The 49030-nt window shown below is 67.8% G+C and carries 48 protein-coding genes (1 of these 48 only partly in view); 23 read left to right on the top strand and 25 right to left on the bottom strand.

Annotated elements, in window-relative coordinates:
* Positions 1-113: 113 nt before the first annotated feature.
* The gene (locus tag M3149_RS16710) at positions 114-521 is read right to left on the bottom strand and encodes a hypothetical protein (RefSeq protein WP_251710679.1); all 408 of its coding nucleotides are present in this window, start codon (positions 519-521) and stop codon (positions 114-116) included.
* Between the two features lie 118 nt (positions 522-639).
* Complete coding sequence (locus M3149_RS16705) at positions 640-2130, bottom strand: hypothetical protein (protein WP_251710678.1); 1491 nt, start codon at positions 2128-2130, stop codon at positions 640-642.
* A 201-nt stretch (positions 2131-2331) separates the two neighbouring features.
* Between M3149_RS16705 and M3149_RS16700 the strand changes: the two genes are divergently transcribed.
* Positions 2332-3537 (top strand): FAD-dependent monooxygenase, encoded by a 1206-nt coding sequence (locus M3149_RS16700; protein WP_251710677.1) that lies wholly within the window; start codon positions 2332-2334, stop codon positions 3535-3537.
* Positions 3538-3570: 33 nt separating this feature from the next.
* Positions 3571-4557, top strand: coding sequence for a Bug family tripartite tricarboxylate transporter substrate binding protein (locus M3149_RS16695; RefSeq protein ID WP_251710676.1), 987 nt, complete (start codon positions 3571-3573; stop codon positions 4555-4557).
* A gap of 16 nt (positions 4558-4573) precedes the next feature.
* Here the strand turns inward: M3149_RS16695 and kynA are convergent, their stop codons facing one another.
* From kynA to M3149_RS16665, 6 genes are all read right to left on the bottom strand, one after another.
* The gene (gene kynA / locus M3149_RS16690; protein WP_251710675.1) at positions 4574-5425 is read right to left on the bottom strand and encodes a tryptophan 2,3-dioxygenase; all 852 of its coding nucleotides are present in this window, start codon (positions 5423-5425) and stop codon (positions 4574-4576) included.
* A gap of 1 nt (position 5426) precedes the next feature.
* Positions 5427-6707: a kynureninase gene (gene kynU / locus M3149_RS16685; protein WP_251710674.1), complete on the bottom strand. Its 1281-nt coding sequence runs from the start codon at positions 6705-6707 to the stop codon at positions 5427-5429.
* The gene (kynB, locus tag M3149_RS16680) at positions 6704-7333 is read right to left on the bottom strand and encodes an arylformamidase (protein ID WP_251710673.1); all 630 of its coding nucleotides are present in this window, start codon (positions 7331-7333) and stop codon (positions 6704-6706) included. The genes kynU and kynB overlap by 4 nt, the downstream gene beginning before the upstream one ends.
* An 82-nt stretch (positions 7334-7415) precedes the next feature.
* Positions 7416-7730, bottom strand: a complete 315-nt coding sequence (locus M3149_RS16675) for a YkgJ family cysteine cluster protein (protein ID WP_251710672.1) — start codon at positions 7728-7730, stop codon at positions 7416-7418.
* A 4-nt stretch (positions 7731-7734) separates the two neighbouring features.
* Positions 7735-8682: an ornithine carbamoyltransferase gene (gene argF / locus M3149_RS16670; protein ID WP_251710671.1), complete on the bottom strand. Its 948-nt coding sequence runs from the start codon at positions 8680-8682 to the stop codon at positions 7735-7737.
* Positions 8683-8690: 8 nt separating this feature from the next.
* Positions 8691-9890, bottom strand: coding sequence for an aspartate aminotransferase family protein (locus M3149_RS16665; protein WP_251710670.1), 1200 nt, complete (start codon positions 9888-9890; stop codon positions 8691-8693).
* Between the two features lie 272 nt (positions 9891-10162).
* Between M3149_RS16665 and M3149_RS16660 the strand changes: the two genes are divergently transcribed.
* The gene (locus tag M3149_RS16660) at positions 10163-10471 is read left to right on the top strand and encodes a DUF3579 domain-containing protein (RefSeq protein WP_251710669.1); all 309 of its coding nucleotides are present in this window, start codon (positions 10163-10165) and stop codon (positions 10469-10471) included.
* A 131-nt stretch (positions 10472-10602) separates the two neighbouring features.
* Here the strand turns inward: M3149_RS16660 and rpsT are convergent, their stop codons facing one another.
* Positions 10603-10899: a 30S ribosomal protein S20 gene (gene rpsT / locus M3149_RS16655; protein WP_251710668.1), complete on the bottom strand. Its 297-nt coding sequence runs from the start codon at positions 10897-10899 to the stop codon at positions 10603-10605.
* Positions 10900-11019: 120 nt separating this feature from the next.
* Here rpsT and murJ point away from each other — a divergent pair, with 120 nt between their 5' ends.
* The 5 genes from murJ (at position 11020) to M3149_RS16630 (ending at position 15586) form a co-directional block, all read left to right on the top strand.
* A complete protein-coding gene (gene murJ / locus M3149_RS16650) occupies positions 11020-12585 on the top strand; it encodes a murein biosynthesis integral membrane protein MurJ (RefSeq protein WP_251710667.1) in 1566 nt (521 codons plus the stop codon).
* Positions 12586-12616: 31 nt separating this feature from the next.
* Positions 12617-13474: a SirB1 family protein gene (locus tag M3149_RS16645; RefSeq protein WP_251710666.1), complete on the top strand. Its 858-nt coding sequence runs from the start codon at positions 12617-12619 to the stop codon at positions 13472-13474.
* Between the two features lie 125 nt (positions 13475-13599).
* Complete coding sequence (locus M3149_RS16640) at positions 13600-13992, top strand: PA2779 family protein (RefSeq protein WP_251710665.1); 393 nt, start codon at positions 13600-13602, stop codon at positions 13990-13992.
* On the top strand, positions 13989-14957 hold the full coding sequence (locus tag M3149_RS16635; protein WP_251710664.1) for a PA2778 family cysteine peptidase: 969 nt from the start codon (positions 13989-13991) through the stop codon (positions 14955-14957). Before M3149_RS16640 ends, M3149_RS16635 begins: the two co-directional genes overlap by 4 nt.
* A complete protein-coding gene (locus tag M3149_RS16630; RefSeq protein ID WP_251710663.1) occupies positions 14954-15586 on the top strand; it encodes an NAD-dependent epimerase/dehydratase family protein in 633 nt (210 codons plus the stop codon). Before M3149_RS16635 ends, M3149_RS16630 begins: the two co-directional genes overlap by 4 nt.
* Positions 15587-15592: 6 nt before the next feature.
* Here the strand turns inward: M3149_RS16630 and purM are convergent, their stop codons facing one another.
* Positions 15593-16624 (bottom strand): phosphoribosylformylglycinamidine cyclo-ligase, encoded by a 1032-nt coding sequence (gene purM / locus M3149_RS16625; protein ID WP_251710662.1) that lies wholly within the window; start codon positions 16622-16624, stop codon positions 15593-15595.
* Between the two features lie 116 nt (positions 16625-16740).
* Here purM and M3149_RS16620 point away from each other — a divergent pair, with 116 nt between their 5' ends.
* From M3149_RS16620 to M3149_RS16590, 7 genes are all read left to right on the top strand, one after another.
* Positions 16741-17832, top strand: a complete 1092-nt coding sequence (locus M3149_RS16620) for an AI-2E family transporter (RefSeq protein WP_251710661.1) — start codon at positions 16741-16743, stop codon at positions 17830-17832.
* A 20-nt stretch (positions 17833-17852) separates the two neighbouring features.
* Complete coding sequence (gene hda / locus M3149_RS16615; RefSeq protein WP_251710682.1) at positions 17853-18539, top strand: DnaA regulatory inactivator Hda; 687 nt, start codon at positions 17853-17855, stop codon at positions 18537-18539.
* Between the two features lie 14 nt (positions 18540-18553).
* Positions 18554-19222, top strand: coding sequence for an HAD family hydrolase (locus tag M3149_RS16610; protein WP_251710660.1), 669 nt, complete (start codon positions 18554-18556; stop codon positions 19220-19222).
* Positions 19219-20889 carry a polynucleotide adenylyltransferase PcnB gene (pcnB, locus tag M3149_RS16605; RefSeq protein WP_251710659.1) on the top strand — a complete coding sequence of 557 codons (1671 nt, stop codon included), beginning with the start codon at positions 19219-19221 and terminating at the stop codon, positions 20887-20889. Before M3149_RS16610 ends, pcnB begins: the two co-directional genes overlap by 4 nt.
* Positions 20876-21355, top strand: a complete 480-nt coding sequence (gene folK, locus M3149_RS16600) for a 2-amino-4-hydroxy-6-hydroxymethyldihydropteridine diphosphokinase (protein WP_251710658.1) — start codon at positions 20876-20878, stop codon at positions 21353-21355. The genes pcnB and folK overlap by 14 nt, the downstream gene beginning before the upstream one ends.
* Positions 21356-21579: 224 nt before the next feature.
* Positions 21580-23337, top strand: coding sequence for an FG-GAP repeat protein (locus M3149_RS16595; protein WP_251710657.1), 1758 nt, complete (start codon positions 21580-21582; stop codon positions 23335-23337).
* Between the two features lie 33 nt (positions 23338-23370).
* Positions 23371-25092: a hypothetical protein gene (locus tag M3149_RS16590; protein ID WP_251710656.1), complete on the top strand. Its 1722-nt coding sequence runs from the start codon at positions 23371-23373 to the stop codon at positions 25090-25092.
* A gap of 24 nt (positions 25093-25116) precedes the next feature.
* Here M3149_RS16590 and pdxH read toward each other — a convergent pair whose 3' ends face one another.
* Both pdxH and M3149_RS16580 read right to left on the bottom strand, forming a co-directional pair.
* A complete protein-coding gene (gene pdxH, locus M3149_RS16585; protein WP_251710655.1) occupies positions 25117-25749 on the bottom strand; it encodes a pyridoxamine 5'-phosphate oxidase in 633 nt (210 codons plus the stop codon).
* Between the two features lie 12 nt (positions 25750-25761).
* Positions 25762-26364 carry a gamma-glutamylcyclotransferase gene (locus M3149_RS16580; RefSeq protein ID WP_251710654.1) on the bottom strand — a complete coding sequence of 201 codons (603 nt, stop codon included), beginning with the start codon at positions 26362-26364 and terminating at the stop codon, positions 25762-25764.
* A 65-nt stretch (positions 26365-26429) separates the two neighbouring features.
* Between M3149_RS16580 and M3149_RS16575 the strand changes: the two genes are divergently transcribed.
* Entirely contained in the window at positions 26430-26939 is a 510-nt protein-coding gene (locus M3149_RS16575; protein ID WP_251710653.1) for an OmpA family protein, read from the top strand.
* Between the two features lie 66 nt (positions 26940-27005).
* Here the strand turns inward: M3149_RS16575 and gloA are convergent, their stop codons facing one another.
* On the bottom strand, positions 27006-27419 hold the full coding sequence (gene gloA, locus M3149_RS16570) for a lactoylglutathione lyase (RefSeq protein ID WP_251710652.1): 414 nt from the start codon (positions 27417-27419) through the stop codon (positions 27006-27008).
* Between the two features lie 10 nt (positions 27420-27429).
* A complete protein-coding gene (locus tag M3149_RS16565; protein WP_251710651.1) occupies positions 27430-27960 on the bottom strand; it encodes a PaaI family thioesterase in 531 nt (176 codons plus the stop codon).
* Positions 27961-28012: 52 nt separating this feature from the next.
* Here M3149_RS16565 and M3149_RS16560 point away from each other — a divergent pair, with 52 nt between their 5' ends.
* Positions 28013-28489 carry a MarR family winged helix-turn-helix transcriptional regulator gene (locus tag M3149_RS16560; protein ID WP_251710650.1) on the top strand — a complete coding sequence of 159 codons (477 nt, stop codon included), beginning with the start codon at positions 28013-28015 and terminating at the stop codon, positions 28487-28489.
* Positions 28476-29696: an MFS transporter gene (locus M3149_RS16555; RefSeq protein WP_251710649.1), complete on the top strand. Its 1221-nt coding sequence runs from the start codon at positions 28476-28478 to the stop codon at positions 29694-29696. The genes M3149_RS16560 and M3149_RS16555 overlap by 14 nt, the downstream gene beginning before the upstream one ends.
* A 23-nt stretch (positions 29697-29719) precedes the next feature.
* Here the strand turns inward: M3149_RS16555 and M3149_RS16550 are convergent, their stop codons facing one another.
* The 4 genes from M3149_RS16550 to M3149_RS16535 are packed head-to-tail and all read right to left on the bottom strand — an operon-like array spanning position 29720 to position 35672.
* The gene (locus M3149_RS16550) at positions 29720-32839 is read right to left on the bottom strand and encodes an efflux RND transporter permease subunit (RefSeq protein WP_251710648.1); all 3120 of its coding nucleotides are present in this window, start codon (positions 32837-32839) and stop codon (positions 29720-29722) included.
* 11 nt (positions 32840-32850) lie between these two features.
* Positions 32851-33882, bottom strand: coding sequence for an efflux RND transporter periplasmic adaptor subunit (locus M3149_RS16545; RefSeq protein ID WP_251710647.1), 1032 nt, complete (start codon positions 33880-33882; stop codon positions 32851-32853).
* A 60-nt stretch (positions 33883-33942) separates the two neighbouring features.
* Positions 33943-34725, bottom strand: coding sequence for an SDR family NAD(P)-dependent oxidoreductase (locus M3149_RS16540; RefSeq protein WP_251710646.1), 783 nt, complete (start codon positions 34723-34725; stop codon positions 33943-33945).
* An 11-nt stretch (positions 34726-34736) separates the two neighbouring features.
* Positions 34737-35672 (bottom strand): LysR family transcriptional regulator, encoded by a 936-nt coding sequence (locus M3149_RS16535; RefSeq protein ID WP_251710645.1) that lies wholly within the window; start codon positions 35670-35672, stop codon positions 34737-34739.
* A gap of 142 nt (positions 35673-35814) precedes the next feature.
* Between M3149_RS16535 and M3149_RS16530 the strand changes: the two genes are divergently transcribed.
* Both M3149_RS16530 and M3149_RS16525 read left to right on the top strand, forming a co-directional pair.
* A complete protein-coding gene (locus M3149_RS16530) occupies positions 35815-36501 on the top strand; it encodes a response regulator (protein WP_251710644.1) in 687 nt (228 codons plus the stop codon).
* A 15-nt stretch (positions 36502-36516) separates the two neighbouring features.
* Positions 36517-36900, top strand: coding sequence for a hypothetical protein (locus M3149_RS16525; RefSeq protein ID WP_251710643.1), 384 nt, complete (start codon positions 36517-36519; stop codon positions 36898-36900).
* A gap of 22 nt (positions 36901-36922) precedes the next feature.
* On the opposite strand, the gene M3149_RS16520 is transcribed toward M3149_RS16525, so the two are convergent.
* Positions 36923-38662: a DEAD/DEAH box helicase gene (locus tag M3149_RS16520; protein WP_251710642.1), complete on the bottom strand. Its 1740-nt coding sequence runs from the start codon at positions 38660-38662 to the stop codon at positions 36923-36925.
* Between the two features lie 248 nt (positions 38663-38910).
* On the opposite strand from M3149_RS16520, the gene ettA reads away from it, so the two are divergent.
* The 3 genes from ettA (at position 38911) to M3149_RS16505 (ending at position 43269) form a co-directional block, all read left to right on the top strand.
* Entirely contained in the window at positions 38911-40572 is a 1662-nt protein-coding gene (gene ettA, locus M3149_RS16515; protein ID WP_251710641.1) for an energy-dependent translational throttle protein EttA, read from the top strand.
* Positions 40569-41114: a DUF1415 domain-containing protein gene (locus M3149_RS16510; RefSeq protein ID WP_251710640.1), complete on the top strand. Its 546-nt coding sequence runs from the start codon at positions 40569-40571 to the stop codon at positions 41112-41114. Before ettA ends, M3149_RS16510 begins: the two co-directional genes overlap by 4 nt.
* Positions 41115-41208: 94 nt before the next feature.
* The gene (locus M3149_RS16505; RefSeq protein ID WP_251710639.1) at positions 41209-43269 is read left to right on the top strand and encodes a DUF1631 family protein; all 2061 of its coding nucleotides are present in this window, start codon (positions 41209-41211) and stop codon (positions 43267-43269) included.
* A gap of 81 nt (positions 43270-43350) precedes the next feature.
* Here M3149_RS16505 and M3149_RS16500 read toward each other — a convergent pair whose 3' ends face one another.
* The 6 genes from M3149_RS16500 to M3149_RS16475 all read right to left on the bottom strand — a co-directional run.
* Positions 43351-44712: a TAXI family TRAP transporter solute-binding subunit gene (locus tag M3149_RS16500; protein WP_251710638.1), complete on the bottom strand. Its 1362-nt coding sequence runs from the start codon at positions 44710-44712 to the stop codon at positions 43351-43353.
* Between the two features lie 74 nt (positions 44713-44786).
* Entirely contained in the window at positions 44787-46352 is a 1566-nt protein-coding gene (locus tag M3149_RS16495; RefSeq protein ID WP_251710637.1) for a methyl-accepting chemotaxis protein, read from the bottom strand.
* A 162-nt stretch (positions 46353-46514) separates the two neighbouring features.
* Complete coding sequence (locus tag M3149_RS16490; RefSeq protein WP_251710636.1) at positions 46515-48014, bottom strand: hypothetical protein; 1500 nt, start codon at positions 48012-48014, stop codon at positions 46515-46517.
* Positions 48015-48115: 101 nt separating this feature from the next.
* Positions 48116-48400, bottom strand: a complete 285-nt coding sequence (locus M3149_RS16485) for a copper-binding protein (protein WP_251710635.1) — start codon at positions 48398-48400, stop codon at positions 48116-48118.
* A 14-nt stretch (positions 48401-48414) separates the two neighbouring features.
* Positions 48415-48885 (bottom strand): DUF411 domain-containing protein, encoded by a 471-nt coding sequence (locus tag M3149_RS16480; protein WP_251710634.1) that lies wholly within the window; start codon positions 48883-48885, stop codon positions 48415-48417.
* A 4-nt stretch (positions 48886-48889) separates the two neighbouring features.
* On the bottom strand, positions 48890-49030 hold the 3' portion of the coding sequence (locus tag M3149_RS16475) for a cupredoxin domain-containing protein (RefSeq protein WP_251710633.1). 357 nt of this gene lie beyond the right edge of the window; 141 of the gene's 498 nt are visible here — the last part of the coding sequence; the start codon falls outside the window, past its right edge; it ends in the stop codon at positions 48890-48892.

Here is a 49030-nt window from a genome sequence, read left to right as displayed (position 1 = left end):
TCCTTGGGGATCTGCGGCAGCGCCGCTGTCCTGGCGGCAATAGCCGCGTTCTTCGTCTTTGTCTTGCTTGGCATAGATGCTCCTGATCGTCATGCTATGCCTCGCACACAAAATTACTGACAGGCTCTTTCTCTCTCTTTCAGACGGTCCATTGCCGTCAGCACCGCCGGTCTGCCTGGCGTTGGCGTGCTGTTGATGGAGGCCGCATCGTTCGGATTGTTGACGGAGGTGGGCTCCACGGGGTCCGGCGGATAAAAATTGAACCCTAAATCGTTCTCGAACAGCCACGGGACGGGGTCATCACCGAACCACGAACCTGCGTTGTTTGGTTGCGGCGCAGGCAGTTGAGCGCTCTGGATCGATGGGATGTTCGAGGTGTTGCCAGGTTGCGTGGGTGTGTGCGGTGTGTTTCCAGGCTGCGTGGGTGTGTGCGGCACCCCCGTGCCCGAATGGGGCGAATGCGTGGCGCTCGAGAACGCCCCGCTCCACAGGGTGGGGATACCGTTGGATCTGAGATGCATGGCTGTTGAAATCAGGGCTGGTTGAGGGTGAGTGGGTGCGGCTGGAAAAAACGCTCAGGCCAGGCGTTCGGGTGGAACGCCCGCATTGAATGGGCGCGCGCGTTTCATGGGCGCGGTTTCATTGGCGCGGTTGATGCATCAGCTCGTTCAAGAGTGTTTGCATGGCGTCGCGCAACACGGGCGGCAGCCGCATCGCTTGAATCGCCAGTTCGACGTTGAAGGGCACGTCATCTGGCCAGCGCTTCACGTGCCTCAGTCCCTCGGCGAGGGCCTGAGCAGCCTGGTCCGGAATGGAGAACGATTGACGGGCGGCGTGAAGCGTGATGGCAAGGGCGAACGCTCCAGCTGCTGCCGGGTTGAGTTTGCTGGTCAGCGCCAGCGTCTCGGTCAAGTCAAACCAGCTGACGCTCTTCATCACGGGCAGAACGCTCTGCCGGTCGGTGCATGTGGCGAAGGCGCTGATGGCAGGCAATGCGTTGTTGGGAATGTCCAATTGACCTCGATTTTTCAACGCCAGCAACTGCCCGAAGCACGCCGCGGGCTCCCAGGTGGGCGCGCCTGCACGGCCAACGGCTTGCTGGGCGGGAAAGCCCTGCATCGGCATGGGCGTGACCAGGACAGGACGTGCTGCGGTGCTGACAACGTCGGGACGCGGCTGGGGTGCCACCACGAATTGCGGTGTGTTGATGCGCTGCTCCACATGCGGTGTCTGCGCACTGACCGGCTGCCAAAGGGGTAGAGGTCTCGGGCGGTTGTCATCGTGGTCGTTGGTTTGTATTGTTCGTTCAATGGCCTCGACGTGCTGGCGCTTCAGACGGGTCGATGTTTTCTCTTTCACCGAAGGCACTGTGCCCAGAAGCGTGTTCACTGTCGCTTGAATGCGTTGGGATCCTTGCGTTTCGTAGGCTTGAACCCGGGCCTCAATCGTCTCCAAGGCCACGCGAAGTTCATCCGACGGCAGGCCTTCGGGAAAGTAACGCCGGATGCGATCCACACCCGCGCGTGCATTGCTGCACAACATCTGCAGATAAGGACCGAGTTCGTCGGGCAGGTTTGCAGGCAGCGAGTAGGCCAATGCGGCAACGTTTGACGTCAGTGTTCGGTTGGCCAATTCCAGGTGAAAGTTTGCGAGGCACAAACACGCAAAAGTCTGGGCTTCGGGGGAAGTCGGTGCCAGTCTTTTCAACAGGCCCAGGATCGAGCCGACGCGCACGCCGTGTTCGGTATGGCCGCTGGAGCGCGCCTTCAAAATGCAGCGCAATGCGTCCTCAAGCGTCGAACAGTCCCTCATGGCAACAGCGGTCTTGTTCCGTTCCTGGAGGGGCAGACGGCAAAGCGCCTTCACAAACGCCGGTTTACTCGCCGCAGGCGGGAGGCTGCCTTGTCCCGAGGCGCTACCGTCGAGAAAGTCTTCGTACACAGGCAACAGCTCGAAGCCGGCCTCGGCGTCGAGCTGATTCGTGATCCAATGTTCTTGGTCGGCGGTGTTGTGGACGTTAGGTTGTGTTTGCTGCGGACCAGGCCTTGGCGAAACAGGGTTCAGCGGTCTCTGGATGGACGCCGTTGTCTTGGCGATGTATGAGCTGTTGTCGACAGATTGAGGTCGCATGGGGGCAGCGGGGCGAAAAGTTGAGTTCGGCAGGCTGGACGTTTGATTGGTGAACAGGGTGCCCATCCCGCGTCGTTGCGTGTCGGTGTGAGGTCGCGCTGTTTTGTCACCCCGCTTCATCGCCGGTTCCCAAGGCTTGCCTATGGCCGATCTGTGGGAGGCGATCCAGGCGCGTCGGCGGTCGCAGATACCATCCACTGCATGAAGATGTCCTTGCTGGTGGCCGGTGGTGGCATCGGTGGTCTGGCCGCAACGCTCGCGCTGGCGCGCCAGGGCGTGCCACTCACCGTGGTCGAACAGGCTCACGCCTTTAGTGAGGTGGGTGCCGGCCTGCAGCTCGGCCCCAACGCCGTGCGGGTGCTGGCGGATTGGGGGTTGCGCGATGCGCTGGACGCGGTGGCCGCGTGGCCCGAGGCCTTGCAGGTGCGCGATGCCTCACGTGGTCACGAACTCGGCCACCTGCGGCTGGGCGCAGACATGATGCGGCGCCATGGCCAGCCCTATGCCTGCCTGCATCGGGCTGATCTGCACGCGCTGCTGCTGCAGGCCGTGCGGGCGCATGGCGGGGTGCAATGGCGGCTGGCCACGCGCGTGGCCTCGGTTACCGAGCGCAACGACTCGGTGAAGGTGAGGCTGGACAACGGCGAAGTGGCGATCGGCCCGGCGCTGGTGGGTTGCGATGGCTTGTGGAGCCGGGTGCGCCACGCGGTGGTGGACACCCTGCCGCCCGTGCCCACCGGACACCTGGCCTACCGGGGCCTGGTGGCAGCGTCGGCGCTGCCCGTGGCCTTGCGCGTGCCCCGCGTGCTGGTGTGGCTCGGTCCGCGATTGCATGTGGTGCACTACCCGGTGCGCGGTGGCGATGCCTTCAACCTGGTCGCCGTGGTGCACGCGCACGGTTTTTTGCCGCGTGACGCGCAGAGCTGGTCGGAGCCGGCCACGCGCGCCGATCTGCAGGCCGCGCTCGGCCCGGTGCACGCGGAGCTGGCTGGCTGGCTCGACGCCGTGCCCACCTGGACGCGTTGGGTACTGCACGATCGCGCGCCCTTGAGTGGGCCGCATGGCATGGCCGGTGGCCGCATTGCGCTGCTGGGCGATGCCGCGCACCCCATGCGCCCCTACCTCGCGCAAGGGGCGGCCATGGCGCTGGAGGACGCATGGGCGCTCGGCCGCGTGGTGGCCGATCCTGCGCTCACCGACTGGCCGCAACGTTTCGAGCGCTACGCTGCGCTGCGCTGGGCGCGCAATGCGCAGGTGCAGCGGCGCTCGCGCCGCAATGGCACCGTGTTCCATGCCCGTGGCCCGCTGCGCTGGGCGCGCAATGCGGCCATGGCCCTGCTGGGCGAGCGCCTGTTGGACAATGCGTGGCTCTACCGCGGGCCAGGCGACGCCACGCGCCGCGCCTGAGTCCCTCACCCCGTTGATGACTGGAGACACGACATGACCCTGCCCCCGATGAACCGACGCCATGCCCTGGCCACCGGTGCCGCGCTCGCGGCCGCTGCCGTCACCGCGCCTGCATCCGCACAACCCGCATGGCCCAGCCGACCGCTCAAGATCGTGGTCGGCTTCCCCGGGGGCTCCTCGCCCGACCTGATGGCCCGCACCATCGCCGAGACGCTGCAGCAGGCGCTGGGTCAGCCGGTGGTGATCGAGAACCGCCCCGGTGCCGGTGGCAACGTGGCGGCCGCGCAGGTGGCCCGTGCCGACGATGACCACACCATCGGCCTGATGATCAACGGCAACATGACGATCGCGAAGATCCTCAACCCCGCCACCACCTACGACCCGCTCACCGATCTCGCCCCGGTCTCGCTGCTCGCGGTGGCGCCGCTGGTGCTCACCGCGTCCATGGACACGCCGGCCGATCCGCGCGCCTTTTTCGAGGCCGCGCGCGCCAGCGGCGACAAGTGGAACTACGGCACGCCCGGCATCGGCACCGTGGCGCACCTGGGCATGGAGCTGCTCAAGGGCCGTGCTGGCCTGGGCGCGGTGCACGTGCCGTACCCCGGCAACCCGCAGGTCATTGCCGCGATGGTGGGCGGGCAGATCCAGATGTCGCTGCTGCCCCCGGGCCTGGCCATGGCCCAGGTGCGTGGCGGCAAGCTGCGCGCGGTGGGCGTCACCTCGGCCGGGCGCAGTGGCGTCGTACCCGAGGTGCCCAGCCTGGGCGAAGCCGGCATCAAGGACTTCCAGCTCGAGATCTGGAATGCGGTGGCCGCACCGAACAGCCTGCCCAAGGCGCATGTGAACCGCCTCTCTGCGCTGCTCACCGACATCGTGCGTCGACCCGACGTGCGCGAGAAGATCCTCAACCAGGGCTGGACGGTGGCGGGTACGTCGCCTGAAGGCCTGGCGAGGCGCGTGAAGGCCGACACCGAGGCCATGGCCGAGGTGATCCGGCGCAACAACATCCGGCCGAGCTGACGCGAGGGCCGGTGCGTCAGAGGGCGGTGCGCAGGCGCCAGATTTCGGGGAACAGCACCACGTCGAGCATCTTGCGCAGGTAGCTCACGCCGCCCGTTCCCCCGGTGCCGCGCTTGAAGCCGATCACGCGTTCCACGGTGGTGACGTGCCGGAAACGCCAGAGCCGGAAGCTGTCTTCCAGGTCGGTCAGTTCCTCGCCGAGCTGGTACAGGTCCCAGTGGGCCTTGGGGTCTCGGTAGACCTGTAACCAGGCCTGTTCGACGGCATCGCTGGCCTCGTAGGGCTGCGTCCAGTCGCGCTCGGTGTGGCTGGCCGGCACGGGCAGGCCGCGGCGCGCCAGCAGGCGCAGGCATTCGTCGTACAGCGAGGGCGCCTCGTACGCCGCGCGCACGATGGCGGCACGCTCGGGGTGGTGCGCGTGCGGCTGCAGCATGGCCGCATTCTTGTTGCCCATGGCGAACTCGATGCAGCGGTACTGGTGACTCTGGAATCCACTCGATTTCGCCAGGTAGGGCCGCAGCGCGCTGTACTCGGGCGGCGTCATGGTGGCCAGCACGTCCCATGCATGCACCAGCTGTTCCATGATGCGACTCACGCGCGCGAGCATCTTGAAGGCCGGCGGCAGATCGTCGCGCGCGATGTGCGCGATGGCGGCGTGCAGCTCATGCAACATGAGCTTCATCCACAGCTCGCTGGTCTGGTGCTGCACGATGAACAGCATTTCATCGTGTGCGGGCGAGAGCGGCTTTTGCGCGTTCAGGATGGCGTCGAGCTGCAGGTAGTCGCCGTAGCTCATGTCGCGGCTGAAGTCGAGTTGGGCGCGCTCGTCGCGCACCACGTCTTCGGGGCGTTGCGGTTGCGAGGCCATCTCAGGTCACCGCGTGTTGCCGGTTGAACTCGGGGCGTTGCCACTCGCCACTCTCCAGCACCTGGCGCAGGTGCTCGACGGCGTTCCAGACGTCCTCGAAACCCAGGTACAGCGGCGTGAAGCCGAAGCGCAGGATGTCGGGGTGGCCCGCGCCGTCGCCCGCGCGGAAGTCGCCGATGACGCCGCGCGCGATAAGGGCCTGGACGATGGCGTAGGCACCCTGGCCGCGACTCAGGCAGACCTGCGAGCCGCGCTGCGCGTGGTCACGCGGCGTGACGAGGGCAAGACCCTGGCCCGCGCAGCGTTCCTCCACGAGTTGAATGAACAGATCGGTGAGCGCGAGCGACTTGCGGCGCAGCGCGGCCATGCCGCCGAAGGGTTCGGCCGCGAGCACGGTGGCCACGCCGCATTCGAGCGCGGCCAGGCTGATCATGGGTTGCGTGCCGCATTGGTAGCGCACGATGCCCGCGGCGGGCTGGTAGTCGGGCGTGAAGGCGAAGGGCTTGTCGTGGCCCCACCAGCCGGCCAGCGGCTGCCAGCAGCTGTCGGCGTGGCGCGGGTTCACCCACACGAAGGCCGGCGCGCCAGGCCCGCCGTTGAGGTACTTGTAGCCGCAACCGACGGCGAAGTCGGCGTCGGCCGCGGTGAGGTTCACCGGCACCGCGCCCGCACTGTGCGCGAGGTCCCACACCACCAGCGCGCCGGCGTCGTGCGCGGCTTTCGTGACAGCGGCCATGTCGTGCATGGCGCCGGTGCGGTAGTTCACGTGGGTGAGCATCAGGATCGCGAGCTTTTCGTCCTTGAGCGCGTCGGCGATCTCATGCGGCTCGACGAGAACCAACTCCCAGCCCTTGTCCTTGCACAAGGCTTCGGCAATGTAGAGGTCGGTCGGGAAGTTGCTGCGCTCGCTCACGATGCGCCAGCGGCCCGGGCTGCGCTGTGCGCTGATGCGCAGTGCGGCACTGAGCACCTTGAACAGGTTCACGCTCGTGCTGTCGGTGGCGATGGTGGTGCCCGGTGCCGCGCCGATCAGGCGGGCGATCTGGTCGCCGACCTTGCGCGGCAGCTCGAACCAGCCGGCGCTGTTCCAGCTGCGGATCAGGTCGCGGCCCCATTCCTGCGTGACGACCTCGGCCACGCGCGCGGGCGCCGAACGCGGCATGGCGCCCAGGGAGTTGCCGTCCAGGTAGACAGTGCCTTCGGAAATGTCGAACAGCTCGCGCAGAGCGTGCAGTGGATCTTGCGCGTCGAGTGCGCGGCAGTCTTGCAGGGTGGTGGTCATGGGAGGGAACGCAGTACCGCGCGCACCGGGGAGGCGTCGGCGGTGGTCAGTTTCAAGGGTAGGGCGATGAGTTCGTAGTCGCCCTCGGGCACGTCATCGAGCAGCAGGTTCTCCAGCACGCGCAGGCCGCGGCGGCGGATCACCTGGTGGCTGTCCAGCGTCTTGCTGCTCGCCGGGTCGATGCTGGCGCTGTCGATGCCAATGAGCTGGACGCCGCGGTCGGCCAGCAGTTCCACCGTTTCAGGCGCGAAGGCGGGCAACGCGATGTCGAATGTGCTCTGGGGCATGCGCGCATAGGTGCGAACGAGCACACGCGGTGGCAGATCGGCCATGCCGTGTGCGATATGTCCGGGCATCACGAGTGCGCCAACGCCGATGGCATGGATCACGCGGCACGGGCCGATGAAGGTGTCGAGCGGCACCTCGCCGATGGGCAGGCCGTTCGGGTCGTAGTGCAGCGGGGCGTCAGCGTGCGCGCCAACGTGCGGTGACAGCGTGATCGCGCTCACGTTCACCGGGCAGCCCGGGCCGATGCTCGCGACCCACTGCTGCGTGTAGGCGGTGTCGCCGGGAAAGACCGGCGCGCCGGCGTGGACGGGAGGGGAGATGTCCCAGAGCGTTTTCATGGCGCGGCGAAGGTAGCACCGTGAAAATACCCGTGGTGTCGGTTAAAGCCAACACCCGATCAAAAACTTCAGGTCTGAAGCATCAGGCCGGTGTGGCAAGCGGCGGCAGACCGTGCCGGGCCCGCGCGCGCTCGCAGGCGTCGCTGCCTTCCTCGAATTCGTGGCAGGGCGAAGGGCGCCATTCGTAGATGCCGCAGCTCACCCGCTCACCGATCTTGCCGGTGAGCGCGGCGCAGCGCACGGGTACGTGGTCGGTGCCCCGCATGCGCATGGTGCTGCCGTTGACCTCGACCGCCAGCCCGCCGGGCACGCGCCCGCCCATGTCCTCCATTTCGTGGACCGCAAAGTCCACGCGAAAGCAGGCGCAGCACGCGCCACAGGCCGTGCAAGCGGACATGGTCTCAGCCGATGCGTCCCAGGAGCAGGTATTCCATCAGCGCCTTTTGCGCGTGCATCCGGTTCTCGGCCTCGTCCCAGACCACGCTTTGCGGGCCATCGATGACCTCGGCCGCCACTTCCTCTCCGCGGTGCGCGGGCAGGCAGTGCATGAACAGCGCGTCGGGTTTGGCAAGCCGCATCATGGCTTCGTCCACACACCACTGAGCGAAGGCCTGTCGGCGCACCTCGTTCTCGGCCTCGAAGCCCATGCTGGTCCAGACATCGGTGGTCACCAGGTCGGCGCCCCGGCAGGCTTCACGCGGGTCCTTGAAGACCTTGTAGCAGCCGCGGTCGCTGATGCCGGCCAGCACCGGGTCGACCTCGTAGCCACCGGGCGTGCTCACGTGCACCGTGAAGCCCAGCAGCTCGGCCGCCTGCAGCCAGGTGTTGGCCATGTTGTTGCCATCGCCCACCCAGGCCACCACCTTGCCGCGGATCGCGTCCAGCGGTTTGCCGCTGGGTGCGGGGCGGTACTCCACCAGTGTGAACAGGTCGGCCAGGATCTGGCATGGGTGGAACTCGTTCGTGAGGCCGTTGATCACCGGCACGCGCGAGTGCGCGGCGAAGGCTTCGATCTTCGATTGCTCGAAGGTGCGGATCATCACGATATCGACCATGCGGCTGATCACGCGCGCGCTGTCTTCGATGGGTTCGGCGCGGCCAAGCTGGCTGTCGCCGGTGGTGAGGTGCACCACCGAGCCGCCCATCTGGTACATGCCGGCCTCGAAGCTCACCCGGGTGCGCGTGCTGGCCTTCTCGAAGATCATCGCCAGCGTGCGGTCCGGGTCGGCGAAGGGCTGGTATTTCTCGACAGCCTTGAACTTGCGCTTGATGAACGCCGCGCGCTCGAACAGGTGCGCGTACTCGTCGGCACTCAAGTCCTTGAACTGCAGGTAGTGGCGGATCGACATGGGCGTGCTCACTCCGCCAGGAAGGCCTTGACCAGCGGCACCAGAATGGCGGCGATGGCATCGGCGTCGGCCGTGGTGATGATGAGCGGCGGCACCAGACGGATCACGTTGTCGGCCGTCACCGACAGCAGCAGGCCGGCGTCGGCCGCGCGCTGCGTGATCACGCCGCAGGGCCGATCAAGCTCGATACCGAGCATCAGCCCCTGGCCGCGGATCTCCTTGACACCGGCCACACCGGCCCAGCCTTTCTCGAGGGCGGCCTTGAGGTGCGAGCCGACGCGCTCGGCGTTGGCCAGCAGGCCGTCCTCCTCCATGATGCGGATGGTCTCGACACCGGCGCGCATGGCCAGCGGATTGCCGCCAAAGGTGGTGCCGTGGTTGCCGGGCTGGAAGATGTTGGCCGCCTTGGGGCCGGCCACCACCGCGCCAATGGGCACGCCCGAGCCCAGGCCCTTGGCCAGGGGCATCACGTCGGGCACGATGCCGGCCCATTGGTGCGCGAACCACTTGCCCGTGCGGCCCATGCCGCACTGCACCTCGTCGATCATGAGCAGCCAGTCGCGCTCGTCGCACAAGGCGCGCACGTCCTTGAGGTATTGCGCGCGCATCGGGTTGATGCCGCCTTCGCCCTGGATGGTTTCGAAGAACACGGCCACCACGTTGGGGTTGTTGGCGGTGGCCTTCTTGAGGGCCTCGATGTCGTTCGCGGGCACGCGCACGAAGCCCTCCACCAACGGGCCGAAGCCGGCCTGCACCTTGGGGTTGCCGGTGGCCGAGAGGGTGGCAATCGAGCGGCCGTGGAAGGCCTTCTCGTAGACCACGATCTCGGGGCGCTCGATACCCTTGTCGTGCCCGTACTTGCGCGCCAGCTTGAGCGCGGCCTCGTTGGCTTCCAGGCCGGTGCTGCAGAAGAACACGTTGGTCAGGCCCGAACGCTCCGCCAGCATCTGGGCCAGGCGCTCCTGGTCGGGCACGTGGTAGTAGTTGCAGCAGTGGATCATCTTCGCCACCTGGTCCTGCAACGCGGGCACCAGCTTGGGGTGGCCGTGGCCCAGGGTGTTGACGGCGATGCCGGCGAGTGCGTCGAGGTATTCCTTGCCGTTGGTGTCCCAGACGCGGCAGCCTCGGCCGTGCGACATCGCGATCGGCAGGCGACCGTAGGTGTTCATCACGTGGGGCGAGGCGACGGGTTTCAGCGCAGCGTTCATGCAGGGGCTCCGAGGGCAGGCCGGTCAAAAGAAATCGGCTCAACGCTGCAGGGCAGGTGAGCCGTTGAAGCGCGATTGTAGGCACACGTCCCATGGGCGACCGATGACGAAGCGGCATCGCTGCGATCCGCCTCGCGGTGTGGATCGTACGAGGGTATACCCGAGTCTTATATAAGATAGAATTCTCGTCCTGCCACCCGCCCGGCGATCCCGGTGCCCGCGGTGGCCCGCTTCCTGCCTGAGTCCGCAACCACCGGATCACCCTCCAGCCGATGGCCGCATCCCCGCCCAAGCAAGTGTTCATCCAGGGCATCACCCGCGATGGACGCACCTTTCGCCCGAGCGACTGGGCCGAGCGCCTGGCGGGCGTGATGAGCGGCTTTCGCCCCGGCGGCGCCCAACCGGGCAGCCACCTCAGCTATTCCCCCTGGTGCGTGCCCAACCTCATCAACGGCATCAAATGCGTGGTGGTGCACAGCGACTTGCGCGAGGCCGAGCCCATGGCCTGGGATTTCTGCATGAACTTCGCGCGCGACAACGACCTGCAGGTGGCCGAGGGCTGCCTGCTCCCCGACCGATAGCCCGAGGAGCCCGAAACCCGGCGCCCGGAAACAAAAAAGCCGTCTTGCGACGGCTTTTTTGCTTTGCTGGCAGCGCACCCTGTTCAAACGGCAGGCCCCGAATCAGGGCCCGGGCGGGTGAGGGTGGTGGCTCAGGCCGCGATGGCCAGGGCCTTGACCTTCGAGGACAGGCGGCTCTTGTCGCGAGCGGCCTTGTTCTTGTGGAAGATGCCCTTGTCGGCGATGGTGTCGACCACGGCTTGCATCTTGGCGAACAGTTCGGTCGCCTTGGCTTTGTCGCCGGCGACGACGGCCTTCTCGACGTTCTTCACCGCGGTGCGGTACTTCGAGCGCAGCGACGTATTGGCGGCGTTGAGTTTGACGTCCTGGCGGGCGCGTTTGCGACCGGACGCCAGGCGAGGGTTCTTTTTCTTCGGCTTGGTGGCCATGGTGGTGTTCCTTCGGTGTTTGTGGATGTTGCCAGCAAAGCCCGCGATTATAGCCCGGTGCCCCTGGAATGGCCCGGAGGCCCGCTGGAAGGCGGTTAGGGCGCGCTTACACTGCGCGGCGTGTCGCTCTTCAAGTCCGCCTCCCTGGTTTCGCTGCTGACCCTGGCCTCGCGCATCACCGGGTTGGTGCGCGAGCTGCTGATGGCTGCCACCTTCGGTGCCAGCGCCCTGACCGACGCCTTCAACGTCGCCTTTCGCATCCCGAACCTGCTGCGCCGGCTGTTTGCCGAGGGCGCGTTCAGCCAGGCGTTCGTGCCGGTGCTGGCCGCCACCCGCGAAAAGGAGGGGGATGAGGCCACGCGCGAACTGGTGAACCAGATCGCCACGGTGCTCGCCTGGGCGTTGCTGGTCACGAGCGTGCTGGGCGTGGTCGGGGCCCCGGTGCTGGTCTATGCCATGGCCGCCGGCCTGAAGCAGTCGCCAGACGGATTCGATGCCGCGGTCGTCATGACGCGCTGGATGTTTCCCTACATCGCCTTCATGTCCTTCGTGGCACTCGCGGCGGGCGTGCTCAACACCTGGCGGCGGTTTGCCGTGCCGGCTGCCACGCCCGTTCTGCTGAACGTGGCCATGATCGCCGCTGCCTGGCTGGGCGCACCGTGGTTCGGCTCCCTGGGCATCCCGCCCATCTACGCCATAGCCGGCGGTGTGCTGCTGGGCGGTGTGTTGCAACTCGCGGTGCAGATTCCCGCGTTGCGGCGCATCGGCCTGCTACCGCGTATCGGCCTGCGCTGGTCGGCGGTAAGGGCGGCCTGGGCGCACCCGGGCACCCGGCGGGTCACCACGCTCATGCTGCCAGCCCTGCTCGGGGTGAGCGTTGCGCAGTTGTCCCTGCTCATCAACACGCAGATTGCCTCGCATCTGACGGTGGGCAGCGTGAGCTGGCTGACCTACGCCGATCGTCTGATGGAGTTCCCGACAGCCTTGCTCGGCGTGGCGCTGGGCGTGGTGCTGCTGCCTCAACTGGCCGCGGCGCAGGCGGCAGACGACAACGAGCGCTATAGCGCGCTGCTTGACTGGGGCCTGCGCCTGGTGGTGCTGCTGGCCGTGCCCTGTGCGGTGGCCCTGCTCACCTTCGCCCAGCCGCTGGTGGCCGTCCTCTACCACTACGGGCGCTTCGGCGCCGCCGACGTGCAGCAGACGGCCCTGGCGCTCATGGGCTATGGCGCCGGACTGATCGGCCTGATCGCCATCAAGGTGCTGGCACCGGGCTTCTACGCGCGCCAAGACATCCGCACGCCGGTGAAGATCGCCATCGGCGTGCTGGTGCTCACCCAGCTGCTCAACCTCGTGCTGGTGCCTTACCTGGCGCACGCCGGGCTGGCGCTGGCGATCGGGCTCGGGGCACTGGTCAACGCGCTGTTCCTGCTGGTGGGCCTGCGCCGCCGAGGCGCCTACAAGCCGTCGCCCGGCTGGGCGGTGTTCGGTCTGCAGGTGCTGGCGGCCAGCGCGCTGCTGGCGGTGTTTCTCACCTGGGCGGCCTCCCACATGGCATGGATCGATCTGCAGGCCACGGCGCTCACCCGTGTGGGCTTGCTCGCGCTGTGCGTGGTGGGTGCGGCGGCGCTGTACTTCGGCACCCTGGTGCTGGCCGGTTTGAAGTTGCGCCAGTTCGTCCGACAATAGATTCGCCGCGCCGTTGCGGCGACGGGATTCCATGGATTTCTCCCTCGACATCAGCGCGCCCACGCCTCTGGGCTATTTCGCGTCCCTCGTGCGCGACGACGATGCGCTGCCCTTGTTCGAGGCTGCCGCTTCCATCGCCCAGGACGAATACCCCGACCTGGACGTGCAGCAGGTACTGGGTGACGTCGACCAGATGCTTGCGCGCGTCAAACGCCGCTGCCCCGAGGATGCCGGCGCGCTGCAGCGCCTGCGCGTTCTCAACCAGTTCTTCTTCCGCGACATGGGGTTCGGCGGCAACGTCAACAACTACTACGACCCCGACAACAGCTACCTCAACGCGGTGTTGCGCACGCGTCGGGGCATCCCCATCTCGCTCGCGGTGCTGTGGCTCGAACTCGCCCAGGGCCTGGGGCTCAAGGCGCGTGGCGTCAATTTCCCCGGGCACTTCATGATCAAGATCAACCTGCCCAACGGGCAGGTGGTGATCGACCCGTTCACGGGCCAGTCGCTCAGCCGGGAAGACCTCTCGGAGCGGCTGGAGCCCTACAAGCGCCGCAATGGCCTGGTCGACGATTTCGACGTGCCGGTGGGCCTGTATCTGCAAGCGGCGTCGCCGCGCGAGATTCTGGCGCGCATGCTGCGCAACCTGAAGGAGATCCACCGCACCCAGGAGGACTGGCTGCGGCTCGTGTCGGTGCAGGACCGGCTCATCGTGCTGCAGCCTGAGGCCTGGGCAGAGTACCGCGACCGCGGTCTGGCCTGGGCCGAACTCGGCGATGTCCGCCGGGCGGTGGAGGACCTGGAAACCTTCGTAGAGCACACCGACGACGCACTGGAGCGCGCCGCCATCGAGCAGCGGCTGCAGGAATTGCGCCGTGCACCCAACTGAGCCGCGGCCCACCCATCGTCGCCTGTTGCGGACGTTGCCGCGTATCGGCTTGTAAGCCGGGTTGACGCCGGGTATGCGTCCCGGCGAACATTCCAAGGTTCGTCCAACCCCACAGAAGCAACAACATGCGCAACTTCCTTCAACGTACCGTGGCCACCTTGCTGATTCCTGCCATGACGCTCGGGGCCCTGCCACTGTCGGCGCAGGCCGGTCTTGTCAGCACCGAGCAGGCGCTCGTCACCGCGGCGGGTGAAGCCGATCGCAACAAGGTCAGCGAATTCCTCGCTCGCGACGACGTGCGCCAGGCCCTCACGCAGCAAGGTGTGAGCGCGGCCGAAGCCATCGAGCGCGTGCGGGCCATGTCCGACGCCGAGGTGGCGGCGCTGGCCGACCGCGTGGACAGCGCCCCCGCCGGCGCCGGCATCGTGGGCGCGCTGTTCACCATCTTCGTGATCCTGCTCATCACCGACATCCTCGGGTTCACCAAGGTCTTCCCGTTCACCCGTTCCATCCAATGACGCTGCGCTTGCTGCGCCCCACAACCCCCGCCCTGGCGGGGGTTGTGCTTTCTGCGCTCCTGCTGGCCGGGTGCGCAGCGCCGCCGCAGCTGGCGGCGCTGCAGGCGCAGGGCGTGGCGGGCCTGCCTGCGCGAGCGCAGGTCGAGCGCGTGCCGTTCTTTGCACAGCCGGGCGACACGCTGTGCGGACCCACCACGCTGGCCATGGTGGCGCAGGCGGCCGGGCGGACGGTCACACCCGAGCAGCTCACGCCGCAGGTATACCTGCCCGGGCGCCAGGGCGCCTTGCAGGCCGAAATGCTGGCCGCGGCACGGCGCAACGGTCTGGTGCCGTATGTCATCGAACCCAGCCTGAAGGCCTTGCTGCGCGAGCTGGCCAGTGGCGCGCCCGTGCTGGTGCTGCAGAACCTGTCGCTGCCCATGGCACCCCAGTGGCACTACGCGGTGGCGGTGGGCTACGACTGGCCCGCGGGCGAGATCGAGCTGCACTCCGGCACCACGGAGCGCTTGCGCCTGCCGCTGTCCACTTTCGAACGCACCTGGGCGCGTTCGCAACATTGGGCTGTGCGTGTGGCGGCGCCCGACGCCCCGCCAGCCACCGCCGACGGCGCGCGCTGGGCGGCGGCCGTGGCACCGCTGGAACGCCTGGACGTGCAGGCCGCGCACACCGCCTACCAGGCCGGTCTGCGGCGCTGGCCGCAGGTGGCGCTGCTGCACTTCGGTGCCGGCAACACCGCTCACGCGCTGGGCGCAAGCGACGATGCCCGCCGCGCTTTCGAGGCCGCTACCGAGCTGCAGCCCGACTTCGCCGACGCCTGGAACAACCTGGCCTGGCTGCGTCTGCAACGTGGCGACGCGCCCGGTGCGCGCGCGGCCGCGGAGCGAGCTGTTGCCCTGGGCGGGCCGCGCCTGGCCGCCTACCAGGCCACGTGGCGTGCCACCCAGACACCGGGAGACCCGCGATGAAGACCGTCATGGTGGCCGGTGCCACCGGCCTCGTGGGCAGTCATGCGTTGCGCCAGGCGCTGGCCCACCCGCAGGTTGCGCGCGTGGTGGCGCCCACGCGGCGCGCGCTGCCCAGCCACCCGAAGCTGCTGAACCCGGTGGTGGATTTCGAGCGCCTGCCCGAGCAGGCCGAGTGGTGGGCGGTCAATGCCGTGGTATGCACCATCGGCACAACCATGAAGGCCGCCGGCTCGCGCGAGGCCTTCTACCGTGTCGACCACGACCTGCCGCTGCGCGTGGCGCAATGCGCGCTGCGCCAGGGGGCACAGGCCTTCGCCTTCAACTCGGCGCTCGGCGCCGACCTTCGCTCGCGCGTGTTTTATTCACGCACCAAGGGCGAGGTCGAGCGTGACCTGCTGGCGCTGGGTTATCCCTCGCTGACGCTGGTGCGGCCCGGGCTCATTGGCGGTGATCGCCTGGAGCAGCGGCCGCTGGAGCGTTTGTCGATCGGGCTGACCCAGGCCTTGCGGCCGTTGTTGCCGGCGCGCTGGCGCGTGGTACCCGCGGAGGCCATTGCCCGCACGTTGCTGGAGGCCGCGCTCGTTGCCACACCCGGCGTGCGGGTGGTGATGTCCGAGGACATCGCCTGAGGGCGCTCAGCCGACAACCACCGCGGCACCCGCGTCGCGCGGCGCGATGCGACCGATGGTGTAGACCGTCTCGCCCAGGCTGCGCAGCGTGGCGGCGCAGGCCTCGGCCTGGTCGGCGGCGATCACCACCACCATGCCGATGCCGTTGTTGAAGGTGCGGTTCATCTCGATGTCGTCGATGCCCGCGGTCTTTTGCAGCCATGCAAACAACTCGGTCTGAGGCCAGCTACCCTTGACCAGGTGCGCGGCCAGCGCGTCGGGCAGCACGCGCGGGATGTTCTCCAGCAGGCCACCGCCGGTGATGTGGGCCAGGGCCTTGATCGGGTGTTCCTGCAGGGCAGCCAGCACGTTCTTGACGTACAGGCGCGTTGGCTTCATGACCGCCTCGCGAAACGGCAGACCGTCGAGCGTGGCGGGCAGGTTCGCGCCGGCTCGCTCGATGCACTTGCGCACCAGCGAGAAGCCATTGGAGTGCACCCCGTGCGACGCCAGCCCCAGCACCACGTCGCCCTCGGCCACGTTGCGGCCGGTGAGGATCTTCGATTTCTCGACCGCGCCAACGCAAAAGCCCGCCAGGTCGTACTCGCCCGCGGGGTACATGCCAGGCATTTCGGCCGTCTCGCCGCCGATGAGCGCGCAGCCCGAGAGTTCGCAGCCCTTGGCGATACCGCCGACCACCGCTGCCGCGGTGTCGACATCGAGCTTGCCGCAGGCGAAGTAGTCGAGGAAGAACAGCGGCTCGGCGCCCTGCACCAACACATCGTTCACGCTCATGGCCACCAGGTCGATGCCCACCGTGTCGTGCATGTTCCATTCAAAGGCCAGCTTGAGCTTGGTGCCCACGCCGTCGGTGCCGCTCACCAGCACCGGTTCCCGGTAACGCTTGGGCACCTCGAACAGCGCACCGAAGCCGCCGATGCCGGCCAGCACGCCCTCGCGCATGGTTTTTTTCGCCAGCGGCTTGATGCGCTCGACCAGGGCATCGCCGGCATCGATGTCGACGCCGGCGTCTTTGTAGGACAGGGGGGTGGTGCTCATGACGGGGGGCCGGGCGGGCCGGTGCAGGGGGCAAAGGGCGGCGCCAGGGGCGACCGATAGAATTCGGGACCGGATTTTACGGGCCCGCCCTCGCGCGCCGCGCCCCGGCCCGCTCCATGAACTTCACTCCCACGCAGATCCGAGTCGCCGCCTGGGCCGTCATTGCCCTGGTCATCGTGCTGCTGCTCACGCTGCTGGCACCGGTGCTGATGCCGTTCCTGCTGGCCATCGGCATCGCCTACGCGTTGCACCCGCTGGTCGAGCGCATGGCCGCGCGGGGTGTGCCGCGCTGGCTGGGCGCGGGCTTGGCCATCACCATGCTCATGCTGGTGCTGCTGGCCGTCGTGCTGTTGATCGTGCCCGTCATCTCGCAGCAGGTCCCGCTGCTCAAGGAGCAGGTGCCGGCGCTCCTGGAGCGGCTCAACGCCTTCATTGCGCCGCTGGCCGCGCGCCTGGGCATCAGCGCCCAGATCGACGTGCAGCAGGTCGGGCGCTGGCTGTCGCAGCTCGTCAGCGGCAACGAGAGCGAACTGCTGGCCGGTCTCCTGTCATCGCTGCGCATCGGTGGCAGTGCCGTCGCTGCGCTGTTCGGCAACCTGTTCCTCATGCCCATCGTGGCCTTCTACCTGCTGATCGACTGGTCAGCCCTGGTCGAACGCGCCAAGCGGCTCATTCCGCCGCGCTGGCGCGAGTCGGTGCAGAGCTTCCTGGACGAGACCGATGGCGTGCTGGGCCAATACCTGCGCGGCCAGTTGTTGGTGATGGGCGTGCTCGCCGTGTTCTACACGGTGGCGCTGGCGCTCATCGGCCTGAACCTGGCGTTGCCGATCGGCGTGTTCACCGGACTGGCCGTGTTCGTGCCGTACCTGGGTTTCGGTCTCGGCATGGTGCTCGCCGTGCTGGCGGCGTTACTGGAGTTCCAGTCCGTCGCGGGGGTGCTGGCCGTGGTCGCGGTCTACCTGCTGGGCCAGGTGGTCGAGAGCCTGTACCTCACGCCGCGTCTGGTGGGCGAAGCGATCGGCCTGCACCCGATTGCCGTCATCTTTGCGCTGCTGGCCTTCGGTCACCTGTTCGGTTTCGTGGGCGTGCTGCTGGCGCTGCCGGCCAGCGCCGTGCTGCTGGTGGCGGCGCGCCGCCTGAAGCAACAGTATCTGGCGAGCGACCTGTACCACAAGGCGCCCGTGACACGCAGCGAGCCCAAGCCGTGAACAGCCCGGCGCCGCAGCCCATGAAGCAACTCGCGCTGGACATCGGGCTGGCGCCCGTGCCCACGCTCGAGAACTTCGTGCCCGTGGGCAATGAAGCGGCGCTCGACCACCTGCGCTTGTGGGTGGGCAACCCGCAGCGATCACCCGTGCCCACTCTCCTGTGGGGGGAGGGCGGTAGCGGCAAGACGCACCTGCTGCGTGCGGTCCGCGAGGCCGTGCGCGAGCACGGCGCCCCCGTGGGCTGGATGGACGCCAGCACCCACGATCCGGCCGATTTCGACGAGCGCTGGGAGGCCGTGCTGCTCGACGACGTACACCTCTACACCGCCACGCAGCAGGCCGCGGCCTTCAACTGGTTCGTCAATGCCCAGAACCCGGCGCACGGCTCTGCGCGCTGGGTGCTCGCCACAAGCGACCGTCCGCCCGCCGATCTGCTGCTGCGCGAAGACCTGCGCACCCGCCTGGGCTGGGGCCACGTGTACCAGTTGCGCGCACTCGGCGAGTCCGAGCGGCGCTCGGTGCTGCGCCGCGCCGCCGACGAGCGTGGTGTCTTCCTCGGCGACGAGGTGATGGACTTCATGCTCACCCGCTTCTCGCGCGACCTCTCCAGCCTCATGCTGCTGCTCGAACGCCTGGACGGCTACGCCCTGCGTACCCAGCGCGCCATCACCATTCCGCTCATCCGCTCCATGCTGGAAGACGAGTGAGCAGACCCTTCACGATGCGACTCGCCCTTTTCGATCTCGACCATACGCTCATTCCCCTGGACTCCGACCACGCCTGGGGCGAATTCACCGTGCGCCTGGGCTGGCGCGATGCCGACGCCTTTCGGCGCGCCAACGATGGCTATTACGCCGCCTACAAGGACGGCACGCTCGACATCCACGACTACGTGCGCTTCGCCATCGACGCGGTGCGTGAGCGTGGTCTCGCCGAAGGGCGCCGCGCACACGAGCGCTTCATGGCCGAGGTGATCCGCCCCGCCATCACCGACGGCGCACGCGCCCTGGTGCGCCGCCACCAGGAGGCCGGCGACACCGTCATCATCGTCACCGCCACCAACGGCTTCGTCACCCGCCCGATCGCCCAGGCCTTCGGCGTGGACCACCTCATCGCGATCGATCTCGAGACCGACGCCCGGGGCGAGTACACCGGTGCCATTGCCGGCGTGCCCTCGTTTCGCGAAGGCAAGGTCGCGCGTGTGGAACAATGGCTTGCAGATCGCGGTCTGCGCTGGCCCGATCTGGCCCACAGCACCTTCTACAGCGACTCGATGAACGACCTGCCGCTGCTCGAGCGGGTGCACGAACCGGTGGCCACCAACCCCGATCAGCGCCTCGCCACCCTGGCGCAACAGCGCGGCTGGCGCATCCTCAATCTTTTCGAATGATCAAGAAGTTCTTTGACAAGCTGTTGGGCAAGTCCCGTGGCACCCGGGCTGCCTCGCGCTTCGGCAAGCGCGAGGACGTGCCGGCCAGCGTGCACGGCATCGACCCGAAGCTGGTGGACCAGCGCGCGCTCGACGTGGTGCACACCCTCAAGCAGGCCGGCTTCGAGGCCTACATCGTCGGTGGTGCGGTGCGCGACCTGCTGCTCGGCCTGCGTCCCAAGGATTTCGACGTCGCCACCAACGCCACGCCCGAACAGGTCAAGGGGTTGTTCCGCCGCGCCTTCATCATCGGTCGGCGCTTTCGCATCGTTCACGTGGTGTACGGCCGCGGCCGCGAGCACGAGGTGATCGAGGTCTCCACCTTCCGCGCCTACCTCGACAGTGCCGACGCCGAGCAGGTGGCCGGCAACGAGCGCACCAGCAAGGGCGAACTCTCGGGCATGAAGCACGCGGTGGACGCCAGCGGGCGCGTGCTGCGCGACAACGTCTGGGGCCCGATCGAGCAGGACGCGGCGCGCCGCGACTTTTCGGTCAACGCCATGTACTACGACCCCGAATCGCAGACCGTGGTCGACTTCCACCACGGCATCCGCGACGCACAGAAGAAGCAGCTGCGCATGATCGGCGATGCCGCGACGCGCTACCGCGAAGACCCGGTGCGCATCATCCGCGCCACGCGCTTTGCGGCCAAGCTGGCGCACCTGGGCTTCAAGCTTGAGGCGAAAACGCGCGATCCGTTGATCGCCTGCCTGCCGCTGCTGCAAGAGGTGCCGCAAAGCCGCCTGTTCGACGAGATGCTCAAGCTGCTGCAGACCGGCCATGCGCTGGCCAGCGTGGCGCAACTCAAGGCCCTGGGCCTGGACCGCGGCATCTACCCGCTGCTCGACGTGGTGGTGCAGCGCGCTGACGACCCGTTTGTGCAGCTTGCATTGCAGGACACCGACCGCCGCGTGGGCGAGGGCAAGCCCGTGGCGCCGAGCTTCCTGCTCGCCTGCGTGCTCTGGGCCGACGTGCGCCGCGGTTGGGAGCGCCGCCTCGAATCGCGCCCTGGCCACAAGCCGGTGCCGGCCTTCGCGGCGCTGCAGGACGCGATCGACGAGGCCTTCGACGCGCGTATCGGTGATGTGTCCGGCCGCGGCAAGCTGGGTGCCGACATGCGCGAGATCTGGCTCATGCAGCCGCGCTTTGACAAGCGCACCGGCACGGGCGTGTTCACGCTGGTGGAGCAGCCGCGTTTTCGCGCCGGCTTCGACTTCCTGCGCCTGCGCGCACAGGTCGGCGAGGTGGAGGAAGAACTGGCCCACTGGTGGGAGACCTTCAGCACCGCGAGCGACGAGCGCCGCCAGGACATGGTCGACGCGCAGCGCAGCAGCGGCCGCGGCACACCCAAGGCGCGGCGCGTCAAGCGCGGCGACCCGGACCACCCGGCCGGTGCGACGCCAGCGGGTGAAGACGATCCGCGCTGGCGCAAGGCCGGGGATGACGAGGACGATGGTGATGTCGAGAGCGGTGAAGCAGATACTGCCGACACCACCGAGGCGGGCACCGATGGTATGGCTGTGCCTGCAAAGAAGCGCCGCCGTCGGCGCCGCAAGCCCAATGGGGCTCCTCGCGCCGCGGATGGCAGCGATAACGGCCCGCCCGGTGGCGGCGATGCCGCGCCCTGAGGTCTGCGCGTACGTGGCCCTCGGGGCCAACCTGGGCGACGCCGTGAGTGCTGTGCGCGCGGCGCTCGACGCACTCGCGCGAATGGACGGCTTGCGCCTGCTGCGCGCTTCCTCCCTTTACCGCAGCGCGCCTCACGACGCACAGGGCCCCGACTTCATCAACGCGGTGGCCGAGGTGGCAACCACGCTGAATGCGCCGGCCCTGCTGCAGGCGCTGCAGTTGATCGAGCGAGCGGCTGGTCGCGAGCGCCCGTACCGCAACGCGCCGCGCACGCTCGACCTCGACCTGCTGTTTTACGGTGACGCGCGCATCGATTCGCCCACACTCACCGTGCCCCACCCGCGCTGGCGCGAACGCGCGTTCGTGTTGGTGCCCCTGGCCGAAATCGCTCCGCAGCGGGTGCCCGCCGATGTCCTGGCTTCGGTCGCCGACCAGCGCATTGAACGCCTGATCCGGCCTGCCTGAGCGCTGCTGCTCGCCCGGGCTTTCCCGGCCCGTTGATGCCCTTTGCCCGGTGGTTTTCGCCTTCTCGGCGCGCGAGCCGCATCGGGCCGTGGCGGCTACTGCAATCGAAGTATTCATGTCCGCCGAACCCGGCTGGCCGGTCGCGGGTCGTTCCGGCTGCAGGGTCGCGCGATGGTGGCCCTAGATTGCCGGCCTTTCCCAACGCACCCCTTGTGAGCCCGCTCATGAATTTCCTCGGCCACTTGATCCGCCCGTTCATGGCGATGAGTGTCCTCGCCATGGCCGCTTGTGGCGGCGGCGGTGGAGGCGGCAACGGCAGCGAGGCCATCTCCAGCGGCATGGTGCGTCTGAGCGTGTCGGCCCAGGCGATCAAGACCCTGGCCTTTCAGTGGGACGCCGTTCCCGAGGCGACTCATTACCGACTGCTGGAGGACATCGATGGCCCGGAAGGACCACAAGGTGAATCGCTGCTGCGGGAACTGCTGGCCGGGCAGTCGAGCCACGTACAGCAGGAGGTGTTTCTGCCCGAGCGGGTGAATGCGCGCTACCGACTGCAGGTTTGCCAAGGCGCCGATTGCGTCAGCTCCGCGCCCGTGGGCATCGAGCAGATCAACCGGGGCATCGGCTATTTCAAGGCCTCCAACACCGCGGCGGGAGACGAGTTTGGCGAGGGCTTGGCGCTGTCAGCCGATGGTCAGATGCTGGCGGTTGGAGCCCACTTGGAGGATGGCCTGAACGAAGGGATCGATTCGACCCCGGACCGGAGCGCGGGCGACGCCAACGTCGGGGCGGTCTATGTATTTCGCCGCGGCGAGACCGGTTGGGTGCAGGAGGCCTACATCAAGCCGGCGCATGCGCAGCCGGGAGCGCGGTTTGGCTATCGTGTGGCCTTGTCCGGCAAGGGCAACGTGCTGCTGGTGGGAGCGCCTGGTGACAGCAGTGACGGTTCGGGCCTCGCAGCCGATCCGCAAGCCAGCCCGCCACTGACCAACAGCGGCGCGGTCCATGTGTTCGAACGCGATGTCAACGCTCAATGGGCGCAAGTGACATATATCAAGGCCGAAGCCCCCGCTGCGCAGGCGCAATTCGGCAAATCGGTCAGCCTCTCTTACGACGGAACCTTGGCCGCGGTAGGGCACCCCGATGGTGCCGATGGTGGGCGCGTGTCCTTGTACCGCCGTCTGCCCGATGGCTGGGAGTTCCATCAAGTGGTTCAAGGCAGCAACACCGAAGGCGGCGATACCTTTGGCGAAGTGGTGCAGCTGGACCCTGAAGGCGAAACCCTGGTGGTAGGGGCCTCGGGCGAGGACGGGTCGACCGATACGGCGGGCGCCGACAACGGCTCGAGCGAGTCGGGTGCTGTCTATGTGTTCCGGCGCAAGGCGGGCAACGACGTGTTGGATGAGTGGAATGAAGTGGCCTACCTCAAGGCGCCTGAGACGCGCGTGAACGGCGATTTCGGTTATGCCGTTGCCCTGTCGAACCGTGCTGAGACGATCGTGATCGGTGAGCCGGGGAACGGCGGCAGCTTGTCTGGGGGCGGGCGTGCCCACGTATTTCGGCAGCAGGGCAACGTCTGGATCAGCGAGGCTGTCTACCTGACACCACCTCAACCCCAGGCTAACGTCTTTTTCGGCGACAAACTGGCCTTGTCGGCCGATGGCATGACCCTGGCAATCGCAGATCCCTTTGAAAGCAGTGGTGGCCTCGGGCTGGGAAGCGTCCCGTCGTTCGATGGCCAGACCTTCAACTCGGGCACCGTGTACTTGTACCGCCGAGGCCTTGGTGGCGCCTGGTCGGCCCCCACCACCATAAAGGCACCCAACAACAGTTCCGAGATCTATTTCGGCTGGTCGCTGGCGCTGTCCGCCAGCGGGAAAAGTCTTGCGATCTGCGCGTCGGACCACAGCCGCAGCACCGGCATCGGCGGTGACATGACCGATGAATCCGCGCGCTATACGGGTGCAGTGACCTTGTATTGATACCGCGAGATGAAGCCCATAGTCCCGACTGCCATGCCCCGGATCTTTCTTGCTGTGACGCTGCTGGTGCTGAGTGCCTGTGGTGGATCGCCAGGCACGTCTTCCTCGCCAGGGGGAAATACCGCGACGGTTGACGCACAGGCGGCGCCCCCTGCACCCACTGCCTTGCAGGTGCGGGTAGAAAGCACCAAGAACCTGCGCTTTGATTGGCCGAGCGTGGTGGGTGCCAACAGCCTCGCGCTGTGGGTAGACCCCGATGGAGAGTCCGGGGCGCAGTTGCCGCGCGAACTGCAACCGTTGGCGCCCAACGCGCAGTCCCACGCGCTCAGCGTGTTTCTGCCCGAAGCGCTGGGCGCACGCTACCGGCTGCGCGCATGCAATGTTGCCGGTTGCAGCGATTCAGCATGGGTGGGCGTGGACGATCTCAATCCGGCCATCGGCTACCTCAAGGCCTCGAACGCGGCAGCGGGGGATTTGTCCGGATGGGCCATTGCGCTGTCTGCCAATGGCGAGCGCGTGGCCATCGCGGCGCTGGAAGAAGATGGTCTCGTGGGCGGTGTCAACGGCATCGAGGATCGCGGCGCGTCCAACTGGAACACGGGCGCGGTCTACGTCTTTCAACGCGGGGCCTCAGGCTGGCGGCAGGAGGCGCGCCTCAAGCATTCGCATCCCGACTGGGGCGATACGTTCGGCTCGGACCTCGATCTGTCCGACGATGGACGGGTGCTTCTGGTGGGTGCGCCCAACGACGACAGCCCCGGCAGCGACCCCGGTGCGGGCGGCCTGGGCGATGCAGGCGCCGCCTTCGTTTTCGAGCGCGATGAAGCAGGGCAGTGGCGTCAGGCGGCCTACCTCAAACCACCGGTATCGCGCGCCAACGCGCAATTTGGCCTGCACGTGGCCCTGTCGGGCAACGGTGCGTGGGCTGCGGTGAATGCCCGTGGTGTGACCACGATGTCCGCCACCATGTTTCGCCGCACGGTCGCGGGTTGGGAATTTGCCGCGTCGCTGCCTGCAGGCAACAACGCCGATGACCGGTTCGCCGGCCGGCGTCTGTCGCTTGACCGCGAAGGACTCACGCTGGCCGTGGGCGTGGCCACCCACAGCTATCCAGGCCAGGAGGTGGACCCGGCACTTCCGTCTGGCGCGGTGCAGGTCGGTGCGGTCGAGATCTTCGGGCGCGGGGCGAACGATCAGTGGAGCCTGGCCGCGCGCTTGCGTCCCACCGTGGCCGCCCCGCGTATGTCCTTTGGCTGGGCCACAGCGCTCAGCGCCGATGGTGGGCGTCTCGTGGTGGGCGCTTCGCCCCGGGAGTGGGACGTGGCCTTTCGCGGTGGCGCATACGTGTTTGATCTCTTGCCCGGTGGCTGGACACAAACCGCGGCCCTGCTGCCGTCGCCAGGAGCTACCTCCATGCGGGCCGGCTTCGCGGTCGACATCAGCGGCGACGGCCGCAGCCTCGTGACCACGGATGTGGAGGAGCCGGGGCCTGGTCAAGGGCTGGAGGCGAACGCACCAGCGATGCCCGTGGGCGGGGCCGTGGACTGGTACCGCGAGCAGGACGACGGACAGTGGCAGTTGGCACGTCGCCTCAAGGCACCCAATAACCAGCCTAACCTCTATTTCGGATGGGGGGTCGCGCTGTCTGCCGACGGTCAGACGCTGGCCGCGGGCGCCCTCGGAGAATCCAGCGCGGCGGGCACCGACATGAACGATCGCTCGGCGTCGTTCGCGGGGGCGGCTTACCTGTATTGAGGCGTCTGCGCAGCGCTCGTCGGCTCAGGGCGCAAGCCGCTCGCGCACCCAGGCGCCGCCGTCCTGCCGGTAGCGCAGCCGGTCGTGCAGGCGGCTCTTGCGCCCTTGCCAGAACTCCCATGCGCTGGGTACCAGCCGATAGCCGCCCCAGTGCGGCGGGCGCGGCGGGTTGAGCAGGAACTGGGCGCCGTATTTCGCGGCGTTCGTCACCAGCACGGTGCGGCCGTCGATCACCTCGCTCTGCGGGCTGGCCCAGGCGCCGATGCGGCTGTCCAGCGGGCGGCTGTGGAAGTAGGCGTCGCTTTCCTCGTCGCTTACCTTCTCCACCCGGCCCTCGATGCGCACCACGCGCTCGAGCTCGACCCAGTGGAACTGCAGCGCCGCGAAAGGGTTGCCCGCGAGTTCGCGGCCCTTGCGGCTGTGGTAATTCGTGTACCAGACGATGCCGCGCGCGTCATAGCCCTTGATGAGCACCACGCGTGTGCTCGGGCGCAGGTCCGAACCGACGGTGGCCAGCGTCATGGCGTTGGGTTCGGGCACTTCCGCAGCGATGGCTTCGTTGAGCCATTGTTCGAACTGGCGCAACGGGTCGGCATGCGACGCGTCTTCGCTCAGTTCGGCTTTTTCGTAACTCTTGCGCAGGTCGGCGATGTTCATGGTGATGGTGCGTCAAGGCGCCAGATGGAGCAGTCTCTCCAGCGCGTGGTCGTGGATGCCATGGGCCTTCAAGCCTTCGAAGGTCTGGCGCGCGTAGTCGAGTGTGGTGCCGTAGCGCCCGCAGGATCGGCTGAAGATGTCGCGGTAGCGCTCGGGCGGCAGGTGACCGGTGTAGCTCGGGCTGCGGCGCGAGAGCGTGAAGGCCAGTGCGCGCACCTCGCCCCGGGGCGTGACCACGCGCAGCCATTTCGGGTCATACACCGGGTTGGGCATCTCGCGCGCCCACAAGCGCGGCATCAGTGCCTCCACCTGCGCGTGCGGCACGCGCAGGGCCAGACCATCGCAACTGCCGCCGGCCATGAGGGCGAACACCAGGCCGGGGCATTCGGGTGTACCGCGGTTCACGCGGCTCCACATCTGCAGGCAGCGGTGGTAGCCATGCACGCGCGCCGGGCGGCTTTCCGCGGCCTCGAACTCCGGTCGCCAGACCAGCGAGGCGTAGGCGAACACCCAGAGATCCGGGCGCGTGCCCTGGGCACGCCACTCGGCCAGGGTCTCGGCCATCATCGCCGCGCCGTCGCGCTCGGCGGGGTTCCAGGTGGTGGGGCGTTTCATGGTGTCACGTGGCCTGCCTACAATCGCAGGCTTGTCTGTCACACCACATTTGAGGAATCCGTCGCATGGCCACACAGGATAGCGAACCCGAGCAGCGTGTCGTCGCGGTGGTGCTGATTGCCCTCATCACGCTCATCGTTGGCAGTGTGTTGGGCCTGGGCGTGTTCTCGGCACGTGGCGTCAAGCCCGCCACGGCGCCAGCCGCCGGCACCACCGTACCGGCCGCGGCCAGCCTGCCGTCGTCCGATGCCAGCGTGGTGGTCGAGAACGGTGTGGTGAAGTTCTACTTCGCCTCCGGCAAGGCCGAGCTTGCGCCAGGCGCGCTCGCCGCCCTGGGCGAGGCCATCGCCGCGGCCAAGGACGGCGCACGGCTGGTGATTTCGGGCTTTCACGACGCCACCGGCGATCCGGCCTTCAACGCCGAACTGGCCAGGCAGCGTGCCCTCGCGGTGCGCGATGCACTCATCGGTGCCGGCGTGGCCGAATCCAGCCTGGAGCTGAAGAAGCCCGAGATGACCACCGGCAGCGGCGCCAACGCCGAAGCGCGTCGGGTCGAGGTGGTGATCGCCCGCTGAGCGTGGCGCGCGGCCCGAGAAAAAGGCCACCCGCGGGTGGCCTTTTTCTCGGGCCTGTCGCCGCAATCAGCGCAGCCCCTGGCCCGCCGCCTGATCGTCGGCGCGTTGTATCAATTCGATCTTGTAGCCGTCCGGGTCCGTCACGAAGGCGATCACCGTGGTGCCGCCCTTTACCGGGCCGGCCTCGCGCGTCACGTTGCCGCCGGCGGCCTTGATCTTCTCGCAGGCCGCGTAGGCGTCCGCCACGCCCAGGGCGATATGGCCGTAGGCGGTGCCCATCTCGTACTGCTCCACCCCCCAGTTGTAGGTGAGCTCGATCTCGGCCTGCGCCGGATTGCTCTCGAAGCCGAGGAAAGCAAGCGAGTACTTGTACTCGGGGTTCTCGGAGGTGCGCAGCAGCTTCATGCCGAGCACGTTGGTGTAGAAGTCGATCGAGCGCTGCAGGTTGCCCACGCGCAGCATGGTGTGAAGGATTCGCATGGCGTGATTGTCACCTTGCTTCGAAAACCAGGCAGGTTGTCGTGGCATGCGCGTACAGGGTGCCGTCCGGGCCCACCAGGCGGGCCTCGGCGGTGGCCAGTTGGCGCCCGGCGTGAATGACCCGACCGATGGCGCGCACGCGCGGCACCTTGGGTGACAGTGCCTTCACCAGGTTCACGCCGAGCTCGGCGGTGGTGTAGGCGCGGCCGGGCGGCATCTTGGTGTGCACGGCGCAGCCCAGCGCCGAGTCGAGCAGGGTGGCGAACCAGCCGCCGTGCACCGTGCCCATCGGATTGAAGTGCCGTGGCAGTGGGGTGCCCTGGAAGGTGGCCATGCCGTCGTCCACGCTCAGCAGGGTGAAGTCCAGCGTGGCCGCGATGGGCGGGTAGGGCAGCTCGCCGCGCAGCATGGCCTGCATCAGTTCCAGCCCGCTCCTGCCGGTCACTTGTTCGGCCGTGGCAACGCCTGCACCCGGGCCGCGGCCCATCATCTCCAGCACGGCCTTCTCCTCCGCCAGCCATTGTTCCAGGGTGTCGCTCATGGGTTTCTCCGATAAAGTTGCATATGCATGAATTGTAGATACAATGATCAGCATGTCGCCTGTCACCGCCGCGTCAAGCACCACCGTCAAGCCGCAGGGCTGCACCAACCTCAAGCTGCGCCAGCTGGTGCGTGTGGTCGGCGCGCATTACGACGCCGAGGTCGGCAAGACTGGCCTGAAGACCACGCAGTATTCGCTGCTGTCCTACATCTGCAAGCTCGGGCCGATCCGCGCGGTGGAGCTGGCGCAGCAGATGCACATGAGTGCTTCCACGCTGTCGCGCAACCTGCGCCCGCTGATCGACGCGGGGTGGGTGGAGCAGGCCCCCGGGCCCGACGCGCGCAGCTGGTTCATCCAGGCCACGGCCGACGGTCACGCCAAGCGCACCGAAGCGCAGCGCCGCTGGCGCGCCGCGCAGGAGGCGCTCAATGCACGCCTGGGTGCACAGCGCGTGGTGGCGCTGCACGCCCTGATCGACGAATCTCTGACGATCCTTGACGACGAAGGAGCCGACCTTGGCCACGAATGACTCGCGCACCCGCCTGTGGTGGCTGGTGCTGCTGGCGGCGGCCGGCACCTTTGCACTCACCATGGGCACGCGCCAGACCATGGGTTTCTTCCTCTCGCCCATCAACACGGCCACCGGCCTGGGTGTGGCCAGCATCAGCCTGGCGTTTGCCTTCGGCCAGCTCTGGTGGGGCCTCACGCAGCCGTTTGCGGGTGCCTTTGCCGACCGCGTGGGCGCGGGCCGTGTGCTGCTGCTTGGCGTGAGTCTGGTGGCCCTGGGCACCTTCCTCACGCCCTACATGACGAGCACCTGGGGCCTGATCGTCGCGCTCGGCATCCTGGCCGCGGGCGGCGCCGGCATGGCGGGGCCGTCGGTGCTGATGGCGGCCACCAGCCGGTTGATCCCACCCGAGCGGCGCGGCCTGGCCACCGGCGTGGTCAACGCGGGCGGCTCGTTCGGCCAGTTCCTGATGGCACCGCTGGCGGCCACGCTCACGGCGAGCCTGGGCTGGGTGGGTGCACTGCAGGCGCTGGCGCTCATCGTACTGCTGGCCTTGCCGGCGGCATTCGTGCTGCGCGGCGGGCCGCTGTCGCCTGCCGGGGCTGCAGCGCCCGTCGCGCTGCCTGCCCGCGAGGCGCTGGGCAAGGCGCTGCGCCACCCGGGCTATCTCATGCTGTCGGCCGGCTTTTTCGTCTGCGGTTTCCACGTCGCTTTCCTGGCCACCCACCTGCCGGGCGTGGTGGCTGCCTGCGGTCTGCCGGCACCGGTGGGCGCGTGGGCGCTGGGCATCATCGGCCTGTTCAACATCGTCGGCAGCCTGGCCATGGGTTGGGCCGTCGGCCGCTGGCGCATGAAGTCGCTGCTGGCGCTGGTGTACGCCACGCGTGCCCTGGCGGTACTGGTGTTCCTGCTGGCCCCCAAGACGGAGGCGGTGATGCTGGTGTTCGCCGCGGTGATGGGGCTCACCTTCCTGTCCACCGTGCCGCCCACGGTGGGCCTGGTGGCCAAATTCTTCGGCGTGGGCAACCTGGCCATGCTGTTCGGCGCGGTGATGTTTGCGCACCAGATCGGCGGCTTTCTCGGCGCCTGGCTGGGCGGGCGCGTGTTCGAGGCCACGGGCAACTACGACTGGGTCTGGTACATCGACATCGTGCTCGCCGTGGGCGCCGCGCTGGTGCACCTGCCGATTCGCGAGGCACGGCCCGCGCCGCGTGTGCAGCCGGCTTGAGGCCTTGCGGGGCCGACCCGCGCTCAGTTCGCTTCGTCGGTGGCCTGCGCAGCGGTCTGCGCCATCTCGGCGCGCAGCCGTTCGCCTTGGTTGGCGCGCGGCTTGGCAAAGCGCGCAATGCCGAGGTAGAGCACCGGCGTGAGAAACAGCGTGAACAGGGCCGCGATGGACAGGCCGCCGAAGATGACCCAGCCGATGGCGGCGCGCGACTCGGCACCCGCGCCGCTGCCCAGCACCAGCGGCAGCGCGCCGAGCACGGTGGAGGCCATGGTCATCATGATGGGCCGCAACCGCGTGATGGCGGCCTCCTGGGCAGCCTCGCGCACGCTGCGCCCGGCATCGCGCAACTGGTCGGCGAACTCCACCATCAGGATGCTGTTCTTGGCCATCACGCCCACCAGCAGCAGCAGGCCGATCTGGCTGTAGATGTTCAGTGAGGTGCCGCTGGCCAGCATGGCGAAGACGGCGGCTGCCAGGCCAAAGGGCACGCTGAGCAGCACGACCGTGGCACTGGCCAGGCTTTCGAACTGCGCCACCAGCACCAGAAAGACCACCAGCAGCGCGATGGCGAAGGTCACGCCAACGTCGCGGCCGGTCTGCTCCAGTGTGGCGGCGTCGCCGCGCAGCAGCAGGCCCATGCCGGGCGGCAACTCGGTGGCGGCGAGGCTGCGCAGTGAGTCCACCGCCTGCTGCAGCGAAACCCCGTCGGCCGCCAGCGCGCTGAGCTCCACCGCGCGGCGCTGGCCGAGGCGGTTGAGCTCACCCGCGATCGACGATTCCTCGAAGCGCACGAATTGTCCCAGCGGCACCAGCCGCTCGCCCTCGGGCGTCTGCGCGCGCACGGTGTACGAGAGCAGCTGCCCGGGGTCGGTCGCACCGCGTGCGCTGGACTGCAGGAACTCCGGCACGTTGCGGTCGTCGATGCTGATCTCGACGAGCTCGGTGCCGTCCACCAGCGCACGCAGGGTGGTCTCCAGACCCTGCAGCGGTACGCCAAGCGCAGCGGCTCGCTCGCGGTCGATGCGCAAGGTGAGCTGCGGCTGCGAGGCGTTGTAGTTCACCACCACGTCGCGCAACTGGGGTACCCCGTCCTCGATGCGCGCCGCAAAGGCGCGGGCGGCATCGGCAATGCGGCCGTATTCGTCGCCGGTGATGGCGAACTGCACGCTGCCATCGCCGCCGCCAACGCCCAGGCTGTTGCCGCTGAGGATGCGCACGCGCACGCCCGCGAAATCATCGAGCGCGGTGCGCAGACGCGCGGCGATCTGCGCCTGGCTCTTGTCACGCAGCCCCCAGTCCATCAGCGGCGCCACGATCTCTGCCCGGTTGGGATCGAAGCGGCCGGTGATGGTGAAGATGTTCTCTACCAGGCCTTCGTCCTTGAGCGGCTGCATGCGCTCAAGCACGTCTTCAAGCTGGCGATCCACGTAGGACAGACCCACGCCGTCGGGGCCGTCCAGGCGCACCACGAGCACGCCGCGGTCTTCCGCGGGCGTGAGCTCGCTGCGCAACTGGGTGTAGCCCCAGGCGCCCAGGGCGGCGGTGCCCAGGCACAGGGCGAGCAGCCACCAGGCGCGATCGAGTGCATGTGCGATGAGGCGGCGGTACAGCACCAGGCTGTGGTCGCCCACGCCGGCCAGCGCGCGCCCGAGGCGGCCCGGCGCACGGTCTTCGGGCAGCCGCGCCGCGATCATCGGGCCAAGCGAAAGTGCGACAAAAGAAGAGATCGCCACCGAGATCGCCATCACGAAACCGAACTCGGCGAACAGGCGGCCCGCGGCCGATGGCAGGAAGGAGATCGGCACGAACACCGACACCAGTGTGGCGGTGGTGGCCACGATGGCGAAGAACACCTCCCGCGTGCCGATGACCGCGGCCGCCCGTGGGGGCAGGCGCAGGCTGCGCTGTCGCTGGATGTTTTCCAGCACGACGATGGCATCGTCCACCACCAGACCGGTGGCCAGCAGCAGGGCCAGCAGGGTGAGCAGGTTGATCGAGAAGCCAAGCAGCCAGATGGCCGCGAGGGTGCCGATCAGGGCGATCGGGATCGCCACCGCCGGCACCAGCGTGGCTCGCCACTGGCCGAGGAACACGCCCACCACGGCCACCACGATGACGCCGGCCAGCAGCAGACTGCCCACCACCTCGCGGATGGCGCCGCGGATGAACACCGCATCGTCGGACACGACGCTCAGGCGCAGTTCGGGCATGTCGCGGTTGATGCGCTCGATCGCCGCGCGGATACCTTCGGAGATCGCGACGCTGTTGGACTGCGCCTGGCGCACGACGCCCAGGCTGATGACCGATTCGCCGTTGAGCCGCACGTAGGCCGTGGGGTCGGCGGGGCTGTAGAACACGTCGGCCACTTCGCCCAGGCGCACGCGCGGGGTCAGCCGCAGATCGCGCAGCGCCTGCGGTGTGGCGGCGGTGGCATTGGCGCGCACCAGCAGTTCCTGGTTGGCCAGTTCGAGGCTGCCCGCCGGTACGTCGATGCGTGCGCCAGCCAGTACATCGGCCACATCGCCGACCGCGAGGTTGTAGGCCGCCAGGCGCAGTGGGTCGATGCGCACGCGCATGACGCGCTGGCGCTCGCCGAACAGGGCGATGTCGGCCACGCCGGCCACCGACACCAGTTCGGGCTCGATGCGGTCCTCGACCACGCGTGAGAGCTCGTCCACTGGCAGGGTGGTGCTGGACACGGCCAGGCGCATCACCGGCTCGGCGTCGGCATCGGCCTTCACCACGGTGAGGTTCTCGATGCCTTCGGGCAGCGTGCCCTGCACGCGCGCCACCGCGTCGCGCACATCGTTGGCGGCGTCCACCAGGTCGACGTCGGGGTTGAATTCGATGCTGACGCGCAGGTTGCCTTCCTCGCTGGCCGAGCGAACGAGGTACACGCCGGGAACGCGTGCGGCCGCGCCTTCGAGCACGCGCGTGACCTCGGCGTCCAGCGTCTCGGGCGCGGCGCCGGGGTAGTCGGCGCGCACCGCGACGATCGGGCGGTCGATGTTGGGCAACTCGCGCACCTCCACGCCCAGCCAGGCACCCAGGCCGGCAATGACGATGAGCAGGTTGAGCACCGCCACCAGCCAAGGGCGGCGTATCGCCAGGGCGGGCAGGTCGTCTGCGCGGTCGTCGGTCATGCCGGCCATGCTCAACGCGCGTCACCGTTGCGCTGGCCGACCACGCGCACCGCACGGCCGTCGCGCAGGCGCTGCACGCCTTCCACCACCACCGTGTCGCCCTCGCGCAGCGCGCTTCGCAAGCGCACGCGGCCGTCCTCGCGGCGCACCACCTGCGCGGCCACGGCTTCGGCCTTGCCATCGCGCACCGTCCACACGTAGCCGCCGTCGTTGCCGAATTGCAGTGCAAGCTCGGGCGCGCTCACCAGGGGTTCGCCCTCGAAGACCAGGCGCACCTGGAACGACATGCCCGCACGCAGGCGATCGTCCGCGTTGTCCAGCGCGGCGCGCACGCGCACCGTGCGCACCAGCGGGTCCACGCGGCTGTCGATGTCGCGCACCTGGCCCTCGAAGGTCTGGCCCGCGAAAGCGGGCGTGCTGGCCTGCAGCGCCTGGCCGACGCGCACGCGCGCCAGCCAGGCCTCGGGCAGATCAATGTCCACCAGAATCTCGCGCCGGTCGTCCAGCGTCGACACCAGCGTGGTGCGCGAGACGCGATCGCCGCGCTCGACCGCGGGGATGCCCACCACCCCCGCAAACGGTGCGCGCAGCACGCGATCGGCGAGGTCCTCGCGAGCCTGCGCAAGCGTGATCTCGCGCGTGCGCGCTTCGGCCACGGCCTGGTCGATCTCGGTGTCGGGCACGGCGCCGGTGCCGCGCGTGGCCTGCAACCGTTGCGCCACCACCCGCGCCACGCGCCACTGCGCCTCGGCCAGTTGCACCGCCAGCCGCTGCTGGGTGTCGTCCAGCCGCACCAAAATCTGGCCAGCGCGCACGCGCTGGCCGGCCTGGAACAGCACCTCGGCCACCTCGCCCTCCACCTCGGGGTACAGCGAGACCGAGGCGCGCGCCTGTGCGCTGCCGAGCAGTTCCAGCACGACGCGGTCGGGTTCGAGGGTGGCGCTGGCGGTGATGACCGGCGCGCCGGCGGTGTTGTCGTTGTTTTGGGCCGCCGCAGGGCTCAGCAGCAGCAGGCCCGAGAGGACCAAGCAGGGTGTTCGCATGCACTCATTCAGTGTCAAGTCGCAATGGACGTCACCCCGGCCGGGGAAGTTCCCGCCTTCTCAGACCGGCACGGTGTAGTTCAACGCCATGCGCCCGCCATCCACCGTGACAATCTCGCCTGTCACATAGCTGGCCGCATCGCTGGCCAGCCAAGCCACCACATCGGCGATTTCTCCGGGTTCGCCCAGGCGCTTCATGGGCGTGCGGCCCAGGATCTTGCGGCGCGCGTCGTCGCTGGTGAGCACCGCCTGGGCAGCCAGTTCGGTGGCAATCGTGCCCGGCGCCACCGCGTTGACGCGGATGCCGTGGTCGGCCAGCGCCAGCGCCATCACGCGGGTGAGCTGGTTGATGCCGCCCTTGCTGACGTTGTAGCTGGCGATGGTGGGGATGGCCATGACGCCGTTGACCGAGCTCATGTGCACGATGGCGCCACGCGTGCCGCCCTGCACCATGGCGCGCGCTGCGGCCTGCGCCATGAGGAAGGCGCCTTTGAGGTTGACGCGCAGCACGGCATCGAAATCGGCTTCGGTGATGTCCAGGAAATCGGCCGCCTTGAAGATGCCGGCGTTGTTCACCAGCACGTCGATACGACCGTGCGCGGCCACGGTCTGCGCCACCAGGGCGTCGACCTGGGTCTTGTCGCCCACGTCGCAGCCGATGAAGCGAGCGCCGGTCTCGCGTGCCACGGCCTCGCCAGCCTCGCGCGCCAGGTCGGCGATCACCACCTGTGCGCCTTCGCGCGCGAAGCGCCGCACGCAGGCCTCGCCAATGCCTTGTGCACCGCCGGTGACGATGACGACGCGGCCCTGGTGGCCGAAGTGGACGTTGCTCGAATCGGGCATGGGTGTCTCCATCAATCGCAGGCCATGCAGGACGCCAGGGCCTGGTCGACGCGCGCGCGCGTCTGTTGCGTGAGGTGGTCGAGAAAGACCTGCGTGCGCCGCGGCACGAATTTGCGGCTGGGCAGGGCGGCGTACATGGTCAGGCGGTTGGTGATCCAGGGGCTGAGCACGCGCACCAGGTCGCCGTCGGCCAGGAGCGGCGCGGCCAGTTCCACCGAGGTGGCGGTGATGCCGGCGCCATCCAGTGCGGCATGCATCAGGGTGTCGTTGTGGTTGGCCCACAGCACCGGCTCGACCTCGACCTCGAGGGCGCGGTCTTTTTCGTTGGCGTTGAGCAACCGCCATTTGCTCGTTCGGCCCGAGGCCGGTTTCAAGCGCAGCACATCGTGTTGTGCGAGATCCTCGGGACGCGCGGGCTGACCGCGGCGCGCGATGTACTCGGGCGAGGCCAGCAGGATACCTTCGGTGCTGACCACCTTGCGCGCGATGACGTTGGCATCGAAGCTCGCGTCCGCGCCAATGAGCGTGATGTCGTAGTCCTCCACCGGCGGCTCGCGGTGGCTCTCGACATCGATGTCGAGCCGGATCTTCGGGTAGGCCTGTCGAAAGCCTGCCACCAGCGGTGCCAGCACATGGGTCGCCAGCACGGGCGGTGCGAGTAGACGCAAGACGCCGGCGAGCTCCTGTGTCTGCGAGCTCACCAGCGCGCTGGCTTCTTCCAGATCCAGCAGGATCTGGCGCACACGGTCGAGGTAGATCTCGCCAGCCTCGGTGAGGGTGACGCGCCGGGTCGTGCGGTGCAGCAGCCGGGTGCCCAGGTGTTCTTCCAGGTCGGCGATCAGTCGGGTGACGACAGCGGGCGACAAGTCCATGGCGCGCGCGGCGGCCGCAAAGCCGCCTTCATCCACCACCTTCTGGAAGGCGCGCATCGAGTGCAATCGGTCCATGGGGCGAGAGCTTAAACCGCCGGGCCTGGCTTGCCGGGAAACCTTGTAAGGGGGCGACCGCAGCCGCCTTCAACCCTTGAGTCGCGCACGCGTTGGCCGATAACCATGCAACCGTGGGCACATGCCCGACAGGAGGAGGGCCATGAAAGCGCTGCTGGTCGACGACGACGAGATATCACGCCTGCCGTTGGCGGCCTTGCTGGGCCGCATGCAGGGCATCACCGAGGTGGTGGAGGCGCCAGACGGCGAGCAAGCGTGGGCGCTGCTGCAACAAGGCCTGCGCCCGTGCTTGTGCTGCTGTGACATGTTCATGCCGCAGCTGGACGGCATCGGCCTGTTGCAGCGCACGCGGCAGGACCCGTTGCTGTCGGGGATTCCTTTTTTGATGATATCGGCGGCCGCGGACCGCGAATCGGTCACCCGCGCGGTCGAGGCAGGGGCGTCAGGCTTCATCGTCAAGCCATACACGCCGCAAGCCGTGCAGCCCACCATCGAGCGCGTGATGCGCGATGGTCGCCTGCGCCAGTGCGAGCCCGCTGCCAAGGTACGCCAGCGCCTGGGGATCTCGCAGGAACAATTGGTCCGGATCACACGGCGCTGGCAGGCCGACATCACGACATTGCTCGATGGCCTGGACGCGTTGGAAGGCGAGGGTCAGCGCACCTCGTCGCTGCGACGGCTGCACAGCGCCAGTGTCACCCTCGGTCAGTTGCGCTGCGCCGAACTGCTGCGTCATGCCATCGACGAGGGCCCCGAGGATGGCGGTGGCCGCGCAGCACTGCGCGAGGTGCTCGCGCTGGCGGACTCCTGGCTGGCTGGTGCCGCTTGATGTAGTGTCGGCGGCATGAACACGTTCACCCGAGTCATTCTCTACACCGATACCGATGGGCGCGCGCGCTTTCGTGAGGAAGCGCTGCCGCTCGATCAGGGCACGCCTGCCGCGCGACTGTCGGCCGTGCTGGCGGCCAGCGGCCTGCAGTTGCGCGAAAGCCCGGTGGGTTTTCGCAGCGAGTTTCATTGCACCGGCGCGCCGCAATGGCTGTTCGTGCTGCGGGGCCGCATGGAAATCGGCCTGCAGGACGGCACCAGCCGCATTTTCGGCCCTGGGGAGCACTTCTACTCGGCCGATACCCTGCCCGAAGGCGCTGTGTTCGACCCCTCGGTGCACGGCCACTGGAGCCGACAGCTGGGCGAAGAACCGCTGGTGACGGCCTTCGTGAAGGTCTGAGCGCGCCGCACGGCGCGCCCGCTCAACGGTTGCCGATGCGGCCGTAGTTGGTGCGCAGCGGATCGACGCCGCCGCCGCCACCACCCTGGCCGCCACCCTTGCCGCCGCGCTTCTTGTTGCGGCGGTTGCCGGTGCGCATGGCGTCGATGCCCGTGCGCAGCGGATCGGGCTGGCCATCGGGGCTGGCCTGGCGCGGCTTGGGGTCGCGGATGCGCAGGCTGCCCAGGTGCGCGTTCGGCCCGGGCTGGCGCTCGTTGCCCTCGTCCCCGTCAAAGCGCGGCGGGCGATCGCCGCGCGGCGGGCGCTGGCGCTGCTGGCCCGCACCCGGACCGTTGCCTGGCCCGTTGCCCTGGCCGTGACCGCGGCCTTGCGGCTGACCGCCGCCACCGCCGTTCGGGCGCGGCCCGCGCGCCTTCTGCCCCTGACCACGCGGCTGGCCCTGGCCCTGGCCTTCGCCGCGGCCCTGGCCTTCATTGCCCTTCTTCTCGCGAATGCGCTGCACCATCTCCTGGCGCGCGGCTTTGGCGGCCGCAGCCATCACGTCGCGGCTGGGGGGCTTGCCGGCGCCACCCCACAGGGTCTGGCGGCCCATGGCGATCGGCTCCGCTTTCTCGCCGGGCTCGGGCATGTACTCGGGGAACATCTCGACCGGGATCTGCTGCTTGGTGAAGCGCTCGATCTCCATCATGAAGCCTTCTTCGTCGAGGCTCACGAGGTTGATCGCGTGGCCTTCACGGCCCGCGCGACCGGTGCGGCCGATACGGTGCACGTAGTCCTCGCAGATGTTGGGGATGTCGTAGTTCACGACGTGTGGCAACTCGTCGATGTCGATGCCGCGCGCAGCGATGTCGGTGGCCACCAGGGCGCGGATCTCGCCGCTCTTGAAGCCGGCCAGCGCCTGCGTGCGTGCGCCCTGGCTCTTGTTGCCGTGCAGCGCCATCGCGCTGATGCCCTGCTTGTTGAGGTAGTCGGCCACGTTGTTGGCGCCGAACTTGGTGCGCGTGAACACCAGCACCTGGCTCCAGTTGTGCAACTGGATGATGTGGACCAGCAGCGCTTTTTTCTTGCCGCGGCCGACCGGGTGGATGAGCTGCGTGATGCGCTGCACCGTGGTGTTGGGCGGCGTCACCTGGATGTGCTGCGGATCCTTCAGCAGACCGTTGGCCAGCTCGCGGATCTCGTCGCTGAAGGTGGCCGAGAACAGCAGGCTTTGCTTACTCTTTGGCAGCAGCGCCAGCACCTTCTTCACGTCGTGGATGAAGCCCATGTCGAGCATGCGATCGGCTTCGTCGAGCACCAGCACCTGCACCGCGGCCAGATCCAGGAAGCCTTGCTGCTGCAGGTCGAGCAGGCGGCCCGGCGTGGCCACCAGGATGTCGACGCCGCGCTTCATGGCGTCGATCTGCGGGTTCATGCCGACACCGCCGAAGACGACGGTGGATTTCAAGTCCACGTGCTTGCCGTAGACCCGTACCGATTCCTCGACCTGGGCGGCGAGTTCGCGCGTGGGGGTGAGCACCAGGGCGCGGATGCCGATGCCGCCGAAGCGGTTGCGGGGGCGCTCGCCCTGCGAGAGGCGCTGCAGCATGGGCAGCGTGAAGGCGGCGGTCTTGCCGGTGCCGGTCTGGGCGCCGGCGAGCAGGTCGCGGCCGGCCAGAACGGCGGGGATGGCCTCGATCTGGATCGGGGTGGGGGTGTCATAGCCGTGCTCGTGCACGGCTTGCACGATGGCCGGGGCCAGGTTCAGTTCTGCGAAATTCATTGTGTGAAGCGGCACCCTTCCTGGGCGCTGGGGGCATCGGCCGTTCGGGTGCGCCGTGTGGCGCGTGCCCGCTCAGTCGGGGGCCGATGGATTTCCGGGGGAGTTGGCGGCGGCCGCTTGGACCGCGCGCCCCAGCAGAGAGCTGGTGCCAGGCCAACTGATGGGCCCGAGCAGTGCATATTGTCGCATGGGTCGATAATCCATGGTTTCGCGCCCCGCCCGGCGCTGCAAATTTCCCACAGAACACCATGGCCCAATACGTTTTCTCGATGAACCGGGTCGGCAAGATCGTGCCGCCCAAACGCCAGATCCTCAAGGACATCTCGCTGTCCTTCTTCCCCGGCGCCAAGATCGGCGTGCTGGGCCTGAACGGCTCCGGCAAGTCCACGCTGCTCAAGATCATGGCCGGCATCGACAAGGAGATCGAGGGCGAGGCGATCCCCATGCCGGGCATCCGCATCGGCTATCTGCCCCAGGAACCGCAACTCAACAACGAGCAGACCGTGCGTGAGGCGGTGGAAGACAGCATGGGCGAGGTGCGTGCGGCCCAGAAGCGGCTGGACGAGGTCTACGCCGCCTATGCCGAGCCCGACGCCGATTTCGACGCCCTCGCGGCCGAGCAGGCCAAGCTCGAAGCCATCATCGCCACCGCCGGCACCGATTCCGAGCACCAACTCGAGATCGCCGCCGACGCGCTGCGCCTGCCGCCCTGGGACGCCAGGATCGGCCTGCTCTCCGGCGGCGAGAAGCGCCGCGTGGCGCTGTGCTGCATGCTGTTGTCCAAGCCCGACATGCTGCTGCTCGACGAACCCACCAACCACCTGGACGCCGAGTCGGTGGAATGGCTGGAGCACTTCCTGCAGCGCTTCCCGGGCACCGTGGTGGCCATCACCCACGACCGCTACTTCCTCGACAACGCCGCCGAGTGGATTCTCGAACTCGACCGCGGCCATGGCATTCCGTACAAGGGCAACTACTCGAGCTGGCTGGAGCAGAAGGAAGACCGGCTGGCCCAGGAGCAGCGCACCGAAGACGCGCGCCGCAAGGCCATGAAGGAAGAACTCAAGTGGGTGCGCTCCAACGCCAAGGGCCGCCAGGCCAAGAGCAAGGCGCGTCTGGCCCGCTTCGAGGAGCTGAGCGACGTCGAATACCAGAAGCGCAACGAGACCAACGAGATCTTCATTCCCGTGGCCGACCGCCTGGGCAACGAGGTCATCGAGTTCAAGGGCGTGAGCAAGAGCTACGGTGATCGCCTGCTGATCGACAACCTGAGCTTTTCGGTCCCAGCAGGGGCCATTGTGGGCATCATCGGCCCCAACGGTGCCGGCAAGTCCACGCTGTTCAAGCTCATCACCGGCAGGGAGCAGCCCGACAGCGGCGAGGTGAAGATCGGCCAGACGGTCAAGATCGCTGCGGTTGACCAGAGCCGCGACGGCCTCGCCGGTGACAAGACCGTGTGGGAGGACATCTCGGGTGGCCTGGACATGATCACGGTGGGCAAGTTCCAGATGCCCAGCCGCGCCTACTGCGGCCGCTTCAACTTCTCGGGCGGTGACCAGCAAAAGCTGGTGAAGAACCTCTCGGGCGGAGAGCGTGGCCGCCTGCACCTGGCCAAGATGCTCGCCGAGGGCGGCAACGTGCTGCTGCTGGACGAGCCCTCCAACGACCTCGACGTGGAAACCCTGCGCGCGCTCGAAGAAGCGCTGCTGGAGTTCGCGGGCTCGGCGCTGGTGGTCAGCCACGACCGCTGGTTCCTCGACCGCATCTGCACCCACATCCTGGCCGCCGAGGGCGACAGCCAGTGGTACTTCTTCAACGGCAACTACCAGGAATACGAGGCCGACAAGAAGCAGCGCCTGGGTGAAGAGGGCGCCGCGCCCAAGCGCCCGCGCTTCAAATCCCTCGCATGACCGACGAACAGGTTCTCGCCGCCACACGGCACTGGATCGAGCGGGCCGTGATCGGCTTGAACCTGTGTCCGTTCGCGCGTGCCGTCTGGGTGAAGAACCAGGTACGCATCGTGGTGAGCACCGCGCGCCACATCGACGCCTTTCTCGACGATCTCGACCGCGAACTCGATCTGCTGGCCGCCACACCGGCCGAGCAGATCGACACCACGCTGATCGTGCACCCCACGCTGTTTCCCGACTTCCTGGCGTTCAACGACTTTCTCGATGTTGCCGACGATGTGGTGGCCGAGCACGAGCTCGACGGCGTGATCCAGGTGGCCGCTTTTCACCCGCAGTGGCAGTTCGACGGCACCGAGCCCGACGACATCACCAACGCCACCAACCGCTCGCCGTTTCCCACCCTGCACCTGTTGCGCGAGGACAGCGTGGCGCGAGCGGTGGCCAGCGAGGGCGGCGATGCCGAGGCCATCGTGGCGCGCAACGTGCAGACGCTGCGCGACCTCGGGTCGGACGGCTGGGCCGCACTCATGAAGAAGCCCTGATCTGGTCGGCAAATCCTGCCCGAATCCGTGCTTTGGCGCTAAGGTGCCTGGTGCAGAATGACTTCCAGGGCCTTTGCGTGCCCCCGACTGCCACATGCCCAACGCCCCCCTACCGGTATTCGAACAGTGCCTGAACGAAGCCCTGGAGCTCACGCGCCAGTGGGTTCCCGAATGGCTGAACCGACTGCAGGCCCTGTTGCGCGAGCGCGAGGCCATGGCCCCCAACTACACCGAGCGCACGGCGCTGATCGACGCCTACAGCGCCTTGCAGCGCCAGCGCGAGCCAGTGGCGCGCCACTGGCTGTCGGCGCTGGCCGAAGAAATGGAAGAGGCGCCCACCGATCTCATGGGCCTGCCGCGGCGCACCTCGCTGCGGCTGGACGAGCTCGAGCTGATGGGCGACGACCAGGTGCAGGAGAAGGTGGAGGTGGCGCGCGTTCAGCAGGCCGTGACCATGGCCGCCGAGGACCATTTCCACGAATTCACGGCACGCCTGTCGACCGCGCAGGGATTTCGCGCCGTCAACGCTGAGGCCAACCCACTGCGTGTGCAGGTATACGTCGACACCCTGCTGTCGGCGCTGAAGGCGGTCAATGTGCCCGCGCCGGTGCGGGCTCGCTGGCTCCAGGTGGGTGGGGCGTCGCTGGGCAAGGCGTTGTCCGACATGTACCTGCGGCTGGACAACATGCTGGCCGGGCAGGGCGTCAAGCCTGCGGGCTACAACGTGGTCACCGCACCCGACTCGCGCGCCGTCGTCGAGGAGGAACTGGCGGGCACGGATCTCGACGGACCGATGACCGAGCGCGAGGCCTTGCTCACGCTGGACCACCTGCACCAACTGCTCGTGGGCAGCGACGATGCCAACGGCCATGCCGTCAGCGTCGAGATGACGCGCTCGATTGCCGCCGAGGTGGTGAGCCTGATGATGCAGCGCATTGCCGGCGACAAGCGTCTGCTCAAGCCGGTGCGCTCCCAGCTGCAGGACATGAAACCCGCGCTGCTCGAACTGGCGCGCGACAACCCGCGCTTCTTTGCCGACCGCGACAACCCCGCGCGGCGCCTGCTCGACAACGTGACCGCTCACGCACTGGCGTTCACCAGCGAGCAGGAGGCGGGTTTCAGCACCTTCCTGTCGGAGCTGCGTCGCACGGTGAACGAACTCCGCCGCCCGGGTGTCCGGCTTGAGGAGCGCTTTCCGACCGAGCTCGACCGCCTGCGCCGCTCGCAGGACGCGTCGGTGCCGCGCGGCGAGGTGGAGGCGCGCGGGCGTGCCATGCAGACGCTGGTGCGCGTGGAGCAGCGCAAGCTGCTGGCCGAGAAGGTGGCCGAGGAGTTCCGCGCCCGGCCCGACTACCCCAAGGCGCCCGGCCCGGTGCGGCGATTCCTGACGGGTGTGTGGGCGCTGGTGGTGGCCAAGGCCCGCATCGACGAGAGTGAGCGTCCGTCCCTGCAGTCGGGCGATTCGGACGCGAAGCGCTTCGTGGACATCCTCACCGACCTGCTGTGGTCGTGCCAGCTTGCCCTGGCCAGCCAGAACCGGCCTCGGCTGGTGAAGGTGATTCCGCCCGTGCTGCGTACCCTGCGCGAGGGACTGGACTCGATCGACTACCCGCGCGAGAAAGTGGACGCCTTCTTCCAGACCTTGATGGGCGTGCACGAAGCGGCCTACAAGACCCAGCGCAGCGAGCGTTCCGCCGCCGCCGAGGCTGCGGGCGAGCCCGACGCCAGCGTGCTCAACCCCGAGGACGCTGACCTGTGGATGCGCCACCAGGAGGCGCAGGAAACCAACTTCTACGACGATTCGCTGCCCGAGAGCACCCAGCCCGCGTTCCAGAACACGCAGCCGATGCAGCGCGACTGGTCCGACATCAAGGCAGAGATGGCGTTGCGCGACGCGTCCTCGCTCACCGTGGGCAGCTGGTTCGACCTGTTGCAGGACGGCCAGTTGCTGCGCGTGCAGCTCACCTGGGCCAGCCCGCACGGCACGCTGTTCCTGTTCGGCTCGGCCTCGGGCCGCTCGTTGTCGATGACGCGCCGCGGCGTGGACCGCCTGATCGAGCAGGACAAGCTGCGCATGGTGGCCGACCACAGTGTGGTCGACGAGGCGCTTGACGCGGTGGCCGAGCAGGCGCTCAAGAACTCCGGGAAACGCTAGCCCCCACGCTCCGCCGCTGCGCGGGTCGCTGCCCCCCGAGGGGGCTGATCCGCCTTGGGGCGGCCCGGCGGCGGATCGGCTTCATGCCCCCGGCGCTGCGCCGGTGGTCGGCGCCAGCTTGCGCAGCAGCTTCTTGCGCACCAGATGGATGTTGCCGCGCAGGGCATAGAGCTCGTCGGTGTACGACAGCGGCACCACCACCTTCTCCACCTTGCCTTCCATGGCTTCGAGCTGCTCGAGCAACTCGGGGGCCGTGGCCTCGCCAGCCTCGAAGCGGTGCTCGATGTCGCGCAGTTCCGCATACCAGCGGAACACGCGCGAGCGGATGCGGAAGGTGTAGAGCGGCGGCACGATGCGCGACAGCGGCAGCGCCAGCGCAATGATCAGGCCCATGGCCAGCCACATGCGCTCGATCACGTTGGCCAGCCAGAACGGCAGGTAGCGCTGCAGGAAGGGCAGGCCGCCCTTGAGTGCGCGCTCAGCTTCGGGCGCGATCGGAAATTCGCTGTGCTCCAGGTTGGGGTACTCCCGGGCGCGATTGAACCAGCCCGCACCGCCGTGCATGTCGACCGCCGTCTGTGCGAACAGCTGCAGCACCGCCGGGTGCGTGCCCGAACGCGCCAGCAGGCCGGTGGTGGAGGCCACCAGGCGAACGTTGCGCGGCGGCACGTTCTTCGCGAGATCGACCATGCCCTGCGGCATTACCACCGGCGTGAGGTAGCCGAAGCGGCGCGAGTAAGCCTCTGCCTGCGCGAAGTCGAGCAGCCGCACGCCCGGCGTCTGCAGCAGCATCTGCACGATCAGCGATTCGGGCGCCGAGGCGAAAACCAGTGCGTCGAGCTGACCATCGAGGAAGGCCACCGTGGCCGGTGTCTGCTCCAGGCGGCTGAGCACGATCTCGCGTGGCTCGATGCGGTTGACCTCGAGCAAGGTGTTGAACAGCCGCGGCACCCCGCTGCCGGCCGTGCCCACGTTCACCCGCCAGCCTTCAAGCTCGGCGAGGTTGGTGATGACGGGACCCTTGTTCCTGTTGAGACGGCGCGCAGCGTCCTCGCGGTAGAAGAACCACAACGGCTCCACGAACAGGCTGCCGAGCGAGACGATGCTCTCCTCGTCGTCGTAGCCGATGTCGGCCGTGCCGCCTTGCACGAAGCCCAGGTCCACCTCGCCGCGGCGCAGCCGCTCCAGGTTGTCCGATGAGCCTTCGGTGCGCACCAGCTCCACCGTGATGCCGTTGCGCCGCAGCGCCTGCGCGTAGCGTTCACCAAAGGCGTCATAGGCGCTTTGCTCGGGGCCGGTGGCCAGCACCACCCGCTTGGGCGGGTTGGGGTTGAGCCACCACCAGGTGAAGCCAAGCAGCGCGACCGTGATCAGCACGATCGGGCTGCCCGAGAGCAGCATCTCCTTGAGCGAGATCAGGGTGTAGCGCAGCGTCTTGGGCATGGTGCGCGAGAACATAGCATGCGCACGCTGAAAAACGCCCGGCGTTGCCAGGCGTTACCGAGGTGAGCCCGTGTTCACTTGCTCAACCTGAACACCCGCACCGCCTCGTGCATCACTTCCGCCTGTGCCTGCAGCGAACTGGCCGCCGCGGCCAACTCCTCGACCATGGCCGAGTTCTGCTGCGTCACCGAATCGAGCTGGCCCACCGCCTGATTGATCTGCGCGATGCCACTGGATTGCTCCTGCGTGGCGTGGGTGATGTCGCCGATCAGGGCATTGACCTGCTCGACCGCACCGACCACGCTGGCCATGGTCTGTCCCGTGCTGTGCACGAGTTCGCTGCCGCGTTCCACCTTGCTGCTCGATTCCGCGATCAGGCCCTTGATTTCCTTGGCGGCATCCAGCGTGCGTTGGGCCAGGCCGCGCACCTCGGCAGCCACCACCGCGAAGCCCCGACCCTGTTCGCCCGCCCGCGCGGCCTCCACCGCGGCGTTGAGCGCCAGGATGTTGGTCTGGAACGAGATGCCATCGATCACCTGGATGATCTCGCCGATGCGCGCCGAGCTGCGGCTGATGTCATCCATGGTCGTGATCACCTGGCTCATCGCCGCGTTGCCCTCGCGTGCCACGCCGGCGGCGCGCTCGGCGAGCCGGGCCGCTTCGCCCGCGGTGCTGGCGCTCTGGGCGACCGTGCTGTTCATCTGGTCCATCGAGGCCGCGGTCTGCTCCAGGTTGCTGGCCTGCGCCTCGGTGCGGGAAGACAGATCCTGGTTGCCACTGGCGATCTGGTGGCTGGCCACTTGCACACCCTCGACCTCGTGGCGCACGTCGGCCACCACCGCCTGCAGGTTGACGTTGAGCTGGTTCAGGGCCTTCTTGAGTTCGGCGAACTCCACTGCGCCGCCAGCCTGCAGGCGGCCGGTGAGATCACCCGCGGCCATGGTGTTGGCAAAGCGTATGGCATCTTCCAGCGGCGCCAGGGTCTGGCGGCGCAGCACCGCGCCGACCAGTGCGGCCAGCGCGAGCAGGCCCAGACCCGCACCCAGGCTGCCCACGCTGCCCATCACGGCGCTGGCGTGGCCCGCTGCCAGGCCAGCAAGTGCCAGGCCCGCACAGCCCAACCCGATGGTGCGGCCCAGCGTGAGCCGCGTGGCGCGTTGCAGCGCGCCGCGCCAGCCGGTGGCCACAACCCGACCGCGGTGCAGCGCCACCGTGACATGGCCGTGTTCCCTCTCCTGTCGCATGCGGGCGTACAGCGCCTCGGCCTGCTGCACCTGCTCGCGCGTGGGCTTGGTGCGCACCGACATGTAGCCCACCGGTTGCCCGTTGCTCATGATGGGCGTGGCGTTGGCCATGACCCAGTAGTGGTCGCCGTTCTTGCGCCGGTTCTTCACCAGCGCCGACCAGGGCGAACCGCTCTTGAGGGTGACCCACATGTCGCGGAAGGCCTCCGGGGGCATGTCCGGGTGGCGCACGATGTTGTGCGGCTGGCCAACCAGTTCCTCGCGGCTGTAGCCGCTGACGGCAATGAATGCCGGGTTGCAATAGGTGATGTGGCTGCTCAGGTCGGTTGTCGAGACCAGCGTGACGCCGTCGGGAATGACGAATTCCTGTTGCGTGACGGGCAGGTTGTTTCGCATGTGGCGATCCTCAAGGCGGGTTGGCGCCGTGCCAGCCCTTGCCGGTGCTATCGACGGTGGCCGCGAGCCATTGAGGGACTTTCTGCGCCCCTTGCCCGCGGCTTGATCCAGATCAAGAAACGCGCTCGATCGACAGACCGACTGCCCCGGGTTGGATGCATGTCACACCTTGACCGCGGTGTTGAGGTCGACTTCTTGGGGGTTTTCCGTGGCCCCCTTGCTCGCGTTGTCGGCATTGACGACCTGCTGAACAGATGGGTCGGCGGTTCGATGGCTGGCCTGCGACCTCGGTGGGTTGTCCTCGCGACCCTTCTTGAAGCCGCCGATGCGCCAGTGCACCCTGTTGTCGTTGTTTTCGTCTTGCACCACTGCATTAATCTGCGTGAACAGTTCCTGCACGTAGTCGTCTATCAAAAAGCCCTCGCGCGGTGAATCTTTGCGAGCCATGGCGTCGAAGACCTTGAGCACCATGTCGCGTGCCGCCATGAAGGCGGCTTCGCCATAGTACAGCCGGGCGCCGCGGCCCTGCAGGGCCAGCATCATGATCGTCATGGCGGCCGAGACGCATTCCGCGTGTTCATAGATGCCGGTGCCCACGCCGATGCCATGCAGCTGCTGTTTCGGTGGCGTGCTGTCGGAATACAGCTTGGCTGCCTTGCCCACGCTGATGGCCATGTCCTTCAGGTCGTCCAGGCGGTATTCAATGTCCCCGCTCTCGAGGCGCTTGCGCATGTCGATGAACGAATAGAACAGCGCTTTGATCTTGGCGCCTTCCTTGGCCGGGAGCGTCGCCTTCGGATCAAATTGTTCTCCGCTGGCATGGAACACGCTTGTGCTGTAGTCGGGCGCCCTCCCGTTTCTGGGCTCGGGCTTTCTGGTGCTTGTGGCGCCAGTGCCCAGCGTCGCCAGGGGCACCACGTTATTGACCAGCACCGGCGTGATCTCCATCAGGTTACCCTCGGACGGGTTGTTGTAGCGCGTCGTGAAGCCTTCACCGTAGATGGCGATGTGGAGCATCGGAATCTGCATGAAGGCCTGTTCCTCTTGTCCCCAGCAGGGGCTGATGACCTTCAAGGCACCTCCTCCACCTTCCGGCGCCGAGGCAACCACGATGCATTCACCCGGCTCCGGGCCGTCCGACCGCTTTCTGTCGTTACCCGCATAGATCAGGTATCCGCCACGGCTGAATTCCTGCAGCACGTTCGCCGGGGGGGTGGTGGCGATCCGCTGCATGAGGAATTGACCGGCATCGGGGTCACTGTGGTGCACCTCGATGCAGTCGTTCGCTGCCTCGGGATGTTTGGCCATGTAGTCGTCCATCAGTGCTATGGATCGCTCCAGCATGGCCGCGCGGTTGCGCTTGGACTCCGGCGTGACTATGTTCCGGTAGTGCGGCTTCTCATCGTACTTGTACGTTTCCCAGTGTTCCGCACGCTTACGGAGTTCTTGCGCGACCTCGATCATCTTGGTGCGGGTCTCTGGCCAGGCTTCCTTCAGCGGCTTGCTGGTCATCACCTGCGTGTGGTGCTGCGTCGCGGAGATGGTCGAGGTCCTGGTGGTTGGCGTGCTGGCCGGCTGCGTATGCGCATCGGCATTGAGCGAAACGTTTCTGTTGCCAAACGATGAGTCGATACCTATGCCCGTGTTACTGAGTCGCTTCATGGCAGTTCATAAACTGAAAAGCCATGTGTGGGCGCGTACGCGAGGCAGGTTCCGGGTCGGGGCGACCAGCGACCCGCGATCTCGCCTCTGGCGTGTCAGGCCTAGGGCGAGCGCTCGATGGACAGCACGGTGTAGGCGCCGTTGATCTTGTCGGCGGTGAAGCGCACCTTGTCGCCAGCCTTCACCTTCTCCAGCAAGGCGGCGTCCTTCACCTTGAACACCATGGTCATGGGCGGCATGTCGAGGTTCTTGATGTCGCCATGGCGCAGTGTGATCTCCTGGCCGGCGGCGTTCACGCGGCGCACCTCGCCTTCGGCGGGGGGCAGGTCGGCGCCGAGGGCGGAGGCGGCCACCAGGGCCAGCATGGCGGCAATGTACTTGCTCATGGGCGGCTCCGGGTTCAGGTGCGGAAATACGACTGGAACACGCGCGCGTTGCCGTCGCGCAGCACCAGTAGCACGTCGTGCGGGTCCTTGCGGTCGCCATAGATCGGTGCGTCCATGCCCGGGCTGCCCACCGGCATGCCGGGCACGGCCAGGCCGATGGCCTGCGGCTTTTCGGCCAGCAACCGGTGGATCTCTCGTGCTGGCACGTGGCCTTCGATCACGTAGCCGGCCACCAGGCCGGTGTGGCAGGAGCCGTACCGTTCCGGCATCTGCAGGCGGCGGCGCATGGCGGTGTTGCCGCTGTCGAAGACCTGCACCGCAAAGCCATTGGCCTGCAGGTGGACCACCCAGTCCTGGCAGCAGCCGCAGTTCGGGTCCTTCCAGACCTGGAGAACGGGCAGGGCCGGCTTGTTCTGCGCCGTTGCGGCGAAGGGCAGAGCCAGGGCAGCGCCGGCCAGCAGGAGTTGTCGTCGGTTCGTGTTCATGGGGTCATCCTTTCTTCGGCAACACGCTGAGTGTGCCGCGCATGCCGGCCTCGAAGTGGCCGGCAATCAGGCAGGCGAACTCGAAATCGCCCGCGCGGTTGAACAGCCACACCACGTCGCCCTGTTTGCCGGGCGGTACGTGGGC

Origin of the sequence: Hydrogenophaga intermedia, assembly GCF_023715105.1 — a bacterium.
In the GTDB taxonomy this organism is placed as follows: domain Bacteria; phylum Pseudomonadota; class Gammaproteobacteria; order Burkholderiales; family Burkholderiaceae_C; genus Hydrogenophaga; species Hydrogenophaga intermedia_A.
This window is presented reverse-complemented; position numbering and strand designations above follow the sequence as displayed.

What these genes read in the sequence shown, in the direction of transcription:
- M3149_RS16505 (WP_251710639.1), top strand. Translation starts at nt 41,209, where the DNA reads ATGCCCAACGCCCCCCTACCGGTATTCGAACAGTGCCTGAACGAAGCC.
- M3149_RS16545 (WP_251710647.1), bottom strand. Translation starts at nt 33,882, where the DNA reads ATGCGAACACCCTGCTTGGTCCTCTCGGGCCTGCTGCTGCTGAGCCCT.
- M3149_RS16695 (WP_251710676.1), top strand. Translation starts at nt 3,571, where the DNA reads ATGACCCTGCCCCCGATGAACCGACGCCATGCCCTGGCCACCGGTGCC.
- kynB (WP_251710673.1), bottom strand. Translation starts at nt 7,333, where the DNA reads ATGAAAACGCTCTGGGACATCTCCCCTCCCGTCCACGCCGGCGCGCCG.
- M3149_RS16700 (WP_251710677.1), top strand. Translation starts at nt 2,332, where the DNA reads ATGAAGATGTCCTTGCTGGTGGCCGGTGGTGGCATCGGTGGTCTGGCC.
- M3149_RS16565 (WP_251710651.1), bottom strand. Translation starts at nt 27,960, where the DNA reads ATGAGCGACACCCTGGAACAATGGCTGGCGGAGGAGAAGGCCGTGCTG.
- folK (WP_251710658.1), top strand. Translation starts at nt 20,876, where the DNA reads ATGCCGCGCCCTGAGGTCTGCGCGTACGTGGCCCTCGGGGCCAACCTG.
- ettA (WP_251710641.1), top strand. Translation starts at nt 38,911, where the DNA reads ATGGCCCAATACGTTTTCTCGATGAACCGGGTCGGCAAGATCGTGCCG.
- M3149_RS16480 (WP_251710634.1), bottom strand. Translation starts at nt 48,885, where the DNA reads ATGAACACGAACCGACGACAACTCCTGCTGGCCGGCGCTGCCCTGGCT.
- M3149_RS16550 (WP_251710648.1), bottom strand. Translation starts at nt 32,839, where the DNA reads ATGACCGACGACCGCGCAGACGACCTGCCCGCCCTGGCGATACGCCGC.
- rpsT (WP_251710668.1), bottom strand. Translation starts at nt 10,899, where the DNA reads ATGGCCACCAAGCCGAAGAAAAAGAACCCTCGCCTGGCGTCCGGTCGC.
- M3149_RS16595 (WP_251710657.1), top strand. Translation starts at nt 21,580, where the DNA reads ATGAATTTCCTCGGCCACTTGATCCGCCCGTTCATGGCGATGAGTGTC.
- M3149_RS16660 (WP_251710669.1), top strand. Translation starts at nt 10,163, where the DNA reads ATGGCCGCATCCCCGCCCAAGCAAGTGTTCATCCAGGGCATCACCCGC.
- M3149_RS16710 (WP_251710679.1), bottom strand. Translation starts at nt 521, where the DNA reads ATGCATCTCAGATCCAACGGTATCCCCACCCTGTGGAGCGGGGCGTTC.
- kynU (WP_251710674.1), bottom strand. Translation starts at nt 6,707, where the DNA reads ATGACCACCACCCTGCAAGACTGCCGCGCACTCGACGCGCAAGATCCA.
- M3149_RS16580 (WP_251710654.1), bottom strand. Translation starts at nt 26,364, where the DNA reads ATGAAACGCCCCACCACCTGGAACCCCGCCGAGCGCGACGGCGCGGCG.
- M3149_RS16535 (WP_251710645.1), bottom strand. Translation starts at nt 35,672, where the DNA reads ATGGACCGATTGCACTCGATGCGCGCCTTCCAGAAGGTGGTGGATGAA.
- M3149_RS16530 (WP_251710644.1), top strand. Translation starts at nt 35,815, where the DNA reads ATGAAAGCGCTGCTGGTCGACGACGACGAGATATCACGCCTGCCGTTG.
- M3149_RS16500 (WP_251710638.1), bottom strand. Translation starts at nt 44,712, where the DNA reads ATGCCCAAGACGCTGCGCTACACCCTGATCTCGCTCAAGGAGATGCTG.
- gloA (WP_251710652.1), bottom strand. Translation starts at nt 27,419, where the DNA reads ATGCGAATCCTTCACACCATGCTGCGCGTGGGCAACCTGCAGCGCTCG.
- M3149_RS16560 (WP_251710650.1), top strand. Translation starts at nt 28,013, where the DNA reads ATGTCGCCTGTCACCGCCGCGTCAAGCACCACCGTCAAGCCGCAGGGC.
- M3149_RS16640 (WP_251710665.1), top strand. Translation starts at nt 13,600, where the DNA reads ATGCGCAACTTCCTTCAACGTACCGTGGCCACCTTGCTGATTCCTGCC.
- M3149_RS16490 (WP_251710636.1), bottom strand. Translation starts at nt 48,014, where the DNA reads ATGAAGCGACTCAGTAACACGGGCATAGGTATCGACTCATCGTTTGGC.
- M3149_RS16485 (WP_251710635.1), bottom strand. Translation starts at nt 48,400, where the DNA reads ATGAGCAAGTACATTGCCGCCATGCTGGCCCTGGTGGCCGCCTCCGCC.
- M3149_RS16590 (WP_251710656.1), top strand. Translation starts at nt 23,371, where the DNA reads ATGCCCCGGATCTTTCTTGCTGTGACGCTGCTGGTGCTGAGTGCCTGT.
- M3149_RS16540 (WP_251710646.1), bottom strand. Translation starts at nt 34,725, where the DNA reads ATGCCCGATTCGAGCAACGTCCACTTCGGCCACCAGGGCCGCGTCGTC.
- M3149_RS16575 (WP_251710653.1), top strand. Translation starts at nt 26,430, where the DNA reads ATGGCCACACAGGATAGCGAACCCGAGCAGCGTGTCGTCGCGGTGGTG.
- M3149_RS16675 (WP_251710672.1), bottom strand. Translation starts at nt 7,730, where the DNA reads ATGTCCGCTTGCACGGCCTGTGGCGCGTGCTGCGCCTGCTTTCGCGTG.
- pcnB (WP_251710659.1), top strand. Translation starts at nt 19,219, where the DNA reads ATGATCAAGAAGTTCTTTGACAAGCTGTTGGGCAAGTCCCGTGGCACC.
- argF (WP_251710671.1), bottom strand. Translation starts at nt 8,682, where the DNA reads ATGTCGATCCGCCACTACCTGCAGTTCAAGGACTTGAGTGCCGACGAG.
- M3149_RS16705 (WP_251710678.1), bottom strand. Translation starts at nt 2,130, where the DNA reads ATGCGACCTCAATCTGTCGACAACAGCTCATACATCGCCAAGACAACG.
- M3149_RS16525 (WP_251710643.1), top strand. Translation starts at nt 36,517, where the DNA reads ATGAACACGTTCACCCGAGTCATTCTCTACACCGATACCGATGGGCGC.
- M3149_RS16610 (WP_251710660.1), top strand. Translation starts at nt 18,554, where the DNA reads ATGCGACTCGCCCTTTTCGATCTCGACCATACGCTCATTCCCCTGGAC.
- kynA (WP_251710675.1), bottom strand. Translation starts at nt 5,425, where the DNA reads ATGGCCTCGCAACCGCAACGCCCCGAAGACGTGGTGCGCGACGAGCGC.
- M3149_RS16645 (WP_251710666.1), top strand. Translation starts at nt 12,617, where the DNA reads ATGGATTTCTCCCTCGACATCAGCGCGCCCACGCCTCTGGGCTATTTC.
- M3149_RS16630 (WP_251710663.1), top strand. Translation starts at nt 14,954, where the DNA reads ATGAAGACCGTCATGGTGGCCGGTGCCACCGGCCTCGTGGGCAGTCAT.
- pdxH (WP_251710655.1), bottom strand. Translation starts at nt 25,749, where the DNA reads ATGAACATCGCCGACCTGCGCAAGAGTTACGAAAAAGCCGAACTGAGC.
- M3149_RS16520 (WP_251710642.1), bottom strand. Translation starts at nt 38,662, where the DNA reads ATGAATTTCGCAGAACTGAACCTGGCCCCGGCCATCGTGCAAGCCGTG.
- M3149_RS16635 (WP_251710664.1), top strand. Translation starts at nt 13,989, where the DNA reads ATGACGCTGCGCTTGCTGCGCCCCACAACCCCCGCCCTGGCGGGGGTT.
- M3149_RS16665 (WP_251710670.1), bottom strand. Translation starts at nt 9,890, where the DNA reads ATGAACGCTGCGCTGAAACCCGTCGCCTCGCCCCACGTGATGAACACC.
- purM (WP_251710662.1), bottom strand. Translation starts at nt 16,624, where the DNA reads ATGAGCACCACCCCCCTGTCCTACAAAGACGCCGGCGTCGACATCGAT.
- hda (WP_251710682.1), top strand. Translation starts at nt 17,853, where the DNA reads ATGAAGCAACTCGCGCTGGACATCGGGCTGGCGCCCGTGCCCACGCTC.
- M3149_RS16620 (WP_251710661.1), top strand. Translation starts at nt 16,741, where the DNA reads ATGAACTTCACTCCCACGCAGATCCGAGTCGCCGCCTGGGCCGTCATT.
- M3149_RS16495 (WP_251710637.1), bottom strand. Translation starts at nt 46,352, where the DNA reads ATGCGAAACAACCTGCCCGTCACGCAACAGGAATTCGTCATTCCCGAC.
- M3149_RS16510 (WP_251710640.1), top strand. Translation starts at nt 40,569, where the DNA reads ATGACCGACGAACAGGTTCTCGCCGCCACACGGCACTGGATCGAGCGG.